The organism is Promicromonospora sp. AC04 (assembly GCF_003058225.1).
Taxonomy (GTDB): Bacteria; Actinomycetota; Actinomycetes; order Actinomycetales; family Cellulomonadaceae; genus Promicromonospora.
In genome coordinates, this window is sequence record NZ_QBUG01000019.1 from 1 (window position 1) to 52,429 (window position 52,429).

42 protein-coding genes and 1 pseudogene are annotated in these 52,429 nt (G+C 68.6%); 19 read left to right on the plus strand and 24 right to left on the minus strand.

The features are described 5' to 3' along the window. Positions 1 to 195 precede the first annotated feature (195 nt). A complete protein-coding gene (locus tag C8K30_RS29775) occupies positions 196 to 579 on the plus strand; it encodes a helix-turn-helix transcriptional regulator (RefSeq protein ID WP_108496529.1) in 384 nt (127 codons plus the stop codon). A 1-nt stretch (position 580) separates the two neighbouring features. Then, positions 581 to 1,081: an SRPBCC family protein gene (locus C8K30_RS29780; RefSeq protein WP_108496530.1), complete on the plus strand. Its 501-nt coding sequence runs from the start codon at positions 581 to 583 to the stop codon at positions 1,079 to 1,081. Positions 1,082 to 1,215: 134 nt separating this feature from the next. Here C8K30_RS29780 and C8K30_RS29785 read toward each other — a convergent pair whose 3' ends face one another. After that, positions 1,216 to 2,229 (minus strand): zinc-binding dehydrogenase, encoded by a 1,014-nt coding sequence (locus C8K30_RS29785; protein ID WP_108496531.1) that lies wholly within the window; start codon positions 2,227 to 2,229, stop codon positions 1,216 to 1,218. A 107-nt stretch (positions 2,230 to 2,336) separates the two neighbouring features. Between C8K30_RS29785 and C8K30_RS31755 the strand changes: the two genes are divergently transcribed. Continuing rightward, complete coding sequence (locus C8K30_RS31755; RefSeq protein ID WP_199230768.1) at positions 2,337 to 3,380, plus strand: LacI family DNA-binding transcriptional regulator; 1,044 nt, start codon at positions 2,337 to 2,339, stop codon at positions 3,378 to 3,380. Between the two features lie 171 nt (positions 3,381 to 3,551). On the opposite strand, the gene C8K30_RS29795 is transcribed toward C8K30_RS31755, so the two are convergent. Then, positions 3,552 to 4,085: a VOC family protein gene (locus tag C8K30_RS29795; RefSeq protein WP_108496532.1), complete on the minus strand. Its 534-nt coding sequence runs from the start codon at positions 4,083 to 4,085 to the stop codon at positions 3,552 to 3,554. A 310-nt stretch (positions 4,086 to 4,395) separates the two neighbouring features. On the opposite strand from C8K30_RS29795, the gene C8K30_RS29800 reads away from it, so the two are divergent. Then, entirely contained in the window at positions 4,396 to 5,667 is a 1,272-nt protein-coding gene (locus C8K30_RS29800; RefSeq protein ID WP_108496533.1) for an ATP-grasp domain-containing protein, read from the plus strand. A gap of 133 nt (positions 5,668 to 5,800) precedes the next feature. On the opposite strand, the gene rpmF is transcribed toward C8K30_RS29800, so the two are convergent. The 6 genes from rpmF to rpmB form a co-directional block, all read right to left on the minus strand. Then, positions 5,801 to 5,968, minus strand: coding sequence for a 50S ribosomal protein L32 (rpmF, locus tag C8K30_RS29805; protein ID WP_108496534.1), 168 nt, complete (start codon positions 5,966 to 5,968; stop codon positions 5,801 to 5,803). A gap of 41 nt (positions 5,969 to 6,009) precedes the next feature. Continuing rightward, positions 6,010 to 6,177 carry a 50S ribosomal protein L33 gene (gene rpmG / locus C8K30_RS29810; RefSeq protein ID WP_108496535.1) on the minus strand — a complete coding sequence of 56 codons (168 nt, stop codon included), beginning with the start codon at positions 6,175 to 6,177 and terminating at the stop codon, positions 6,010 to 6,012. Then, positions 6,177 to 6,482, minus strand: a complete 306-nt coding sequence (locus C8K30_RS29815) for a type B 50S ribosomal protein L31 (protein WP_108496536.1) — start codon at positions 6,480 to 6,482, stop codon at positions 6,177 to 6,179. Before C8K30_RS29815 ends, rpmG begins: the two co-directional genes overlap by 1 nt. Positions 6,483 to 6,498: 16 nt before the next feature. Beyond that, the gene (gene ykgO, locus C8K30_RS29820; protein ID WP_020013141.1) at positions 6,499 to 6,621 is read right to left on the minus strand and encodes a type B 50S ribosomal protein L36; all 123 of its coding nucleotides are present in this window, start codon (positions 6,619 to 6,621) and stop codon (positions 6,499 to 6,501) included. Positions 6,622 to 6,682: 61 nt separating this feature from the next. Further along, positions 6,683 to 6,988, minus strand: a complete 306-nt coding sequence (gene rpsN, locus C8K30_RS29825; RefSeq protein WP_108496537.1) for a 30S ribosomal protein S14 — start codon at positions 6,986 to 6,988, stop codon at positions 6,683 to 6,685. Then, positions 6,988 to 7,224, minus strand: a complete 237-nt coding sequence (gene rpmB / locus C8K30_RS29830) for a 50S ribosomal protein L28 (RefSeq protein ID WP_108496538.1) — start codon at positions 7,222 to 7,224, stop codon at positions 6,988 to 6,990. The genes rpsN and rpmB overlap by 1 nt, the downstream gene beginning before the upstream one ends. Positions 7,225 to 7,369: 145 nt before the next feature. Between rpmB and C8K30_RS29835 the strand changes: the two genes are divergently transcribed. Beyond that, positions 7,370 to 8,572, plus strand: coding sequence for a GTP-binding protein (locus tag C8K30_RS29835; protein WP_108496539.1), 1,203 nt, complete (start codon positions 7,370 to 7,372; stop codon positions 8,570 to 8,572). A 71-nt stretch (positions 8,573 to 8,643) separates the two neighbouring features. On the opposite strand, the gene C8K30_RS29840 is transcribed toward C8K30_RS29835, so the two are convergent. Beyond that, a complete protein-coding gene (locus C8K30_RS29840; protein WP_158281172.1) occupies positions 8,644 to 9,162 on the minus strand; it encodes a GNAT family N-acetyltransferase in 519 nt (172 codons plus the stop codon). A 189-nt stretch (positions 9,163 to 9,351) separates the two neighbouring features. After that, positions 9,352 to 9,846 (minus strand): NUDIX hydrolase, encoded by a 495-nt coding sequence (locus C8K30_RS29845; protein WP_108496567.1) that lies wholly within the window; start codon positions 9,844 to 9,846, stop codon positions 9,352 to 9,354. 89 nt (positions 9,847 to 9,935) lie between these two features. Here C8K30_RS29845 and C8K30_RS29850 point away from each other — a divergent pair, with 89 nt between their 5' ends. The 3 genes from C8K30_RS29850 to C8K30_RS29860 all read left to right on the plus strand — a co-directional run bounded on the left by C8K30_RS29850 (position 9,936) and on the right by C8K30_RS29860 (position 11,770). Then, positions 9,936 to 10,535: a DUF4291 domain-containing protein gene (locus C8K30_RS29850; protein WP_108496541.1), complete on the plus strand. Its 600-nt coding sequence runs from the start codon at positions 9,936 to 9,938 to the stop codon at positions 10,533 to 10,535. Positions 10,536 to 10,692: 157 nt separating this feature from the next. Beyond that, complete coding sequence (locus C8K30_RS29855) at positions 10,693 to 11,100, plus strand: hypothetical protein (protein WP_146197655.1); 408 nt, start codon at positions 10,693 to 10,695, stop codon at positions 11,098 to 11,100. 124 nt (positions 11,101 to 11,224) lie between these two features. Next, the gene (locus C8K30_RS29860) at positions 11,225 to 11,770 is read left to right on the plus strand and encodes a hypothetical protein (RefSeq protein ID WP_108496543.1); all 546 of its coding nucleotides are present in this window, start codon (positions 11,225 to 11,227) and stop codon (positions 11,768 to 11,770) included. Between the two features lie 62 nt (positions 11,771 to 11,832). Here C8K30_RS29860 and C8K30_RS29865 read toward each other — a convergent pair whose 3' ends face one another. Beyond that, the gene (locus tag C8K30_RS29865) at positions 11,833 to 12,669 is read right to left on the minus strand and encodes a hypothetical protein (protein ID WP_108496544.1); all 837 of its coding nucleotides are present in this window, start codon (positions 12,667 to 12,669) and stop codon (positions 11,833 to 11,835) included. 619 nt (positions 12,670 to 13,288) lie between these two features. On the opposite strand from C8K30_RS29865, the gene C8K30_RS29870 reads away from it, so the two are divergent. After that, positions 13,289 to 13,855, plus strand: coding sequence for an NUDIX domain-containing protein (locus C8K30_RS29870; protein WP_158281174.1), 567 nt, complete (start codon positions 13,289 to 13,291; stop codon positions 13,853 to 13,855). Positions 13,856 to 14,221: 366 nt separating this feature from the next. Here the strand turns inward: C8K30_RS29870 and C8K30_RS29875 are convergent, their stop codons facing one another. Beyond that, complete coding sequence (locus tag C8K30_RS29875; protein ID WP_108496546.1) at positions 14,222 to 17,110, minus strand: tetratricopeptide repeat protein; 2,889 nt, start codon at positions 17,108 to 17,110, stop codon at positions 14,222 to 14,224. Between the two features lie 132 nt (positions 17,111 to 17,242). Between C8K30_RS29875 and C8K30_RS29880 the strand changes: the two genes are divergently transcribed. Then, on the plus strand, positions 17,243 to 17,584 hold the full coding sequence (locus tag C8K30_RS29880) for a hypothetical protein (protein ID WP_108496547.1): 342 nt from the start codon (positions 17,243 to 17,245) through the stop codon (positions 17,582 to 17,584). A 19-nt stretch (positions 17,585 to 17,603) separates the two neighbouring features. Here C8K30_RS29880 and C8K30_RS29885 read toward each other — a convergent pair whose 3' ends face one another. The 4 genes from C8K30_RS29885 to C8K30_RS29900 are packed head-to-tail and all read right to left on the minus strand — an operon-like array spanning position 17,604 to position 24,442. Next, positions 17,604 to 18,845: a DUF3322 and DUF2220 domain-containing protein gene (locus tag C8K30_RS29885; protein WP_108496548.1), complete on the minus strand. Its 1,242-nt coding sequence runs from the start codon at positions 18,843 to 18,845 to the stop codon at positions 17,604 to 17,606. Beyond that, positions 18,842 to 22,192 (minus strand): ATP-binding protein, encoded by a 3,351-nt coding sequence (locus C8K30_RS29890; protein WP_369941767.1) that lies wholly within the window; start codon positions 22,190 to 22,192, stop codon positions 18,842 to 18,844. The genes C8K30_RS29885 and C8K30_RS29890 overlap by 4 nt, the downstream gene beginning before the upstream one ends. A 2-nt stretch (positions 22,193 to 22,194) precedes the next feature. Continuing rightward, positions 22,195 to 22,953: a DUF4194 domain-containing protein gene (locus tag C8K30_RS29895; RefSeq protein ID WP_108496550.1), complete on the minus strand. Its 759-nt coding sequence runs from the start codon at positions 22,951 to 22,953 to the stop codon at positions 22,195 to 22,197. Next, a complete protein-coding gene (locus tag C8K30_RS29900) occupies positions 22,946 to 24,442 on the minus strand; it encodes a DUF3375 domain-containing protein (protein WP_108496551.1) in 1,497 nt (498 codons plus the stop codon). Before C8K30_RS29900 ends, C8K30_RS29895 begins: the two co-directional genes overlap by 8 nt. Positions 24,443 to 24,523: 81 nt before the next feature. On the opposite strand from C8K30_RS29900, the gene C8K30_RS29905 reads away from it, so the two are divergent. After that, positions 24,524 to 25,348, plus strand: a complete 825-nt coding sequence (locus tag C8K30_RS29905) for an MBL fold metallo-hydrolase (protein ID WP_233257572.1) — start codon at positions 24,524 to 24,526, stop codon at positions 25,346 to 25,348. A gap of 139 nt (positions 25,349 to 25,487) precedes the next feature. Here the strand turns inward: C8K30_RS29905 and C8K30_RS29910 are convergent, their stop codons facing one another. From C8K30_RS29910 to C8K30_RS29920, 3 genes are all read right to left on the minus strand, one after another. Then, positions 25,488 to 26,012, minus strand: a complete 525-nt coding sequence (locus tag C8K30_RS29910; RefSeq protein WP_108496552.1) for an SMI1/KNR4 family protein — start codon at positions 26,010 to 26,012, stop codon at positions 25,488 to 25,490. Positions 26,013 to 26,279: 267 nt separating this feature from the next. Beyond that, positions 26,280 to 26,657, minus strand: a complete 378-nt coding sequence (locus tag C8K30_RS29915; protein WP_108496553.1) for a hypothetical protein — start codon at positions 26,655 to 26,657, stop codon at positions 26,280 to 26,282. A gap of 2 nt (positions 26,658 to 26,659) precedes the next feature. Further along, the gene (locus tag C8K30_RS29920) at positions 26,660 to 29,212 is read right to left on the minus strand and encodes a PrsW family glutamic-type intramembrane protease (protein ID WP_158281175.1); all 2,553 of its coding nucleotides are present in this window, start codon (positions 29,210 to 29,212) and stop codon (positions 26,660 to 26,662) included. Positions 29,213 to 29,539: 327 nt separating this feature from the next. Between C8K30_RS29920 and C8K30_RS29925 the strand changes: the two are divergent. After that, a pseudogene (locus tag C8K30_RS29925) lies at positions 29,540 to 30,037 on the plus strand (N-acetyltransferase family protein); the annotation flags it as partial. Positions 30,038 to 30,126: 89 nt separating this feature from the next. On the opposite strand, the gene C8K30_RS31575 reads toward C8K30_RS29925, so the two are convergent. From C8K30_RS31575 to C8K30_RS29940, 3 genes are all read right to left on the minus strand, one after another. Continuing rightward, a complete protein-coding gene (locus C8K30_RS31575) occupies positions 30,127 to 31,023 on the minus strand; it encodes a hypothetical protein (protein ID WP_233257573.1) in 897 nt (298 codons plus the stop codon). 159 nt (positions 31,024 to 31,182) lie between these two features. Further along, entirely contained in the window at positions 31,183 to 31,746 is a 564-nt protein-coding gene (locus tag C8K30_RS29935; protein WP_108496556.1) for a HEAT repeat domain-containing protein, read from the minus strand. Beyond that, a complete protein-coding gene (locus C8K30_RS29940) occupies positions 31,743 to 31,994 on the minus strand; it encodes a ketopantoate reductase family protein (RefSeq protein ID WP_108496557.1) in 252 nt (83 codons plus the stop codon). Before C8K30_RS29940 ends, C8K30_RS29935 begins: the two co-directional genes overlap by 4 nt. A gap of 233 nt (positions 31,995 to 32,227) precedes the next feature. Here C8K30_RS29940 and C8K30_RS29945 point away from each other — a divergent pair, with 233 nt between their 5' ends. The 3 genes from C8K30_RS29945 (at position 32,228) to C8K30_RS29955 (ending at position 35,088) form a co-directional block, all read left to right on the plus strand. Beyond that, positions 32,228 to 32,974 carry a hypothetical protein gene (locus C8K30_RS29945; RefSeq protein WP_108496558.1) on the plus strand — a complete coding sequence of 249 codons (747 nt, stop codon included), beginning with the start codon at positions 32,228 to 32,230 and terminating at the stop codon, positions 32,972 to 32,974. A gap of 27 nt (positions 32,975 to 33,001) precedes the next feature. Beyond that, positions 33,002 to 33,625 carry a hypothetical protein gene (locus C8K30_RS29950; RefSeq protein WP_108496559.1) on the plus strand — a complete coding sequence of 208 codons (624 nt, stop codon included), beginning with the start codon at positions 33,002 to 33,004 and terminating at the stop codon, positions 33,623 to 33,625. A gap of 332 nt (positions 33,626 to 33,957) precedes the next feature. Continuing rightward, the gene (locus C8K30_RS29955) at positions 33,958 to 35,088 is read left to right on the plus strand and encodes an HAD family hydrolase (RefSeq protein WP_233257574.1); all 1,131 of its coding nucleotides are present in this window, start codon (positions 33,958 to 33,960) and stop codon (positions 35,086 to 35,088) included. Here C8K30_RS29955 and C8K30_RS29960 read toward each other — a convergent pair. Then, entirely contained in the window at positions 35,085 to 35,729 is a 645-nt protein-coding gene (locus C8K30_RS29960) for a LysE family translocator (protein WP_108496560.1), read from the minus strand. The genes C8K30_RS29955 and C8K30_RS29960 overlap by 4 nt on opposite strands. A gap of 98 nt (positions 35,730 to 35,827) precedes the next feature. On the opposite strand from C8K30_RS29960, the gene C8K30_RS29965 reads away from it, so the two are divergent. After that, positions 35,828 to 36,478 (plus strand): YdcF family protein, encoded by a 651-nt coding sequence (locus C8K30_RS29965; RefSeq protein WP_233257575.1) that lies wholly within the window; start codon positions 35,828 to 35,830, stop codon positions 36,476 to 36,478. Positions 36,479 to 36,650: 172 nt separating this feature from the next. On the opposite strand, the gene C8K30_RS29970 is transcribed toward C8K30_RS29965, so the two are convergent. Beyond that, positions 36,651 to 43,130 (minus strand): DUF4011 domain-containing protein, encoded by a 6,480-nt coding sequence (locus tag C8K30_RS29970; protein WP_108496562.1) that lies wholly within the window; start codon positions 43,128 to 43,130, stop codon positions 36,651 to 36,653. A gap of 254 nt (positions 43,131 to 43,384) precedes the next feature. Here C8K30_RS29970 and C8K30_RS29975 point away from each other — a divergent pair, with 254 nt between their 5' ends. From C8K30_RS29975 to C8K30_RS29985, 3 genes are all read left to right on the plus strand, one after another. After that, the gene (locus C8K30_RS29975) at positions 43,385 to 46,117 is read left to right on the plus strand and encodes a DUF262 domain-containing protein (RefSeq protein ID WP_108496563.1); all 2,733 of its coding nucleotides are present in this window, start codon (positions 43,385 to 43,387) and stop codon (positions 46,115 to 46,117) included. A 219-nt stretch (positions 46,118 to 46,336) separates the two neighbouring features. Further along, the gene (gene drmD / locus C8K30_RS29980) at positions 46,337 to 49,489 is read left to right on the plus strand and encodes a DISARM system SNF2-like helicase DrmD (RefSeq protein ID WP_369941769.1); all 3,153 of its coding nucleotides are present in this window, start codon (positions 46,337 to 46,339) and stop codon (positions 49,487 to 49,489) included. Between the two features lie 365 nt (positions 49,490 to 49,854). Further along, positions 49,855 to 52,429: DNA methyltransferase (locus C8K30_RS29985; RefSeq protein ID WP_369941764.1), on the plus strand; the 2,575-nt coding region annotated here is incomplete at its 3' end.

Below are 52,429 nucleotides of genomic sequence, written 5' to 3' on the forward strand. Positions count from 1 at the left end.
CCGGTTCTGGTTGTCGCTCTTGTCAGGAACGACACCCTTTGTACCGGAGTCCCGCGCTCATTCCCGCAGGCCAGAGGCCTACCGGGAAAGGCTCATTGTCTACTGTCAGCAACACACTCCGGCCGCTACCTGTCTCCCCGAGGCGGGTGCGTCGCGCGGCCTTGACGCATGCCCATATGGGTATATGTTTGAAGCATGGCACGAGCAGCGACCACCACAGACGCGTTCAACGCGGTGGCCGAGCCGCGCCGCCGCGAGATCCTCGACGCCCTGGCCGGCGGCGAGCTCGCGGTGGGCGACCTGACCGAGCTGCTCGGGCTCGCCCAGCCGCAGGTGTCCAAGCACCTGCGGGTCCTGCGGGAGGTCGGGCTGGTGGACGTGCGCGACGACGGACGCCGTCGGCTGTACCGGGTGAACGGGGCGCCGCTGCGCGCCGTCCACGCCTGGGTCGCCCAGTACGAGCGCCTCTGGAACGAGCGGTTCGACCTGGTCGACGACGTGCTCGACGAGCTCACCCACGCGGCAGCCGAGTCGGCAGCAGAAGCAGAGACCGAAGCGGAAACCGGAAGAGGAGACTGACATGACCACCACGACCAAGGGCAGCGCCGTCCTGACGCTGCCGACCGACACCGAGTTCCTGGTCACCCGGGAGTTCAACGCACCGCGCCACCTCGTGTGGCAGGTGCTCACCGAGCCCGACCTGATCAGGCGCTGGTGGGCCGGGCAGCGTGGGACGGTGACGGACGTCGCCGTCGACCTGCGGGTCGGCGGGGCATGGCGCTACGTCATGACCGCGAACGAGGGCTTCGAGGTCGCGTTCCACGGCGAGTACCGCGAGATCGAGGCGCCCGGGCACCTGGTCCACACCGAGGTGTTCGAGGGCATGCCCGACGGCGACTCCGAGCCCAGCCTGAACCACTACACGCTCACCGAGCACGACGGCCGCACCACGCTCACCGTCCGCACTGTCGTCTCCAGCAAGGAGGTCCGCGACATGATCATCGCCACGGGTATGGAGGGCGGCATGCAGGAGGGCTACGACCTGGTGGAGGAGCTGGCCGTCGAGCTCGCAGGTCAGTAGCTCGCAGGTCAGTGGTGGGAGCTCGTCGGAGAGACCGTGCGCCCGGCGTGAGGTAACTGAGAGACGGCACTGGCTCCTTCTCCGTTACCTCACGCGTCGGCGATCCAGGGGGTCGTCAGCGGCACGGTCTCTCCTCAGAAGGTGACGACCACCTTGTCGGCGGCCCCGGGCGTCCGCGCGAGGTCGAGCGCCTCGAGGGCCTGGTCAAAGGGGAGGGTATCGCTGACGATGACCGCGTACTTCTCCCAGTTCTCGACGATGTCGTCGGTGACCTCGAAGATCTCGGTCGGGTAGCCCATCGCCCACACCAGGTTCAGCTCGGTGGTCAGGATGTTGCCGAAGTCGAGCTCGACGGGCTTCTTGTGCACCGCGACGACGCCGAAGGTCGCACCGTGCTTGGCGATGCTGGTCACGGTCTTGGGGACCGGCGGTGCGCCGGCCGCGTCGAGGTAGATGTCGGTGCCGGGGCGCACGCCGCGCACGTGCGTGCTCGCGCCGTCCCCGTGCAGCTCGACGAGGCGCGCGGCGACGTCCTCCTCGGCGGAGTTGATCACCGCGTCCGCGCCGATCTTCAGGGCCTTGTCGAGGCGGGACGGGATGATGTCCACGACGACGATGTGCTCGACGCCCTTGCGGCGGTAGCCGAGCACGGCCCCGAGCCCGATCGGGCCGGCGCCGAACACGACCACCTTGTCGCCGGGCTTCGGCTCGGTCCGGTTCACGGCGTGGTAGGCGACCGCCATGGGCTCGTTGAGCGCCGCGACCTGCCAGGGGATGTGCGGCGGGATGACCTTGAGCTGGCGTCCGGGCTCGAAGTCGCGCACCAGGACGTACTCCGTGAGCGCGCCCTGGGCGCCGCCGGAGCCGAGGAGGCCGTCGGTGAACGCCATGGTGTCGATGACCACGTGGTCGCCGACCTCGACGCCCGAAACGCCGGAGCCGACCTCGGCCACCTCCGCGGCCGGCTCGTGGCCGAGCGGGGTGGCGCCCTGGCGCGGCGGGATGCCGCCGACCTGCGAGTACAGCGCGTCCGAGCCGCAGATGCCGCATGCCTTGATCCGCAGCAGCACGTCCTGGGGTCCCACGGGCGGCTGCTCCACCTCGACCCAGCTGTTGGTACCCGGCGCGGTGACGTGGACGGACTTCATGGTGCTCTCCCTGGTTCTCGGACTCGTTGGGCAGCCGTTCCGAAGTGCTGGCCGCCACGTCGGACACTAATCGCTAAATCGAATTAGTTCAACTAGGCTACGGCGTTGTGAGCATCCCCTCCGGCAGTCGTGCGACGCTCAAGGACGTGGCCCGGGAGAGCGGCGTCTCGTCGGCGACGGTGAGCTTCGTGCTCAACCGGACCTCGGGGCAGACGATCTCCGCCGCCACCCGCGAGCGCGTGCTGGCCGCCGCCGCGCGCCTGGGCTACACGCCCCACCGGATCGCGCGGGCGCTGCGTGAGGGCACGTCCCGCACGGTGCTGCTCAGCACCGGGTCCGGGCCCGCCGGGCACAGCCTGGAGAGCTTCATCGACGGCCTGGAGACCGAGCTGGGGGAGCACGGCTACACGCTGCTGGTCGTCCGGGGCCACCGTGCCGGCGCGCTTCCTGCGGGGCTGCTCGAGACGATCGCTCCACGTGCCGTGCTCGACCCGGTCTCTGCCTACGCCCCCGCCGCGGCCGACGCCGGTGACGGGGCTGGCGCTGCCAGTGACGGGGCCGACGCCGGTGACGGGGCTGGCGGTGCCAGTGGCGGGGCGGGCGCTGCCGACAGGGCCGGGGTCGCCGACTGGGAGGGCGGCTGGGCGCACGGCCTCGCCGCGCACAGCCAGACGCAGCTCCGGTACCTCGTCGAGCAGGGCCACCGGGAGATCGCCGTCGCGCTCCCGGAGGGTGGGCCGTACGCCCGCCTAGCGGCGCTGCGGCTCGACTACGCGCGGACGGCGGCGGCCGAGCTCGGCCTGCCGGAGCCGCCGGTGATCCGGCTGGGGAGTGACCGGGCCGCGGCAGCCGCCGAGCTCCGGGGGATGCGCAAGAAGCACCCGGGAGTCTCGGCGATCGCCGCATTCAACGACGACGTTGCGTTCCTGGTGCTCGGCGCGATGGCGGACCTCGAGCTGGAGGCGCCGGCGGACCTCGCCGTGATCGGGTTCGACGAGAGCCGGTACGGCGCGCTCTGGCGTCCCGCGCTCACCACGGTCCGGATCGACGCCGCAGCGTACGGGCGCCGCGCCGCTCGCGGAGCGATCGGGCTGGAGCTGGGCGAGTGGCCGTCGAGCCCGTCGCGCGTCGTCCGGCGCGAGTCGGCCTGACGAACGTCGGACGCTTCACGGGGCGACCCTACGAATTCGGAGTGTGTTGCTGGGAGTAGACGTTGTCGACTCAGAGCAACACACTTCCAGGACCAGGGTTTCTACCCTGCGCAGCCGAAGCCCGGCCCGGCCCTCGTCAGAGGTCCGACGGCGCCACGTGTGTGCTGCGCGTCAGAGGTCCGGCGCCACGGGCGCGCTGCTGCGTCCCTCCTGCCGCCCGCTCAGCTCGGCATCGAGCGTCTCCTGTGCCACGCGCATCCCCTCGGCGTAGACCGGATCCTGCAGCCGCTCCCACATCACGTCCTCCGCGACGTCCTCGACGTGGCTGACGACCCACCAGATGTTGCCGAAGGGGTCCCTGATGCGTCCGCCGCGCTGACCGAAGGCGTTGTTGTCCAGCGCGGTGACGACAGTGGCGCCCGCCGTCACGGCCCGGGCGAACGCCGCGTCGGCGTCCGCCACGAAGACCCGCAGCAGGCTCGGCATGACCGGCCAGTCCGGACGGCGGTCGAACGCCAGCACCACCGTGTCGCCGACCCTGATCTCGCCGTGCCCGATCAGGCCGTCCTCGGTCGCGACCCGCGCCAGCTCCTCACCCTCGAACGCGTACGTGACGAAGTCGAGGAACGCTCCGGTGTCGTCGGTGACCACCCACGGGGCGACGGTCGTATAGCCAGCGGGGGTGGTGTCTGTCCGGTGGGTCATCGTGAGGTCCTCTCGAAGCGTTTCCATCGGTGCAACCGACCGTAGGGCGAGAAGAGGTCTGTTCCTGTCCTGCTCACGACGAGCGGGGGAGACACCACGGGTTCGGAGTGTGTTGCGCAGAGTCGACAATGTCTACGCACCGCAACACAGTCCCAATTCGTAGTGTCTCCCCGGGCGGACGTCCCGGCCTGAGATATCCACAACCCCGGTCAGCCCGACCCGGCGATCCGTGGCAGGCTGTGCGCCATGTTGAGAACGACTCTCGTTAGCCCTTTCGTCGGCTGCCTTGTTGTGGGCGGGGCGTGCTGACGTGGCCGACCTGCTGATGATCGAGAGCTGGCTGCAGTCCACCGGCCTGATGCTCCCGCCCCTCCTGCGCGACGCCGGCCACCGGTACGTCCTGGTCACCCGCGACCCCAACCTGTATCGCCAACCCGACGGCGAACTCCACCCCGTCCTGGCGCTCGCCTCCGATGTGATCATCGCGGAGACGAACGACGACGCCGCGCTCGTCGCCGTCGCGCACGAGGTGGCGGCCCGACGGCGGATCGACGGCGTGCTGACGACCTGCGACTACTACCTCCCGGCCGTCGCGCTCGTCGCCGAGGAGCTCGGCCTGCCCGGGGCGCCGGCCGACGTGCTGCACACCGCGACGCGCAAGCACCTGGTGCGCCGGGCGCTCGCGGCCGGGGGAGTGCCGGACGTGCCGTTCGCGGTGGCGTCCACCTGGGACGACGCTCGCAAGGCTGCCGCGAGCCTGGGCTACCCGCTCGTGGTCAAGCCGGTCGACATGAACTCCGGTACCGGGGTGTGCAAGGTCGTGGACGAGGCGGGTCTTGCCGTGGCCTTCGCCGAGGCGACCGGGCCCGAGCGCAACACCCGGGACCAGCCGCTGGAGCGGCTCGCGCTGCTCGAGCGGGTGGTGGAGGGTCCGGAGTACAGCGTGGAGTCGGTGACCCGGGACGGCGTCACGCGGGTGCTCGGCATCACCGCGAAGTCCGTCGCCGAACCCGGCGTCGAGGCGGGGTCCGGGTTCGTCGAGTCGGGGCACCTGTTCCCGGCCCCGCTCGCGCCCGACGAGCGCGACGCGATCGAGCGGCACGTCGTCGCGGTGCTCGACGCTGTCGGCCTCACGCACGGGATCAGCCACACCGAGGTGCGGCTCACCGCCGTCGGGCCGCGGCTGATCGAGCTGAACCCCCGCCAGGGCGGGGGCTACATCTTCGAGCTGGTGCGCCTCGTGACGGGCTTCAACCCGCTGCAGGTGCTGGTGGACCTGGCGCTCGGCCGCGAGCCGGTACCGGGTCTGCCGGTGGCGGCCAGCGCGGCGGTCACGTTCCTGCTGGCCGACGCCGACGGTGTCGTGCGCGAGGTGCGCGGCGCGGAGCGCCTGGGCGACGACGACCGTGTGCTCAGCCACGAGACGCCGTCGCCCGACCGCGAGGTGCGGCCGGGCGACAACAACGAGCGGATCGGGCACGTCCTGGTGGCGGACCCGTCGGGCAACCAGGCGAAGGCCTGGGCCGACGAGCTCGCGACGGGGCTGAAAATCGTGGTCGGCGCGGCACTGCCCGCCCACTGACCGAGCGATTCATGGTTGTGGGCGTGACCGTTGCGCCTAAATCGGACGCATATTCGCAACGATCACGCCCACAACGAACGCCCCGGCGCTTTCCGCGCCGGGGCGTCGATCGCTCCGCGTGATGCGCGCGGAGTCAGTCCGGGACGACCAGGCCGCGCCGGACCGCGGGTACCAGCCGGGCCGGGATCCTGACCTGGCGCCCGTCCACGGTCACGGCGACGAGGTCGGGCACCAGGGCCTTCCACTGCGAGCGTCGGGACCGCGTGCGCGACCGGGACATCTTCCTCTTGGGGACCGCCATGGCGGCCTCCTCTCTGTCGGCGTTCCGTCAGGAGCGCGGGGTCAGCGCTCCTCGCGGAACTCGACGTGCTGGCGGGCGACGGGGTCGAACTTGCGCAGGACGAGCCGGTCGGGATCGTTGCGCCGGTTCTTGCGGGTCACGTAGGTGAAGCCGGTGCCCGCCGTCGAGCGCAGCTTGATGACGGGTCGAAGGTCTACGCGCGAGGCCATCAGTTACCACCCTTGCTGTTCTTGTTGCTGGTGTTGCCACGGTTGGCGTAGCGCTGCCGGAACTTCTCGATGCGTCCGGCGGTGTCGACCACGCGGGCCGATCCGGTCCAGAACGGGTGGCTGGCGCTGCTGACCTCGACGTCGACCACGGGGTAGGTGTTGCCGTCGGACCACTCGATGGTGGCCGTCGGGCGGCCGGGGCCGGAGTCCGTGTCGCCCGCGAGCGTCGAGCGGGTGAGGAACGTGAAGCCTGCGCTCGCGTCCCGGAAGACGACGGGGCCGTAGGTGGGGTGGATGTTCTTCATGAGTTGCTCCCTCCGCTCAGCCCTGGCGCGCCTTCCAGCGCGGGTTGAGCTTGTTGATCACGAATGTCTTGCCGTGCCGGCGCACGACCTTGGCGCCGGGCTTGTCCTTCAGGGAACGCAGCGATGCGCGAACCTTCATGTGTCACTCCTTCGTCGCTGGGGGCTGGTTGCTGGGCCGCCGTGGCCGGGCGGCCCGGGCCTCACCAGCTGGACTTGGTCACCCCGGGCAGCTCGCCCCGGTGGGCCATCTGGCGCAGCCTGATACGGGACAGCCCGAACTTCCGCGAGTAGGCGCGGGGCCGCCCGTCGACGACGTCGCGGTTGCGCAGCCGCGTCGGGCTGGCGTCGCGCGGCTGCTTGGCCAGCTCGCGGGCGGCGGCGAGTCGGTCGACGTCGGGCAGGTCCAGCCTCCGCAGGGTGCGCCGCAGCTCAGCGCGCCGTTCGGCGTACCGGGCGACAACCTCGCGGCGTCGGGCGTCGGCGGCGATTTTCGACTTCTTGGCCATCAGACCTTCTCCCCTCGGGCCAGGATCTGGGCGACAACCACATCGATCCCCCTGCGATCGATGGTCTTGATGCCCTTGGCGCTCACTCGCAGCGTGACGTTGCGGCCGAGCGACGGGACCCAGTAGCGCTTCTTCTGGATGTTGGGGTTGAACCGCCGCTTGGTGCGCACGTGGGAGTGCGAGACCGAGTGGCCGAACCCCGGCACGGTGCCCAGCACCTGGCATCTGGCTGACACATGACCTCCTGTTGCGACGGACTTGCCGCCGCTGGTGAGAACCGTTCTCATATCGCGCTACAGTGAACCAGAACTGAGAACGGTTATCAATTATTCCGGGCTGGACCCGGCGAGACTCCGGGCCGAGCCCGGGCGAGGAGGCAGCATGTACCGAACCAGAGAAAGCCGCGGAATCATCCCGGTGAGCGTCCTGACCAGCACCGATCCCGTGCTGCGCGACTCCGCGCTGTTCGGCCTGCTCATGGACGGCCCGGGCGGCGTCGCGGTGCGGCACGACATCCACACGGACTACCTGCGGCGCGTCGTGCTCGACGCCACCGGCGTCGTCGAGGACGTCCTGGTGCCGCTGGAGCACGCCTGCCTGTCCTGCGCAGTCCGCGAGGACGCCGTGCCAACCATCGCGCGCCTCGCCCGCGACAGCCGCTGGTCCCACGTGCTGCTCGCGCTCCCCGTCAGCGCCGAACCCCTGCCCGCCGCCCGCGCCCTCGCGGTCGAGACCGCGCCCGGCGGCAGGCTCGCGCACACCCGCATCGCCACCTCGCTTGTGATGGTCGACGCCGACACCCTCCAGCACGACCTGTTCGGCGACGACACCCTCGTCGAACGAGGCCTGGAGCTCACCGCCGACGACGACCGCTCAGTGGGGGAGGCGCTCGCGGCCCAGATCGAGCAGGCGGACCTGGTGGTGACGAGCTCTTCGCCGGTCGGGACTGCGCGGGTTGAGTCCTCGCTGGTCGAGTCGTTCGAGGCCGCGCGGTGGGCGACGGCGTCGGGCCTGCTGGACCGGCTGCGTGGCGCCGGGACGCGGCGCGTGGACGGGCTGCACGCGCTGTCGGCCGCGGACCTTGCAGCTGGGACCCACTCTTCCGTCCGTGCCGAGCGCCGGGCTCACCCGCTCGGGGCGCTGGTCTTCACCGGCTCCGGCGGCGTGCCCGAGGACCGGAGCTGGACGCTCGAGCTGCGCTCGGCGCTGCCGTTCCACCCCGAGCGCCTGCTGGACCGCATCGAGACGCTCGGTGCGGGCGACGTGCGCGCCCGCGGCGTGTTCCACGTCGCTGACCGGCCCGGTCTCGCGTGCCTGTGGGACGGTGCGGGCGGGCAGCTCGCCGTCGCGGACCTGGGGCCGTGGTCGGAGGTATGCGCCGGGACCGCGCCGCATACGCGGATCGTGGTCGTGGGGGTGGCCGATGCCGGCGGGACCGGCGGCGCCGGGGATCGCGACGTCCGGCAACTCCTGCGTGAGGCCTTCCACGAGGCGCTGTGCACGCCCGACGAGCTGGCCGACGGCGTCGAGTGGCTCTGGCGCAAGGACCACCTGGCGCCCTGGCTGGGCGCCCGGTCCGTCTGAGCCTCTGTTGAGTGCGGGATTCTCGCCCGGTCGGGTCGTCCTGACCGGGCGAGAATCCCGCCCTCAACGGGTCAGCGGGGGCAGAGGTAGGCGGCCGACTGGGGGCGGACGCCGTCGGGGCCGGTCCAGCTCGCCGGGCCCGTGGTCACGCGGACCCAGCCGAGCCGCTCGTACAGGCGGATCGCCTGGCCGCCGTCGTCCACGACGTCGAGCGCGAGCCGGCGTCCGCGCCGGGAGGGGGTGTCCTCGACCCGCTCCAGGAGGGCGGCGGCCACCCCGGTGCCGCGCGCCTTGGGCGTGACGAACAGGCGGCCCACGCCCGCGAGCCCGGTCATCGAGACCCCGGCGGCCGCGGCGAGCTGGTCGGCGTGCTCGACGTTGTCCCCGGCGACGAGCATCACGTGGCCGACCACGGTGCCGTCGTCGGCCAGGGCGATCCACGCGTCGAGCATGCCCGCGGGCGTGAGCCAGGCGATCGGGTCGTCCGGCCAGACCATGGGGTAGTGGTCGGTCTCGTGGACGAGTCGGAGTGCCTCCACGACCCGGTCGAGGTGGGCCGGGTGGCGTTGGGCGATCAGGAGGTCGGGCACGGGCTCAAGGTATAGGACGTTCGAGGCCGTCGACGCCGACCGCGGCTGCTCGGCTGGGGCTGGTCCGGATTGGTCCGGTGCCCGTTCGCCTCTCGGGGAGACAGTTACTCGGCGGAGTGTGTTGCTGCCAGTAGACATCGTCTACTCAGCGCAACACACCCCGCCCACGAGCGTTCTGGCCGGCGCGCTTCATGCCTGGGTCGGGACTCCGTCGTCGCACAGGACGGGTCCGGTGCCGTCCTGCGCGGCGGCGAGGGCGACGGCCAGACGGCGGGCGAGCCGGTCGCTGGTTCCGCCCCTGACCTGGTCCAGCCGGTACAGGCCGACCGAGACGACCTCGGGATCGTCGAGACGGAGCGTCGCCAGGTCGTGGTCGCGGATCTGGCCGCCGTCGAAGACCCAGGCGACGTCTTCCGGCGCGCCGTCATCCGTGGTTGAGACGTGGTCGATGACCAGGGGGCGCATTCGCTCGCGTACGAGACCGAGCTCCTCGGCCAGCTCACGGGAGGCGGCGTGCCAGGGCGACTCACCGTCGTCGACCACTCCGCCGGGGATGTCCCATGTCGCCTTGTACGACGGCTCGACCAGTACGACCCGGCCCTCGTCGTCGTACAGCAGGACGCCTGCGGACATGCGCTTGCGGGGGAGCGATGCGACATATTCGTCGAAGGGGAGCAGATTCACCCGCTCGACGATAGTGGCGTTCGGGCCGCGTCCTGAGCGCACCAATTTCCTTGGGCCGACGCCGGGCCGGGCGCGTACCGTCACGCTCCATGAACGTTCCGAAGCGGCAGGTGCGCGCCGCCTACGACGCCGACACGATCACCGTCTACCAGGCCTACCCGCCCGCGATCGCCGACGCCGCCCTGCGAGCCGGCCGGTTCGTCCCACCGTTCAAGCGCGAGCGCATGACGTGGGTCAAGCCGTCGTTCTGCTGGATGATGTACCGCAGTGGCTGGGCGACCAAGCCCGGCCAGGAGCGCGTACTGGCGGTGCGCATGTCGCGCGCGGGCTTCGAGCGGGCGCTCGGTATGGCCGCGCTGAGCCACTTCGACCCCACGCTGCACGCCGACGCCGCGGCGTGGGCCGCGCAGAAGTCGGACAGTCCCGTGCGGGTCCAGTGGGATCCGGAGCGCACACCGTCCGGGAGCGCGCTGCAGTACCGGTCGCTGCAGGTCGGGATCGGCGGAGCGGCGGTGGACGCGTACGTGGACGAGTGGGTGGTCAGGCTGGAGGACATCACCGACCGGGTCGTTGCTTGGCGGGGCGAGCTGGCTGGTGGCGGGGCGCCTGAGCTGCCCGAGGAGGTGCCGTACGCCCTTCCGGTAGGGGTGGCGGCGCGGATCAGGGCGGACGAGGTCATGCATGAATGACGATCGTCGTCCGTTGGGTCGAGCGGTGCGCAGTCGCAAGGTCAAGCTGGACGGTTCCCGGAAGACTCACGCTTCACGGGTCGTCCATCGCGGGCCTGAAGGTGTGTGGCTGTTCAGCCCTGCGGGCACCGAGGTTGTCGGGTCTGACGGCTTTCCGTTGACGCAGCCGGCCGACGGCGTGCAGTTCTTTCCCGCGCAGCCGCTCCCAGAGTCGGGTGGGTGGTTCGTCGCATGGTGCTGGGCGCCGGCCCCCGAGCCGCCGGCCGACCACTGGACCTCCCCGTGGATATCGGTCGACGTCGCCGCGGCGTGCGACGAGCAGTTCTCGTTCCTCGATCTGGAGCTGGACCTTTGGTGCTCGGCAGAGGGCGCGGGAATCGTCGACGTCGAGGAACTGGACGCCGCCGAGGCGGACGGACTGGTCGACGCCGTCACGGCCGACGTCGCGCGCGATGCGGCCGAGGAGCTCTACGGCGCGCTGCACTCGGGACATCAGGGGGCGTTCGACGGTCTCGGGTGGCGGCTGCTCGCCGAGATCCGCGGGCGGCCTGCCGCCGAGCCCTGAACTGTGGGTCCTGAGGTCACTTCCATGCTGAACGCTTCTGAGCAGGAGTGAAGACCGAACCTGCTCCGGCGTTGCCGCAGATCAGCCGCTATGCCCGACTCGGGCGTTATGTGATCCTGTCGCTGTGGATGCCCTCCTTACGCAGTTGCCTGCCCTCATCGGCGTGACACTTGGAGTGGTCGGGACGTTGGCCACGACCATGGTCACGGACGCCGCGCGGTGGCGCCGTGAACGGTTCTACGACGCCTGCCTCCGATACAGCAGGGCGCTCCGCAGGTACTCGCAACTGATCGCCGGGATCACGGCCGGTCGGCGGCCCGGTGCCACTACGCCCAAGGTTGATCCCGTAGATGGCCTTGCCCGGCTCTCCAGCGAAGAGCTCGACCGGGCAGTGACTGACGCGTGGGAGGAGCTCTGCCTCCTCGCAGACGCCGATACGGTCGATGCAGCCCGCCGGATGCGCGCCGCGGCCAAGCGAATGGAAGAGTTTGCTCGCGGTAGCGCTGACTCGGAGTTTGACCTCGATGGCTGGGGCGTTCAGGCACTCAAACTTCGCCGTGCCCGCGACGCCTTCTATGCGGCGGCGAGAGCCCGCATGGGCGTCAAGGCGCTGGCAACCAGCTCAAGCCTCATTCATGAGGACGGCGCACCGGACTCCTATCGACGGTGACCGCGGCCGACGTCGGTGTGATCGCGAACTGGCTGCGGGACGTGGAGCGCTGACCCAGGACACTAGACGTCGCCGTAGAAGCAGTCCTGGTCGGCGATGCGGAGTGGGCGGCCCGGTGGCAGCGGCGGCTCGAGGGGTGTGTCCATCGGGATGTCCGACCAGTCGACGCTCAGTTCTTCGTCGTCGCTGATCCGGGCGTTCAGGTCGTACTCGGTGACAGGGTGGCCCGGACGGTTGATCGACAGAGTCAGCTCCCCGCCCGCCTCCTTAAGGAGGTCCAGTGTCACGTACAGGTCGAGGTTCTTGTCGACATAGGCCCGTGCGTCGGCGACCGATCGGAACAGGCGGGCGTCGCTTGCCCAGTCGTTGTTGGAGATCCGGGCAACGCCGCTGACCAGTGCGAACCCGTGCGATCGGGCGCTCGTCCCGACTTCCAGATCCCGGCGGTCCGCTTCCTGGTACGCGGCGGCCGCGCCTTCCTCGTCACCGGACCAGGTGAGTGCGTGTCCCAGGGACAGCGGCACGAGCGGGTCTTCCGGGTCCGCATCCAGTGCCGCTCGGGTCGCCTCGATGGCCTCCTCGGTGAGCACGCGGGTTTCCCCCTCCTCGTCATGCTCCTCGAGTCCATTGAGAAATACGCCGTCGTTGTCATCGAAGTCCGAATCCACGGTGAACAGCACGACTCGGCGCAAGGCGTACGTCGCGGCCACGGCACGCAGGACGGCGATCGTGGCCGCGGACTCCGCGTCGCCAGGAGCCGCCTCGGCCTCGTCGCAGTGTCGGCGCACGTCGGCGAGCAGCTCGGAGGTCTCCTCTTCACCGTCGAAGGTCCGGAGCAGGAACTCGCACTCGGCGAGCAGCTGACACGCGTGAACTAATGACAGGTCTCGTTCAAGCATGCGCGGGAGTCTACGATCCGGCACTGACACGCGGTTCCGCCGCGTCATGGGTCTTGGCTAGGCCCGAGGCAGGAGCGTCACGAATCTCCGTTCGAGCAGGTCGCCGGCGGTCGTGTCGTCGTCGGTGTTCGCGCAGGCGGCGATCTCCCCAGCATCGCCGAGATCGCGCCCGACGACGGTATTGGCAGCGGGGGCATCTGAGTTCCGGGCTCGCGGGAGGAACCGGGCCCGGCTCCGCCCGGCTGGCGGGGTAGGGCTCAGCCGCGGGGGTCACCGCCGAGATCGGGCCCTTGTACTCGAAGTAGCCGGGGTTGCGCTCGATCAGGTAGGGCTTTCGGAGGAGTGGGTGTGGAGCAGGTTCACCGTTCGGCGACTTCGAGACGACGGTGCTGACCAGTAGTGATAGGCGATCTGGCGTCGCAAGATGTGGAGTACCTTCAAAAGGGTGGTTGAACTCTCACGGGTGATCCCCTTCGCCATGTTGGTGCGCGTCACGAGCTGGCTGGGGACCTTGTCCGAGCCACTGAGGCTTACTTGGCTGCTTCTGCTGGATAGGTTGGCAGTAGGAAGATTGCAGTTCCAGTTGCCATGGCGCGAATCGAACGCAGCATTAACGTCCGTGAAGGAGCTCGCCCGCGATGAGTACATCCAGAAATTGCCACGCAAGAGGGTGGCGGCAGGTGTCCTCCTTCGCGATGCGGACGACAGGATCGTTCTTATAGAGCCGACCTACAAGGAAACATGGGAGATCCCGGGCGGTGTCGTGGAGGCCGACGAATCGCCGTGGTTGGCTGTCGAGCGCGAGCTGGAGGAGGAGCTCGGTTTGGTCCGGCGAAATATGCCGGTCCTCGTTGTTGACTACGTTCCCGACGCACCCGACGGAATGCCCGAGGGGCTCCTCTGGATCTTCGACGGAGGGCTGCTTAGTAACGCCGAATGCAAAGGCCTTAGGGGCACCGACACAGAAATCAAGTCGGTGGATCTTCTGTCGATCGACGAGGCGATGGCGCTGACGAAAAGTGTCGTTGGCGTTGAGATTGAGGGTCGCGCTCGAGGCAGCACTCGCGGAGCAGACCAACGTCTACTGCGACAGGGGACGCCGAGGATTGGTGATCGAGGACCGTCTACGCGATCCGGGGTGGTTAGCCGGGCGTCTCGGCGAGGTCATGGCCCGCATCCTTCCTGATGGTGAGTCGATCCCTGATCCTGTTGCGGCTGCCATCGAGGAGGTCCGCGACGCGGAGCATCTCGTCCCCGGAGACGAGTCCGACCTGCACTGTGGCCATCGCGCGCTGGTCTGCGGACATGGTTGAGACCTATGCGCTGTGCGACAGCGTCCCTGCCGCCTTGCACGGTGTCGACCCTGGCCGGCATCCCCGAGCCGGGACATGGTGGAACCTCCACACCGAGGCGATGGAGCTTGGTCCGAACCGGGTACTGCACGATCTTCATGCTGCCGAGACTGGCGACCGGACGGGCGTCGGTGGGCGCGTTCGAAGCGGCACGATGACAAGACCCTCGTCGTCGTACCGCCTGGGTGAGCGGCAAGACGTCAAAGGTCGGCGAGGGACTGATCGAGCGGTTCCGTCTCCTCCCGGAGCTCGCGTGCCATGTCGTACCGCCCGGCTCGCGCGAGCAGGGCCGCATAGCTGTCCAACGTGGACCGGTAGGCGGTGACGAACAGGGCTGATCGTGTGCCCGCCTCATACCTGCGCCGATGCAGTTCGAGTGCCTCGGCGAATCGCTCTCGCGCCAGGTCATCGAGTCCGCACCTGGCGAGCGAGGTTGCGGAACTCCCGAGGCTCCAGGCGAGGTTCTGCTCGCGCCGGTTCGGATACCTACGCGCGAGGCCCCGGTAGATGGCGATCGCGGCGCCGTGGGCCTGGGCCGACTTCTCCACATGGTCGAGGTCCGCGTGGGCGATTCCGAGGTTGGTCAAGGATCGGGCGAGTCCGGGCTCGAAGCGGACCGGGTTCCGGGCGGAGAGGCGAAGCCATATCCCGTGTGCTTCCTCATGCAAGGCCAGCCCTGTCTCAGCGAGTCCCAGCAGTCCGTACGAGGTCCCGAGGTCACCGAGGGCGAGCGCGAGATCCGGCTCATAGCGGGTCGGGGTCTGCGTGTCCAGATGCCGCCAGTGCTCCAGCGCCTCGAGGAAGTCTGAGTGTGCATGCTCGGTGTCCCCGAGGTCGGCGTGGCAGCGCCCAATGGAGCTGAGCGACCGGGCGAGCGAGGCCTGGTGGCGGTCGTGCTGCTCGGCAAGACTTCGACGGGCCGCGAGTGCCTCCCGGTGCGTCGCAATAGCTTCGCGTGGAAGGCCGAGGTCTCGGTAGGAGACTCCGAGGTTGTGCAGCGACTTTGCCAGGTCGGGGAGGAGGCGCACGGCGTCGACCTGCGCATGCTGACGCCATGTTCCCGCCGCTTCGCGACGAGCCTCAAGGGCCTTGTTGTTGCGTCCGAGTGCGGCGTACGAGTCACCGAGATTGTCGAGCGACCGAGCAAGGCTTGACCAATAGTGGCTGGGACGCCACCTGGCGAGCTTCCGGTACAGGCGTGTCGCTTGTTCCCGTGCTCTCAGCGAAGCGTCGTAGTGGCCAAGAATGAATGTCCAGTTTCCAAGGACATGCTGTGCGTGGGCGGTCCGGTCCGTATGGGTGAGAAGCCGATCGCTGTTCACCGCGCGAACGAGGAGCTCGGCGACCTCATGTCCGACGTCGTGGAGCGCGCTGGGTGGGTCCGGCCACGGAAGCTGCTCGTGGACTGCGCTGACTGTTTCCCACCGAACGTCGATGTTGCGGACAAGATCCAGTGCAAGCTGCGCGACGTCGTCGCCTCGGCGTGGATCGAGACGATCCGTATCGGGCTTGCTTCTGGACTGCTGGCCGTGCTTGCGCGAAGACTTGTCGTCCTGACTGCGCGAAGGATCGGAGGCTGCGCGTGTCAGGACGATCATTGCCCGTATTGCCTGGCGTTCGCTCAGGCCGCGCAGCAGGACCGCTCGCCGCTCAGCGCTCACCAAGGTACGTGTCGTGTCGCTGGCGTCGGTGGCTGTCAGCATGGACACGACGAGGTGTTCGGCGAGGCGATCCGGATGGAGGCTACCGATCCAGCCAGGGTCTCCGACGAGGACTAGGTCGTCGGAGGTGTCCGAGAAGCCGGCGCTCGGCGGGTACTGCTCGCGTAACCAGCGTGCAGCCGACCTAGGGTCGAGTCGGGTGCCGGGTGGGCACAGCCGAGAGATACGGCGGACCAGCGATTCGGCCTCGGTCTGACTTTCCGCGCCGAGGAGGCACGCGGCCGCCACGAGGATCCGGAGTGTCTGGCCGTCGGTTGGGATACCAGCCTCGTGAGCTGACCTCGTCCAGCTTCGTGCCTCGTGCCGGAGCAGCTCATCGAACACGACGTGCATCGATACACCCGCGTGGGGGCGCCGCGGGCCGCTTGCGGTGTCGGGCGCATGCCCTTCGACTAGAAGCACTTGGATGAGCGCGATGGACAGCAGGTCGAGCATCCGCGCGCCGGGTACGACCTCGGGCAACGTCAAGGGTGCTGGACTCTTGCCGAGGAACGTGGCGAAGTCCTGGACTGCGACGTCGACGATTCTCTGTTGCTCGGCAAGGTGTCCGTCGTCCGCGTCGTGCGGGACGACCCGAGCAGAGAGCTCGATGGGGTCATATCTGCCGACGACAGCTCCGACGTCGGGCTGCTGACACAGGTCTGACCACCACAGACCGCCCCGCCGTGCGAGGAGAAGAACCCGTACCGCTCCGGGATCGCTGTTGGCCTGGCGCAGAAGCTCGGAAACGGCGTCGCTCCTGTTCTCCGCGTAGTCGACGATGAACAGGACAGGCGCCCCAGGGTGGCCACGGCGGAGCACCTGCATGGCCTCCGCCTCGACGCCGGTGCGCAGGTTGCGGCACTCCCAGCCATGGCTCGTTCGCATCGCAGTCTGGAGCTCATGTGCCAGGCGCGTCTTGCCGACGCCGCCGGATCCGGTTACCAGCTGCACCCGCAGAGATCGCTTGGCGGGGTCGTAGCCGTCGATGCACCAGTCGATGAGTTGCTGGAGCACGTCCTCGCGGCCGACGAACCGGACTATCTGTTCGTCACCATCTCGTACGGGCGAGAGCAGCCGGCCTAGTGCGTCATCGTCTCCTGGCGGGCGCACTCCGAGTTGCTGCGAGGCGAGTCGGTCGTGTGCCTCGCGGTCCGCCGCCTCCTGGTGCCGGTCGTGCAGAGTGAACCAACGTTCGAGGAGCGTGGCGCCGATGACACCGCCGACGACGGCGCCCGCGACCATGATCTGCCGCACCCAGGTTGGTACGGACTCCGGGAGGATCGCTGCCGCGATCCCCACGATGACGGCGAGTGTGGAGGCGATGCCGTATACCCACAGCCGCCGCCCGCTCCTACCTTTCAAACCCCCGGACCCCGCCTCCGTCACATTCACGAGAGTACGAGGAAGCGGACAATTCGGGAAGGTAAGTGTTTTCGCTGCATGTGGAGCCGGATGTCATGGTGGAGTCGTGAACAATGCTCTCGATGTGGGCGGTGCGGCCGTGTCAGGATCCGGCCTATGGAGACGGTGACGTTGTGGCGGCCGACCGGGCCGCAGGAGCTGGCCTTGGTCGAGGAGTCGGACTGGCGCGCGTGGCCGCCGCGCCTGCCGGACCAGCCGATCTTCTACCCGGTGCTGAACGAGGACTACGCGACGCGGATCGCCCGCGACTGGAACGTCAAGGCCAGCGGCGTCGGGTACGTGACTCGGTTCGACGTCGCCAAGGAGTTCCTTGACCGGTACGAGGTCCAGCAGGCCGGCGGGCAGACGATCCTGGAGTACTGGATCCCCGCGGAGGACCTGGACGAGCTCAACGCGAGCATCGTGGGCCGGATCGAGGTCGTGACGGAGTTTCGGTGACCGTGCTGCACTCGGGATATCAGGGGGCGTTCGACGGTCTCGGGTGGTGGCTGCTCGCCGAGATGACCGCGTGCAGCCGTTCCGCGGCGTCCGTCAACGGGATGAGCTCCTGCTCGATGCGTCGGAACGGCGCCTCGCCACCCGTCGCGACGGCGTCATAGGCGGCTGACTCGCCCGAGGTGAGGTGATCGAGCCGGACGGACGACGGCCGGAGCGCGACGCCGTTCTTGTCCGTGCTGATGCCGAAGGCGGCGTACCGGTTCAGGTCGGTGCCGTCCATCAGGATGGAGTGCACCGGGCGGGCCGGCAACCCGGCGGACGGAGCCGCCATCGTGTCGCGGAAACGGTCGAGGATCGAGTAACCGTCGGTGTCCATGTCTCCCCAGTAGACGACATGCTCAGCCGTGCGGATCCACGGGATGTCCGACAGCAGGGACGCGGCGGCCTTCCCGCCGCCCTCGACCACAATCGTGTCCGGGGCGTCGGGGAACCAGAGCCGGGAGTCGCGGTTCTCCACGACGAGCACGGTTCGAGGCCGGTAGGCGAGGTCATGGACGTCGCCGGTCGTCCAGGCGTCGTGCCGCCGTCGTCCGCCGGCCAGGTATCCGGGGTCGACGTACGTGAGGTGGACGACGGCGGGGCGGGTCCGCACCTCCGAGAGGACGTCCCGACCCGTGGCTTGCCGCAGGAGCGGACCGTTCCGCTCGAGCCACTTGGTGTGCAGGCCGGGAACCCGCAGCTGCCGGGCGGTCAGCCCGCCGGCATCCGGGTTGGCGGACAGCCAAGTGACGGCCGCGACAAGCATGGTTGCGTCCGCGGGAACGAGGCCATAGGTCTTGCGCAGGAGGGCCGGGCTCAGGTCCGCCCCTGCCGCGACGAGCGACCGGGCGAGGTCGCGTGCTCGGCCGACGTCGACCACCTCGTCGCCGACGATCTGGAGGGCCGCGTCGAGGTCGTCAGCCACGAGCGCCGCAGGGAACTGGCTCCTGACGCGCTGGACCGACAGCTGCCGGTCCGCGACGCCGACGCCGTCCGGCAGGCGTGTCGCGAAGGTTCGCCAGGCCGCCGTCCACGCCGTCCAGACGTCGTAGCCGAGGCGTTCCACGGCGGCGGTGGTGGTCACGCCGGGGCGCAGCGGGACCGAGAAGGTCACGGCGTCCGTGACGCCGTGCTCGGCACAGATCGCCTCGGCCCACTTCTTGCCGGCCCGCTCCCGCAGGGCAGCAACGGCGTCCGTGGGAGGCACGAGGTGGCCGGTCATGCGCCGTCCTCGTCGGGCAGCCCGACCGTGAGGATCGCTGCCGAACGCCCGGACGTGTCCTTGAGGACGACGTAGCCGGCGTCGACGTGCGGCTCGATGCCGCTGTGCTTGTCGTTCGGCGCACCGATGATGAGCTGGAAACCGAGGCCACGCCAAGCCTTGATGGCCCGGCCGGTGAAGTGCGCGTCGGCCTTGATCAGGGCCTCGTCGAGGAAGACCGGGGCATACCGGGGACGTTCGGCGCCTGCGTCGCCGAGCTGGTAGCGCAGGGCCGCACCGACGATGAACGCGACGAGCTCCTGGGACTCGCCGCCGGACTTCTCACCGATGTGGTCGTAGACCGCCACGTGCTCGCCGGACCTGGTGAGCTTCTCCGCGCTGATCCGGACGTGGTTGCGCACGTCGACCAGATCGTGGAACTCCGGTGCGGTGCGGCGGATGCGGTCGATGACCTTGGCCATCCGGCCGTAGGCGCGTTCCCGGTCGGACTCGGTGCGGGCCTCGGCGATCGCGGAGCGCACGGCTCGCAGATCGCTGCGGAACCGTGAGCGAACGGGCGAGTTCGTGTCCCGTGGCTGGATGTGCAGCCGGTGGTGCTCGTCGGAGAAGTCCAGGCCGTCGAGGATCTCGTTCACGGGTTCGATGCGGTCGTGGATGTCGCGCACGGCCGCGGAGATGTCCGCGTCGAGCTTGGTCAGGTCCGCGCCGGAGAGCCGGAGCAGGCTGTCGCGCCAGTCGGCCTCGAGCTCGTGCAGGCCGTTGGCCTGCAGGTCCGTCAGGATCCGGTCGTAGTCGTCGTACGAGGTGATGGGGTCCGTACCGAGGTTCGGGTTGGGCCACCGCTCCTTGAAGGTCTCGAAGATCCCGCTCAGGGCCGTCCGTCCCTGACTGATCGCGTCCTGGGCCGCGCTCTGGTGCTCGCGGACCCGTTCCGTGGCGTGTTCGAGCGCCGCCTCGAAGCGGTCGACTGCCTGCTCGGGGGTGTCGTCAGGCTTCCGGTCGGCGGAGAAGAGGCCGGCGAGATAGTCGCGGTGCTCCGCGGCGACCTGGGTGTCGGTCTTCTCCGCCTCGTCGAGCGCGGCCTGGGCGGCATCGACTGCTGCGGCCGTCTTCTCCCACGCCTCGCCGAGCTCCTCGGCCCGGCGCTCGGCGACGCCTGCGTCCTTGGTCAGCCGTTCGACCTTCTTCTCCAGGTCATCGAGCTGTTCCTGCAGCTTCCCGATCTCGGGGTTGTCGCCCGTGACCTCTTCGACGATCCCGGTCCAGTGGTGCAGCTGCTCCTGGACCGCATCGACGTCGTGGTCGGCCCAGCGCAGCTCCACAAGCTTCTCGTACGCGCCCCGCTGCTTCTCGAAGGCGTCGAGACCCGAGGTGGCCGCCTCGAGCTCCCCATCGGCGGTGGCGCACCGCGTGCGGGCAGCGGCGACGTCGTTCTCGAGCTCCCTGATCCGCCGGGCGCCCGTGAACCCGAGGACGTTGTTGACGCCCTGCCCGCCGTGGGCGCCGCGTCCGCGGTCCGACGTCTGTCCCTGGATCGTGACGGCCTTGTCGTGCAGGCCGAACTGGGTCGGCGTGTCGATGCAGACGTAGCCGAAGCGCTTGGCGAGCTCCTTCTTGAGCCATCCGGTGAACGGCGTCCGCTTGTAGTCGAGGCGGGCGGGCAGCGTCCGGTCGGTGAGTACGACGTCGTCGCGCAGCCCCGTCGGGACGCCGTCGAACTGGATGCGCCGGGCCGTCGGGACGGCGTTGATCGCGGTGCGGAACTGCTTGAGGTGCGCGGTGTCGATCAGCATCCGGGTGGCGAAGCCGCCGAGTGCCAGGTTGAAGGCGTCGCGCCATGGCTCGAACTCGGTCCGTACCTCGATCAGCTCGCCGACGAACGGCAGGTCACCCGGCGCGAGGCCGGCCGCCTCGGCGAGCGCCGCGCGGGCGCGGTGCAGTGCCTCAGGGATGCAGTCCTTGCGGGTCCTGGCGGCCGTGAGCTCGTCCCCGGCCGCTTCGAGCGCGGCCGAGGCGGCCTTCTGCTCTGCCATGGCTTCGCTGAACCGGGCCCGTGCGGCGGCCCGGGCGTCGGTGTCGTTCAGCGCACGCTGAGCCTGTTCGACGACGGCGTCGAAAGCCGGCGCGTCCACCGCGGTGGCACCGACCACCTCGAGCAGCGCGTCGAGCCGACGGCGGGCGGCCTTGACCGGCTCGACCTCGGCGGTGAGCCTGCTGACCTCCGCCATCGCGCGCTTGAGCCGGTCACCGCCGGCGGCGCTCAACAGGTCGCGGGTGACCTCACGTTCCAGCTTGGCGGACGTCACCGTGGTGCCGAGCTCGGCGGCCTCCTTCTGCGCCCTGGTGTGCCGTCGTTGCAGGTCGGACTCCGACGCCCGCAACAGCTGGAGGCGCTGCTCGGCCAGCCAGAGCGCCGCGGGCGAGCTCGGGTCGGTGAACCGTCCGACGGCGTCGACGAGCGCGAGACGGTCGATGCCGGCGTCGATGGCAGCGCGGCGCTCGCGGATCGGCTGCAGCGCCTTGACCTGCTGCCGGGCGGTGACCATGCGGTCGCGGATGGCGGACAGCTCGTCGAACTGCTGGACCGCGCCGTCGGCGGTGGCGAAGGTGGTGGGTTCCTCCAGGACCATCGTCTTGTAGAGGGCGTCCACCGTGGTGATCTGCTGGCCCGCCTGGATGCGGCCGAGCAGGCCAACCGCCTTGTGCCCGTCGCCGCCGGCGCCGATCCCCAGCGCGGTGTGCAGCCGGGCGGTGTAGTCACGGTCCGTGTCGAAGCACTTCAGCCCCGTCTTCTCCACGGCTCGTTTGTCGAACCGGTGCGGGGCAGCCGCTTCGAGGGCGGTCAGGTCGTAGGCACCCTCCCGGGTGGCCCGCACCGCCACCACGTTCTCCAACGACCGGGCCGACGACGGGACGTACCAGGCGCGGACCGCGGTGAACGTCGCGCCTGCCTGGTCGACCCACGTCATCGCGATCGCCGACCAGGTGTCCGACTTCTCTCCGCGGAGGACGCGGACCTTGGTCTCGCCGTCGACGCGCTTCTCGTCGAGCTTGCCCCGGGCGTAGGAGAGGATGTTGCGCTGCTCCTTGCCCCGCGGCTTGCCGGTGACGCCGCCGTTCGACGCCCCGTTGAACGGGGTGGTGTGCGGCATGATCAGCGCGATGTACGAGTCCATCAGCGTGGACTTGCCCGACCCGGAACCACCGCTGAACAGCGTCGCCCCGGGGGAGAGGCGCACATGGTGACGGCCGTGGTACCCGCCCCAGTTGACGAGCTGCAGATCGCGGGCGACCCACTGCTGACCGCTCGATCTTTCCGGGACGAGCCCCCAGAGCGTCTCGATCATGCTCACGACCGGTCGTCCTCCTCGTCCATGTCCGTCTCTATGTTCTCGGCGGCCGTGGTCGCCAGGCCCTGGGCCACGGCTTCGCCTGCCCTCGATCGCCCCTCGGCGAGCCAGCGAGTCAGCTCGGTCAGTCGGGAGTTGTCGAGCACGACCTCCACCAGCGGCGTGATCCGATAACGGCCCGTCGACTCCTCGTCGATCAGCCCCTCGGACGCCAGCCGGCCGACGGCGTCCCGGACCTCCTTCTGCGGGCGCGAGAGGTTGTTGTCGGAGAGGTCGAAGTACGTCAGGACACCCTCCTCGATCTCCTCCAGGTCCACCCGCGCCGTCGTCTCGCCCGAGATCGCCTCGTGCTGGTAGACCGACCGCAGGTGCACCAGCACCAGTGTCTCGACCCTGTTGTACGGCTCGTCGCGCAGCAGGATCGGCACGTCGATCTCACCGGACCTGACCTGCTGCTTGTACGCGATGCCCCGGTCGTGATCCACGACGAGACGCACGAACAGGTCGTGCAGCCGCGACTCGATCATCGACTGGTTCTCCAGCAGCACACGCCAGTGGGCGCGGTTCTTCTCCGCGGTCAGGAACCTCCGCTGCAGCAGCCGCACCAGCACCCGGCGCACCTCCGGGTCCAGCGTGCCGCGGTCGCCGGCGAAGAGCTCGGCCTCGTCGTCCTCCATCGCGACGGGATCGATGAACCCGGTCTCGTCGTCGACCCCCGCTTCCTCGTCGATCGTGATGTCGATCCCAGCCTCACTCATCCGGTGTCTCGTCCCTGACCTCGTCGTTGCCGTTCAGTACCACGCCCTCGAAGGCGAACCGCCGTCGCGTGCCGTCCGGTCGCACGGCCTCGACGGCCACCACGTCGCCGGTCTCGACCATGCCGTGCCGGTGCGCGATCTCCAGCAGCCCGAGCAGGTCCACCGGCCGCCGGAGCTCCTCCGGCGCGGCACGGAACACCTCGGCGACGTCGGCGCTCCCGTCGTCATCCACGAGACCCGCCAGGTGCGCCTCGAGCTCGGCATAGTGCGGACCGCCCCAGGCCCGCGAGTCGTCATCGGGCACCTCGCCCATCTCCCACTCCTCCAGGGCCTCCGGGGGAGCGGGCGGGCGCAGATCGTCCGTCTTCTGCCGCAGATGCGCGACGTCGGCCACGGGCAGCCGGCGCATCGGCTCGACCGCCTGCTTGTGCCGCGACGTCGGCATCCACCGCTGGAACCCGGACATGACGTCGCGCAGCAGAGCGTCGACCTCCTGATCGCGCAGCGGGTCGTGGTTGCGGACCTGCGTGGCGATCACGTGCGACGCCCGCTGCTGTGCCTCCAGCACGTCACGGACACCCTGCTCGATCCGCCGCGAGATGTCCTGCAGCTCACGCCGCTGGACGGCCGGCAGCGTGCGGGCGAACGGATGCCGCTGGATCGTGCGCAGGTTCCCAGCCAGCTGATCGATGTGCTCGGCGCGGCCGATCAGTGCCAGCGCTCCCGAGAAAGCACGGCCCTCGCGGGTGGACTCCATGAGGTCCCGGCCCCGGTCCATGTACTCACGCAAGACCTCACCCGTGGGCCGCACATCCTGCCGCAGATCCGTGATCACATCACGCTGCACCTGCCGGATCGACTCGACCACCCGCGCGAAGTCCGCCGGCAGCTCCCGCGCCAGGTGCAGGACGTTCTCCGCCTCCTCCAGCAGCTGATCCTCCCCGACCGGCTCGACCACCTTCGTGCTCTCCAGCCGCTTCAACGCCGCCTGGCGCTCGCGGATCTCGGCGTCCAGCCGCGCGATGTGGGTCATCAGGTCGGGGTCGGCATCCTGGGCGAGCTGCTCGACGGCGTCCAGCAGCGTCCGCACCCGCGACTCCGAGACCCGGGTGCGGGTTCCTCCGACGCGCCCTGCGACCTCCAGCGCGCCGACGCCGTGCGCGGAGAGCTGGTAGGCCTCGGCGCCGTCGTGCACGTGGCGCTTGAGCCAGCCTGATTGCACCCACCCCCGACACAGGTCGCGTGCGATCCCCACCGGCAGCGGTGCTGCGCCCTCGTCGCCGTACCCGGCCGATCGCAGCCGGGCGAGGGCCGCATCGATCTCCGCGTGGGCCTCGGACACCGGGACCTGCGGACGCTGTGCGGTGAACACCATCGCGAGCATCGTCACGACGAACGGCGCGTACCTCCCGTGGAGCAGGTCGAGCATCGGGTTCTTGAAGGCGTTGAGCGCACCCTGGTACGCCCCCTCCACAGTGGATGTGGTCATCGCCGACCAGAGTACGTGCGGAGTCCGACAGGCTCGCTGACTTGGGTGCCAGTCCGGCGGTCGTGATGCTCCGTTCCGGTTGTGAACATCCTCGTCGGTCTGCTTGGGTCGGAGGTCATGGGCAGGTGGATCGAGGTCGCGGACGGCGCGCTGGTGCGGCGGTACCAGGAGCTGGACCTGTCGGTCGGGCTCGTGGTGGGCGGCGAGTCGTGTCTGGTCGTGGACACGGGCGGAGACGCCGGGCAGGGCGCGGAGCTCGCCGCCGCCGTGCGCGACGTGACGCCGCTGCCGTGGCAGGTGGTGCTGACCCACTCCCACTTCGACCACAGCTTCGGCACCAAGGCCTTCGGCCCCTGCGCGGTGTGGGCGCACCGGCGCTGCCACGCCGACCTGCTGGCCACCGGCGAGCAGCAACGCGAGAACTGGGCGCGGCACTACCGCGAACGCGGTGAGGTGGAGGTCGGCGACCGCATCGCTGCCGTGCGCCTGGTCCTGCCCGACCACCTGGTCGACGGCCGCGCGGAGCTGGATCTCGGTGGCCGCCGCGTGGAGCTGCGGCACTTCGGGCCCGCGCACTCCGACCACGACCTGGTCGTGCATGTCCCGGACGCGGGCGCGGTGTTCGCTGGCGACCTCGTGGAGCAGGGCGCGCCGCCGCAGTTCGGCGACGCCTTCCCACAGGGCTGGCCGGCCGCGCTGGACGGCGTCCTCGCGCTGGACGCGCCGATCGTGCTGCCCGGCCACGGCGACCCGGTGGACCGCGACTTCGTCCGAGGCCAGCGGGCGGAGCTGGCGTTGGTCGCCGAGCTGTGCCGGGAGGTCGCCGCCGGGACGCTCGACGCGGAGCAGGCCGTGGCGCGTTCGCCGTACCCGGAGGAGTTCACGTTGGCCGCGCTCTCGCGCTGACCTCCGCCCTGCGTCGGACGTGGAGCGATCCGAGGCTGAAGTCGGGGTATCGGCTCGCGCCGACCATGGTGCGCTGACAGCGCCTACGGCTCGGCCGGCGAAGCGCGGATGTGTTGCCTGGACCGGGTGATCGCTTCCGTTACTGGGCGTAGGGCCGGAAGACCTGATCAGTGTGCATGAAGATGTCCGAGAAGAATCGGCTGGTGACGTCGCCGCGGAGGACGCCCAGGAGGAAGTCGGTGGTGGACATGTCGAACCGTTCCCACTCTGTTCCGTCACCGTTCTCGATGTAGATCGGATAAGCCGCCGAAGGGCTGTCGGCGTCGACACGCCAGAACAGCCTCTCTCCGTGACCGGTGCTTGCCCAGGCGATCAGCCGCGCATCGTCGGGCAGGTCGGCCGGGCGGAACTCGGGGTCCTCCTCCCAGAAGAACAAGAGATCCTCGAAGACGCCGTTCGACTCCATGAGGTCACGAAACTTGACTGAGTCACCCGGTGAATAGAGCCGCAGGTCGTTGAACCAGAGTCCTGCTCCTCCTGCGTTGACGAGCTCGCGGTAATCCGTGGGCAGCCTCATCCCGAGGTGCTCTTCAGCCTGCTCCCAGTCGAACGGCTGCGGTGCGGCTGTCAGGTGTGCGGCCTCGATCAGGCTTTGTACGCTCATTCTCAGTCCCTCGTCCCGAAACGGAACCCATGCTCGTGCTTGAGTAGGACGTCAGCCTGGTGATGCCGGTCCGCCTGCGCCACCGATCCCCGGACAGAACTCACTCGCGCAGCGCGTGGACCTCGTCAGGAGTCATGTTCGGCCGAGGCTGACGATGTCGCTTGCCCAGTTCAGGACGACGATGGTGGTGGGCGACCGCTCGAGCGATGCTCGAACGAGATGGTCGTGGTTGAGCCTTGTCCCTCCTTCGGTACTGCTACCAGGAGATCAGGCCTGCGCGTCATGCTCGCGCAGGCGAAGCACGTCGGAAACCGACATCTGCTGTCGCAGCGAGACGACCTCATTTGCCCAGTCGGTGATGACAAGCTGGCCGTCTGTGATCGGGACCTGGGTCGTGATCCAGGCGACGAACTCCGCCGTGAGCTCGTCATCGCCCTCGACGCCAAGCCCGCCGCCAGGGGGTAACACATCGACAAAGACGATCTTCCCCTGGGCTTCGATCTTCAGGCGGGCCAGCTCGCCCGTCGCTCGGTCGGGCGAGCTCGGCCATGTGGCCTGCGGCCAGGCCTGACGGGCGACCTCGGCCAGGCGCTCTGCATCGAAGGGGGTACTGCCGTCAATCGTTGCGATCATGACGTCGGCCATTGTCACTCCACCTCGCTCGTGATTCGAACATAACCGCGCAGTCCCAGGTCCCTCATCCGTCCTTCGATGAACTCGCCGGCCGATCGACTGTTCGTGGTGATCTCGACGACGCCCCCGCCATTCATGACCTGGTCCGCGGCGTGCTGCAAGCGTTGAAGCGTCCGGTCAATCTTGGTCACGGCCATATCGTAAAGACGCGGGTCCAATGTTCGGGGGTCATGCCACGTCGACGCGGAAGCGACGTGTTTGTAGTCGCCGACGGCCCCGTACTGGGAGGTGAAGCCATCGGGATGCACCTCGATGTCTTTGTCAGGGACGGAGATAACACGTTCGTTGTCCCCGTAGACGGCGATCTGACCATCACGTGCTGGGCCGTCTGCCCCCTTGACGGCCGTCGACGGATACGACTCGTAAAGAGCTGCCGCGGCAGCATCATCCGCGGCCGACAGCGCCGGCTGCGTCGTACCGTCCGCCAGCGGGACGGGCTTGCGGGCGAGGAGATGCTCGAGGTTGATCGCGCCGGCCTCGTCCGCCAGGCCTGCTCTTGTGAAGGCATGCCTTCGCGTCGCCAGCCACGCCGCGGGATCGGCGACCAGGTCGTCCGCGGTAGTGCGCAGGATCCGTCCGGTGGCGGCGCCGGCGAAGTTGCCGGGCGCGAACGTCAGGGCGACGCCGAGGGTGTCAGCGGCGAGCTGGGCGGGTGTCGCCGTGGCGAAGTAGTCGCGGGTGGCCTGGCGGGGGTTGCGGGTGAAGGTGGCGATGCCCGCTGAGTGGTCCAGTCCCCAGGTCAGGACGCCGGAGATACCGATCCCGAGCATGAGGGAACCACCGGACAGGACGACCAGGGCGGCGATCCCGGCGCCGATCGCGAGCTGGACCAGGAGCGGCTGGTCGTGCCACCAGTCGGCCAGGGCGTCCAAGACTCCGGCCAGCCACTCGCTGGCACTGGGGCTGGCGCTGGGGAACTCGAAGTCCGGGCTCAGGGACGGGAAATCGTCCGGGTCGAACGTCGGGAAGCCGCTCGGGAGGTCGTCCGGGCTGATCGACGGGAAGTCGCTGGGCAGGCTCGTGGGTAGGTCCGTCGGCATCTGCGTGGGCAGGTCCAGCGGCGGGACCGTCGGGAAGTCCGACGGCAGTTCGGTCGGCACGTCCGTCGGGAGATCGGACGGCGCCTCCGTGGGCCCGGTCCCGGGCAGCTGGTACATGTCGTTGGTGGAGGTGCCGATCTCGCGGGCTGTTGCGGGAGCGACGGCGAGTGCGAGCCAGCCCAGCGCGCCCAGGACGGCGACGGCGGCCAGGCGTCGCGCCCAGGGGTGGATTCGTGCGGAGGCGTGGTCGTAGGCCAGCTCGCGCAGGGCCCGCTGCCCCGAGACCAGGGCGGCGCCGCGGGCAGCGGCGGCCCGTCGCGGTTCGGGCTGGGCCTCGGGTATGTCGGGTCGGCGTCGTGCGTGCCCCGCGATGGCTTGTGCGAGGTCGCGTGCTACCACCCAGACCAGGCCGGTGACGGCGCCGAGCACAGCGCGGACGACGGTGGGCGCCCCGGCCACCGGTCGGGTGACCCAGCCGGGTGCGGGCTGTCCGGTGAGGTTGGCGGCGGGTCGGGGGGCCAGTCGTGCGGCGTCGACCAGCAGGCACACGACCACGAGCGCAAGGAAGACGCCGATGCGTCCGTGTCCGTGGCCCAGGAGTGACCAGGGCACGCGGAGCCACCATGGGATGGTCGTGGAGTCGGGGTCGAGCCACGCGGGGGTGTCGCCGTCGCCGGGCAGGGCGCTGAACAGGTCCAGGCCGGCGTTGTACATCGCGTGGTCGGCGATCGCGGACCACAGCATTGCTGCCGGCAGCAGGCCGAGGGCGAGTCCGGTCAGGCGGCGTCGGGCCTGCCAGGCCGCGAGTGCGAGGCCGAACAGGCCGGTGACCAGCGCGGTCATGATGGCGTGCCCGCCGAACTCCGCGACCGTCGTCGGCGCCAGGGACCAGGTGTCGTCGGCGCCCATCGGTGTGGGGATCGGGATCAGGCCGAAGGAGACGTATCCGGGCGGTAGGACGCCGTCGGGTGTGAGGCCGAGCATGGACGCGATGCCGGCGTTGCCCGTGGCTATGGCGGTGCGGCGCGCGGCTTCTTCGACGGCGAGGAACGCGGTGCCAGAGGCGAGGCCGAGTAGGAGCCAGTCCGCCGTGGCGAACCGGGCGGCGCGGCGCGGGGCGAGCAAGGCCAGCAGCACGACTGGGACGAGCTTGCCCGTCTCCTCGACGATTCCCGCGATCGCGACCTGCGCGCCGGTCTCCGAGACGGCGATGAGGTCGATCTGCGCTACTTGGCCCGCCATGACGGTGGTCAGGATGCCGATCGTGACCGACCACGGCACGCAGAGCGTGAAGAAGCGCAGGAACCCGGACCAGGTCAGGGTCTTGGTGCGGGCCAGGGCGAACCACGCCACCACTACCCACAGGCAGCCGAGGTAGGCGCGCATGCCCAGACGCAGTTCGGGCAGGAACAGCCACAGACCGGCCAGCCACACCAGCGACCCGGCCAGGAGCACGGTGCGAGCCACGGCCCACGCGCGGGCGAGGCGAGGATGCGCCGTCAGCCAGCGTGACCGCCGCTCGGCGAGGTGCTGCCACCACTCCCGAGGCGCCTGCGAGGGCGCTGCACCTGTGGCAGGGGGTGAAGTCCGCTCAACCGGTGCCGTTGTCATCCCCGCGCCCCCCGCACCCGCCCCGACGATTCGGGCAAACGGTACGGGCGGTACATGGCGGCGAGCAAGGAATCAGCCGTCACCCGCTGGGCATGCCTCGGGGCGCGCGGTTGGACCGCGGGGGCCCCATGGCCAGACCGCTGAGGCGCGACAGGCAGTTACACGTTCGCGAAAGCGCGTCGTACGCTCGGCCGGGTGACCGTCATGATCCGCGAAGCCGTCCCGGCCGACCTGCCCGAGATCCTGCGCCTCGTCCAAGCGCTCGCCGACTACGAGAATGAGCCCGACGCCGTTGAGGCCACGGTCGACGACTTCGCCCGTGCCCTGTTCCCCGAGGGCGGCACGCCGACGACGCATGCGCTGATCGCCGAGCACGACGGCGCCGTCGTCGGCATGGCCGTGTGGTTCGTGACGTTCTCCACCTGGACGGGCCGCAACGGGATCTGGCTGGAGGACCTCTTCGTTGACCCGGCGCACCGGGGTGCCGGCGCGGGCAAGGCCCTGCTCACGCGCCTCGCCCAGATCTGTGTCGAGCGGGGCTGGACCCGCCTGGAGTGGGCGGTCCTGACCTGGAACGAGCCGGCCATCGCGTTCTACGACACCCTCGGCTCGACCCCGATGAACGAATGGCAGACCCGGCGCCTGCACGGCGAGACGCTGCGATCCCTCGGGACCGCCTGACCTGACTTCATGCACTTCCGGGCCGACATGGCTGTGGGCGCGGAAAGGCGGAGCGCGTTCGAGGGAGCGCGTCGTCCGCAGCCACGTTGTCAGCGCTCCACAGTGTGGGGCTCGGCGACGACCTGAACATCGTCGACGTAGAGAATGCGGCCGGGGTCGTACGTGCGGATCTCGCGCCAGCCGACGTCGTATCGGTCGAGCAGGTCGAGGTAGCCGCGGGTCACGTCGAGCAGGCGGTGAGCATCGATGCGGAAGAAGGCGCGGGCGCCGGGATGCCGGTCGCGGTCGTAGACGCTTGAGTCCACGGATGCTGGATCGGGGTAGGCGTCGTTCATGAGGTCGTTGTGGGTGCGCCACCATGCCCAGTCCTCTGGCGTTAGTCGCCGGGAGTGGGCGAGCCCGTTGGCCAGCGCGAACACGCCCGGAAAGGTCCCGCGTCGAGTCGGCTCGGTGGCCTCGTAGCGGACGTACTCCATGAGCGGATGCAGTTCGTCGAGCCGGTCCGTGACGTAGGCCCAGTCGTCGCCGGGGATCGCGCTGAGCTCGTGGTATCGCGAGCCGAGTACGAAGTCGTTCAGGAACGTGGCCAGGTCGTCGCTGAGGCGGCGATACGCGGTGCCGTCAGGCCAATGGCCACCGGGCTCGCCGTCGACGAGCCAGACGGATCCGTCGTCCTCGTTCAGGACAAGCAGGTCGACGTCGTGCACGTCGCCGACGACGTACCACGTTCCTGGCGGTGGGTGCTGTCCTGGGGAGAAGCCTGCGAAAGGGTCCCAGTCCGGCAGCCACGGTCCGTCGTTCAGCCGCACGACGCCGAGAACGAAGCCGCCGGCGACTCGGAGTACCTCGGCATGGTCCGGGTGAGTGGCAGGGGTTGGCTCCGCAGCCGGCGTTCCGACCTGGTGATTCATCGCCAGCTCCGCGTCGCGGTCCAGCAGGTGGCGGAGCTGGATGAGTCGGTGGGCGACGGTGACGGGTAGCGGCACGGTGTGAGCGTAGTCAGGCGCTGCCGTTCGCCGGCGAGTCATGAGGTCGGGGCCAACCGGCGCACTGACGATGACGAGGAGGATTCGCTCGGTCGTTGCCGACAAGGACTGCAGGTGGCCGCTGCCGGCCATCTTCACCGGCTCCGGTGCGCCACCAGCTCATTTCCCCTGGGACAAGCCATCCAGGAGGAGTTGTGCATTCTTTCTTACGTGGTCAACGGGGTCGCTATCGCGCAGATCGGTGACGAGTTCGATGAGACCTGCATATGGGAAGTAGCCCGTCGCGATGATCAAGGACTGGCGAACTCCTGTATCGGGATCACCCGCGACGTTTCGGAATTCCTGCGTGACCTGCTCACCATCTGCTTCGTCTGCGGCGAGTGCCGCTGCGTAGATGCAGATCAGCTTCTCGTTCCCGACACTCGTTCCGCGCAGCTCGGTCAAGGCTTCCGGTGTGGACCAGAGCTCGCAGTCCTCCCGGATGTGCTGTGCCACGTCGTTGCTGCCGGGCCCGTGCACCCGCAGGTAGCGAGTGCCGATCGGCCGGTCGTCGACCTGGTGAATCTCGGTCTTGCGATCGAGTGTGACCCACACGTCGATGTAGGCCCCAGCCTCGTGCTTCTGCACCTGCTTCAGAATCCAGCCACGTTGCATGGACACAAAATCGACGTCGTCCGACGTGAAGCCGGACTTGAGGACAAACCGCTTGACGAAATCCGTCATTCTATTGGGCCCTCGGCCTTGACCGTGACGATCACGCGGGCGCCGTGGGGGACCTCGATGGTCGCGGTCAGGGGTGCGTGCCAGGAGCCGAATGCGTCGGTCTCGACGTCGAGGCCGTGCTCCGTGATCTGCCAGGCGGTCTTGGCGCGGGCGACTACTACGACGTCGTGCCCTGCTTGCTGGAGCATCGCGGCGACGAGGCCGCCGATGGCTCCGGGACCGATGACGGCGATGGGGGTGTCGGTCATGGGGCTAATGGTAGGCAGGCGGGTTTGTTGACCAGACTGGTGAGGACAAGCTTCGGACGAGGTTCATCCAGGAAGCATGGGTCGGGGTGAATTGCCGTCATTGAGGGCACAATGTTGCGAGTTCACCGTTACGGTCGGCTTACGGCCTCGCTTGCGCAGCCAGGTCCCGAATGATGCCCAACCCGCTGTCGGCATTTCGATTGCGGCAGGGCTCGAACGGAAGAGCGGCTCCCATGGCGGACGAGCGTCGAGCGATCGAAGATCCGATGTGGATCGACTACTCCTCCATGCCGGTGCCACCGCTGAAGTTCCTCATGCAGCCGCAACACCGCCCTAGCGGAGTCGTCGAGAAGCTCGCGCCAAGCGTCACGGCCTGCCACACGCCATGGTTCACAGAGGTCGCCATCGAGGTGACGGGCGTGCCTGGAGTGGCCGCTGCGGTCGTCTACGTCATCCCGAAGGACGACGAGACAAGCCTGTTGGCTGCAAGCATCGACCAGACCTTCGACGTCCTGTTCAAGCTCATGTCCGGGGCCGACTACGGCGACAAGGTGACGAAGCTCGTGGCTCAGCACTGGCCCGAGACCTACGCCATGCTCGTGCACAGCCAGAAGGGGACGCCGGGTCACCGCGTCTTGGCCAACGTGCACGCGGTCGGAAAGGTGCAGTGGATCGTGGCCGACGAGCTGCGGGGTGCGCAGCGGGAGGGGATCGGCCCCCAACAAGCCGAGGCGCTCATCCTGGCGGCGCTGCAGACAGTCATTCGGGCGACGAACTTCTACCTCGACCTTCCGGGCGTCCTGGACGTCCTCGGCGGTCCCGACCGGACGTCGCGTCGCCTCAAGGCAATGTCGACCCTGTTCACATCGGGGGCGAGTCTCGGCTCGGGGGTGATGGACGGCGTCCGAGTGGACGAGCTGCTCGACCTCGCCAAGGGCGTCCGCGAGTTTGTCGGCGGACTGATCGCCCTCAAGGATTGACCACAGCAGTGAAAGCGGAGGCACACCATGTCGGCATTGACGTTCGACGCTGTTCCGCACGTCCTCGATGATGACGAGATTCCCTTCGTGCTGGGATTCGCCCCTGACCCGCGACCGTCTCTCGAGATCGACGGCGTCCAGTACCGCCGGGCCAGCGATCGATGCCTCATCGACTACGACTTGGCTCCACTGCGGCTCCGCGCCCTGCTGCTGCACCTGGACGACGGCAACGTGTACCTCATGGCCAATGCGGGCCCGCTGTTCAACGAATGGTGGCCCTTGTTGCAGGGCGATCTCGACAACCCGCTGCGACCGTACCTTTCCGCAGGCGCAGCTCGAAAACCGGTGACGATGAGCATCGCCGCCGGGTCCGTCAATGTGACCGTGACGCAGCCCAGCCCCGAGTTGAATATGACGGTGCTCGTCGTGGGCATTGGACCTGGAATGACCGATGCCCACCTGTTGCTGAGCGCTGGCCTCGCACTTCCGGTGATCAAGGCCGCTCTGTCGACCCTCGTGGAATACCGTTCCCTGGTTGGCGACATCCCCGACGTCGACATCCAGACCGGCGAGACCACCCTCGCGCTCGACGACATGTTGACGTATGCAGCTCACGCAGCCGATGCGATCGGCTGGGACCGCAAACATTGAGGCAACCGCCGATCTCGACGCTTCGCAACTGACCCGTTCGGACTGGCTACGACCGAGGAGAGCTTGCCAGCGGGAGTTGGCCACCGGGAGCTTTCCGCGCTGCTGAACTTCCTGGCTCCGGAAGTTCTCCGGCTTGTGGTGGTGTCTGCGCAGGTCGACGCGTGGTTTGCGGCGGCCGTCGAATGTTCCTGGCGCGGTGGGTGAACCGGTGATGCTGCGCGTCGAGACTGTGTCGTGCCCGCCAGGAGAGCCCTGGCTGGTACGGCGAACAGGGGGACGGCGGCTGTGGCCATGACACTGAACGCCGCCGAAGGGTGATAAGACAGGTGCCGATGGGCACACTGCCGGCCAAGGACACCATGACCCCGAGACCTCTTGCCGTCGGCTATGTCAGCGCCCAGGACGCCATCGTCAGCGCTCGTCAGCGCGCTGCCCTCCAGGCGCATGCCGTCCAGGAGGGCCTCGGGCTCGCGTCCATGGTCGAGGATCCGCACGACTTGATGACGTTGAGCGAGCTGCTCGCGCTGACCGAACAACACGGCGCGGTCCGGGTGCTCCTGGCCGCAGGGACGGCGATGGCGGCACGACGCCGGTCGGTCAACGATGTGCTGTCCCGGATCGGCGCCGCGTGCACCGTCGTCGCCGACCCTGGGCCGCGGCCGGGGCCCCAGATGGTCGCTCTCGACATCGACGGCACCCTGGTGCCCGAGGGTACGACCGACGTCGCCCAGGTGACGGCCGACGCTGTCCGGGACGTCCTGGCTGCCGGTCACCACGTGGTGCTGGCTTCAGGCCGGTCGCTGGTCGGCATCCTGCCCATCGCGGAACGGCTCGGCTTGTCCGGCGGTTGGCTGGTCGCGTCCAACGGCGCCGTCACCGCCCGCCTGGACCCTGAGGCCCGGGACGGGTTCACGGTGACGGATGCGCAGACGTTCGACGTCGAGCCGGTCGCCCGCCTGGCTCGCGACCTGATGCCCGATGTCGAGCTCGCGGTCGAGGAGACCGGGTGGGGCTACCGGGTCACGCGGAGGGCCCCGGACGGCGACGTCAACGGTCAGCAGCACCTGGTCGCGTTCGACGGCTTGTGGTCGGTGCCCGCGTCTCGGGTGATCCTGCGCGCGCCGGGTGTGGTCGCGACCCTGTTGGAGCCGGTGCGGGCGCTCGGAGTGACGGCGACCCCGGCCGGCCCGGACTGGATTGACGTGACGCCCTTGGGCCTGTCGAAGGCCAGTGCCCTGGAAGCCGTTCGTCAGCGGCTTGGGGTGGGCGAGGCTCGGACGGTCGCGGTCGGCGACGGCGTCAACGACCTGCAGATGCTGGCCTGGGCTGCACACTCGGTAGCCATGGGCCAGGCACCGACTTCGGTCCGCGAGGCTGCGGATGAGGTAACCGGGACGATCGCGCAGAACGGCGTCGTACCCGTCCTGCGTGCCTTGCTTCGCCGGGACCTATCCGGGGCTTAGGCCTTGGCGCTGCCCTCGAGCGCGAGGCCGGCGCCCAGGCCAACCATGGCGACTCCGCCGGTGACGCTCAGGTGGTCGAGCCGCTTCGGGTTGCGGGAGAACCACGTGCGGGCCTGGCTGGCGATCAACGTCACGATCGAGTCCTGGCCGAGGGCCAGCGCGCCGAACAGCAGTCCGAGGAACAGGAGCTGCGGCGTCGCGGGTGCGGCGTCGTTCATGAACTGCGGGAGGAAGGCCGCGAAGAACACGATGGTCTTCGGGTTGGTCACGCCGACGGTGAAACCGGCCGAGACCGCGCGCCATGGACCTGCCGGACGTGCCTTGTCGGGTGCGGCCATCGCGAGCCGGGCGTCGGCGCGGTGCCGGATCGCCTGGATCCCGAGGTAGATCACGTATCCCGCGCCGACGAGCTTGAGCACGGTGTAGGCGGTGGCGGATGCCTCGACCAGCGCACCCAGACCGATCGCTACGCAGGCCACCTGGACGAGCAGGCCCAGCGCGTTGCCGGTCACCGACAGGAGCGCGTCCCGGCGTCCGACCGTCAGCGCCCGGCCGATCGCGAAGAGGACGCTGGGTCCGGGCAGAGCGATGAAGATGACGGACGCCGCGAGGAAGGCGACGAGCTGGGTGGCGGTGGGCATGACGTCATCGTAGCGATCGGCTTATTGGCGGTCGTTGGTATTTGCTGGGGTCGGAGGGGGCGGCGGGCCAACGTGGCCTGCGTGCCAGAATGACGCGCATGCTTTCGCCTGCCGTGATGACGGACGCCCTGACTCTCTGGGACTTCCACCAGATCGATGACGAGCCCCGGGCGACGGACGTCGGCATCGGTCTCGGCAGTCACGACATCGGCGTGGCAGAGCACACCGCTGAGCTGTTCCACCAGGGCCGGTTCCCGTTGATCGTGTTTACCGGCGCGAACGCACCCACCACTATCGGCGTGTTCCCGCGTGGCGAGGCTGTTCACTTCACGGAGCGCGCAGAAGAGCTGGGCGTCCCGCGCGGTGCACTGCTGATCGAGCCTAAGGCCACGAACACGAGCGAGAACTTCACGTTCACCCGCGAGATGCTCGAGCGCGATGGCATCCCCGTCGCCTCGGCGACGATCGTCAGCCGGCCGTACCAGCAGCGCCGCGCGTACGCGACTGTGCGGAAGGTTTGGCCTGAACTGGATGTAGTGTGCTCCGCGCGCCGTCAGGAACTGGGCGACTACATCGCGAGCATCGGTGACGAGTCGCGAGTCCTGAACATGCTCGTTGGGGACACGCAACGTCTCTGGGTCTACGCCGACGCTGGCTTCGCCATCCCGGTCGATGTCCCCGAAGAAGTCCGGGCCGCGTACGACCGCCTCGTCGCCGAGGGCTACACGAGCCGCCTGGTGAGGCAGTAGAGGGCGGTCACGCCAGGACGCCGACCACGTGTGGGCGAGCCGGGTCAGCTCGACCCCGGGGCGTAGGGCAGCGGTCTCGACCAGAGGGTTCACGACGTACCTGGTGGTGTGGTGGTGACGAACCTGGGGCAGTCCCACACGAGAACCCACGGGCGTTGTCGCGACGAGCACCTCAGCGCGCGTCCAGGTACCTGCCGCTACGCGTTATCCGCCCCTCCTCGACGGCACTTGCGATGACACCAAGGAGTCGCTCTCGGACCTTGACGGCGACTCGGCTGACCCCGAACTCGCGCGCGGTCTCGCGCAGAGCGTCTTCCTCAGTGATGCCATGGGCGCTGCGGACGACATGCACGAGCGCGTTGCGCAGTTCCTGGTACGGGATTTCGGCGAGCTCGCGTTGACCTCCGGGTTCGGGCACGCGGTAGCCCGTGACCTCTTTGGGCCGAGTGTTCTCGGGCCAGGCGACGAGATCGCCGTTGGCTGCGACGACGACCATGCCGCGTGGGATCGCCTGACGGAGGTGTTCCTTGCGCGTGCTGTGCAGCTTGGCCAGGCCAAACCTACTCGCTACCGTCTTGAGCAGGCGGTCCACGACGACAGGACCCTCTGCCCCCACGACGTCTCGGATCTGTTGGCGGATCAGCTCTCGGGCTTGGGCACCGGTCGCGTCCAATATGTCCCGGGAGAGTCGGGGTGTGGCGTCGGCAGGCTGGAACCGTGTTACACCCTCGGGGAGCCGAGTCTCACCGCCTAGCGCAGGAGCGGTGGGGGATGCGGCCTGGTGCGCCTGGAGCAGCACCCGGCCTGCTGCGTTATCAATTGCCTGTGTGGCTGAGGACAGGACGTCGTCGATGGTCTGGACCACGGCGGTTGCCGCTGCGACGGCAGCTGCACCGAGAGCTCGACGGTCGGTTCGCGGCGGAGGGTCCTGGGCGGCCTTCGCAGCGTCGAGTACCTGGGCAACGACGGCGTCGGGTTCGCGGAGCCAGGTCGGCAACCAGACCCGCTCGACTCGTGACCAGCCCATCTGGTCGGTCAGCACGGACCGAGGTAGCCCGTCGCGGTCACCGACGCTGGTCCGCTGTGCCCAGACGGGGCCGTCGAGCAGGATCGCGACCCAGGGACGGTCCTCGACGCGGACGGCCAGGTCGACCGTGAAGTCCGACAGCCCAATACTTGTGCGGACCTCAAGCCCGGCTTCGCGCAGCGCCCGCTCGATCTCGGCGAGATGCCAGTCGCGTGCTGTCGGCCGCTGCAGCCCTGCCCGTTCCGCGCCGTGCTGAGCCAGGAGGAGGTAGTCCTTGAGGTCGGCGAGGCCCTGTGAGCCCGACGTCGACAGGTCCAGCTCGTGCGGGTCGAAAGACGCGAAGATCGTCACATGCTCTTTGGCGCGGGTCACGGCCACGTTCAGGCGCTTCTCGCCGCCGGTCCTGCTGAGCGGGCCCCAGTTGAGTGGAACCCGTCCGCGGCTGTCCTTGGCGAAGGCCAGCGTGAACAGGATGACGTCGCGTTCATCGCCTTGGACGTTCTCGAGGTTCTTGACGAACAAGGGTTCGTTGGCACGGGACAACGCCGCCTCGATTGCGGCTGAGGTCACACGCAGCGACTCCAGCAGGTCGAGGATCAGGTCACGTTGCTGGGTGTTGAAGGTCACCACACCGATCGTGCGGTCAGGATCCTCGGTCAGAAGCGCCGAGATCTCCTCAACGACGGCGGTCACCTCGGCGCGGTTCACACGAGCCGCGCCGCGTCCGCCGCCCTCCCACTGGCCCTCGACCCCGCGCAGATCGATCGCGGCACCGCCGGTGCGCCCGGGCGGCGTTGGGAAGCTGGAGAGCCTGCCCTCGTAGTAGGTCTTGTTCGAGAAGGCGATGAGCATCTCGTCGCGTGAACGGTAGTGCCAGGACAGCAGCAGCCGCGGCAGTCGCGATTCGACGCCCTCGGTGAGGATCGACTCCAGGTCGCGCGGCACCAGCCGTGCCTCGGCATCGTCGGCGTCTTCATCGTCACCGGCAGACGAGGCGAAGGTCGAGCTCGGCGGCATCTGCTGCGAGTCGCCGACGATGACCACCGACCGACCGCGTCCCATCGCGCCGACTGCTTCCGGGACACGAATCTGCGACGCCTCGTCGAATACGACTACGTCGAAATCCACGGCGGTCGGCGGCAGGAATCTGGCCACCGAGCTGGGGCTCATCAGGAAGCAGGGGGTGACCTGCGTGATGATCGGCCCGAACTGGTCCAGCAGCTGCCGGATCGAGAGGCCGCCCCGCCGGCGAGAGAGCTGGGCGCCGAGGTCGGCGACCTTGCCGCGGGGCTGGCTGACGTCGATCGTGCGGGCGGCCGCGATGCGTGCGGGCAGCTCGGTGAGCAGTCGTCCCCGCGCGTCCTCGCCGGTGGCGACGAAGCGTTCGATGAGCCGCGCTCGTTCGGCATCGTCGAATGCCTCGAGCCCGGTCGTCTCCAGGCGTTCGGTCAGGATCGCGCGTGCGACCCCGAGGCGAACGGCGTTTTCGGTGTCGGTGCTGCTGAGGCTGCCGTCGCGTACCCGCCCCGCTACGTCGGCGAGGCCGAGATCGGTGAGCCGCTCGACAGCGCCGCGTACAGCCAGCCACCGCTGCAGGCGCACTAACGAGTTCCCGCTCGCGTCAGACTGCCAGTCGCCCAGGCTCTCGGCCGTCGCGGTACCGCGCGGGCGGCCGTCGCACCAGTACGCCAGGTCGTCCGGCGTTGTGCCGAGTGCCGTCAGGTAGGAGCTCCACGCGGCGCCCAGCTCGTGCACGACGGAGCCCGGAGTGATCTGGTCAGCCGAGTGGGTGTCGCGGATCTTGTCGTAGGTGGCGTCGATGACCTCATGCGTGGCCTCGTGGTCCGGTCGGCCTCTGCCCAGGGTCGCCCACAGCGCATTGGCGTCTTCCAGAGCGGTGATCGCGCGCTCCACGACGTGCATGTGGGTCGGGTCGAGCGGGTTCCACTGGTACGGAAGATCGACGCCGGGCAGGCTCCGGACGAAGTCAGTGAGCCGGTTCAGCTCGCCGCGCACCAAGGCGAGCTGCTGCAGCGCGGCCGAGAGTTGCTTGAGCGGCAACGACGCCTCGCCGCCGGGCAGCACGGCGGCGAGGTCTGTGATGATCGCGCGGCGGCGCTTCTTCTTGCCGAACAGCTTGCTGTCGGCCTCGGTAGCGCGCTGCGTGAAGGTGTCCAGGCCGAGGGCTACAGCCTGCGGGGCGAACGGTGCAAGACGCGGTCCGCACGCCGTCCGGAATGCCTCGATCGCAGTGCGGACCTCCTGGGCCTTCGTGTGCCAGTGTGGGGTGACGATCTCACGGGCTTCCGAGGCGGACCGGCCAACGCCCGCACGCAGGGACTCCATCCAGCGAGCCACAGCATGGAACTCCTCGGGCGTCTGCGCCCGGTCAGTCAGGTTGCGAACGGGGCCCACCGTGGCGTGGTCGGCCGAAACGAGCCGCTCCAGGGCTGCTGCGACGCCCGGCCGGTCAAGGTGCGCGGGGTCGATGGGACCGGCTAGACGCCACGGCGACCGCGCGGGCGCGGCGCCTAGCCGGCCCAGCGCTCCGCCCAAGTCCTGCGCGGCGTCGTACACGTCCGCAACAGGCGTCACACCCTGTGCGACGGCGCGCGGGACAAGGGATGGCTCAACGCCGCCGGCCGTGGCGCTCAGCTCTAGGATGACCTGCCGGGCCTCCCAGGCGGAGACGTCCACCGGACCGGGCTCGTGCAGCAGCCGCGGGTAATTGGACAGCGAGTCGACCAGGTTGCGGTACTGCGCCCTGGCGGTCTCCCAGCTCGACGACGACTCGGTGCGTGCCTCCATCGCGGTGCGGATCTGCTGGCGGACGGCCTGGACCGTCTGGGTCTTGCCGTGCACGTCCAGGCTGAACGTACCGAGTCCGACCTGGTCCAGGCGTCGCTTCACGACATCGAGCGCAGCCTGCTTCTCGGCAACGAACAGCACCTTCTTGCCTTCGGCGAGCAGGTGCGCGATGAGGTTGGTGATCGTCTGTGACTTGCCGGTGCCCGGTGGGCCTTCAAGGATGAACGACTTGCCGGCCGCTGCCCAGCGGATCGCCTCGATTTGCGAACCGTCGGCGGGAATCGGCAGGTACGCCTTAGCTTCGGCCGCCGGGTCGGGCAGGGGTGGTGCGACGTCGTCGAGGAACGGTTGCCCCGGGGTCTCCACCATGTGCCGCACGGCTGGGCGCTCGAGGAATGACGGCCAACCGTCCACGAGGTCGCGCCACATGTCGAGGGTCGAGAACTGGACCAGCGTGAGGTGAGCAGTCTCCTCCACGTGGAAGTCGACCAGGCCCTTGCGCAGCAGCGCGGAACGCACGGCGGCGAGCGCGCCCTCGACGTCGATCCCCGACTCGTCCTGACCTGGGTCGGTGAGCTCGGGTACGGTCACGCCCCAGGAAACTCGCAACTTCTCGACGAGGCAGTAGTTCGGCTCGACCTGTCGCGTCTCGTCGAGAGCAAGCGTGAACGTTGTCAGCCCCCGCCCCCCGACGAGTTTCACCGGGACGAGGAAGAGCGGCGCAATGCCCTCCTTACCGCGCTCCGACCATTCGAGTGTGCCGATCGTGAGGTAGAGGCTGTCGGTGCCGGTCTCCTCCAGTGTGGTCTTCGCCTTGCGCGCCAGGGTGCGGAGCTTGCGGTGGTACTCCAGCCTGCTGGTCGCTGTGAAGAGCCGGTTCTCCTCGATCAGGATCCGCCGCAGGGCGTCGGCGTCGACGTCGGCAGCCGTGCGCGCGCCCTGGGCTCGGAGGAGGTCAGCCAGCTCGTCGTGCGGCACGAGGGCGAGCCGGTTCCCTTGTGCGACGACGTCCTCCAGTTGGGCCAGTGTGTCGGTCGGCACGTGCACCGGGATCGACGAGGACTTCTTCAGCTTGAGCAATGGGTTCCGGTAGGTCATGTCGAGCAGCGAGCGCTGCCACCGGTCCACCCTTGGCGGGACCGTGGTGGAGGTGCGTTGGTCGTCGGCCTCGCCGGACGGCGTGCGGCGCGCGTGAACGACCGGCGCCTCCTTGATGACCTCGATCACCCGTTGTCCACCCTCGAACCGGAGGTTGGGCAGTGGCTTGACGATGCGGTGAGCTGCGTGGACGTCCAGCAGATACTCGATCTCCTGGAGACCTGTGGTGCGCCACCGGCGGGCGTGGCCACGTGCCGCGTCGAAACTGACAGGCTCGTCGCCGGCGCACACCGCTGTCGTCTCGACCACCTCGAGGATGTCGGAATCCATGATAGTGGCGATCGCTCCGGGCTGTGTGACGCCGACGTCCGGGAGCTGAGCGTCCTCGGTGAGATACCCGGCGAAGGCATGGTTCTGCGTCACCACTATGACCGGGTGCAGGCCGGCGGCCTCTAGCACGGCCGCATAGAGGACGGACAGGTCCAGGCAGGTGCCGTACCGGTCGTCAAGCACCTGACCATGGCTACGAATGCGTTGGCCGGTCCCTTCGAAGCTGGGTGGCGCTTGGACGTACCGGATCTCGGCCGCGACCAGGGCGTCATAGAGCGCTTCGGCGATCTGGTGCACCCGCTCCGGACCGGTCTGGTAACCGTCCAGCGCGGGGGTGCCGACGCGTTCGGTGAGCAGCCCGCTGGCGGTGTCCAGGATCCTCTGGACCGTGGGGTCGTTCGGGCGCACGAATGCCGCCAGCGTCTCGTGCAGGCTCCGCGCCCACCACTCGTCGATGGTCAGGAGCCGGACCGTCGTGCTGTCGGAGAACGTCAGCGCCGCCGTCTCGGCGGTCAGATGTACATCGGTCGGGACCGACTCGTCGAATACGACGAACGGCGTGCTGGTCAGCCGCCAGGCGAGCCGGCTGGTGGGGACCTCGACCCGTGCGCCTGGCGCGACGTCACCGACCTCCACGACCAGTGGAGCCGCCAATGGGGAGTCCGGGAGCGGGCTCTCGATCGAGAACGTGAGCCGCAGGTCGCGCGCGGTTTCGGGGCCGCGATTGTGCAGCACGGCCTTGGCGACTGGGGAGATCCCGTTGTGGACCAGTGCATAGTTGATCGCTTCGCGGACGCCGACCACGACGTCGAGATCACCCAAACGCGCGGTGAGCAGCCGTAAGCCAGGGAGTTCGGTGTCGAGCATCAGTCGAGTGCCCTGCACCTTCCTAGTGACAGTCGTGCTGGGCTCGGCCGATCGAGGTTTCGTCGGAGCCGCGTAGGAAGAGACTGCTGCTGGTTCGGATCGGGCCGCTGACGCAGTTGCTCGCAACGATGTGATCGACTCCAGCGCGTCGTCGAGATCCAGCGACTCGGCCAGCAAGGCCATCGTGTCGAGGGCACGGTCGGCATCACGGTCGCTGATCGACTGCGTGTGCGCGGCACGGTTCGACGCCTGGATCAGCTCGTCGACCCACGCGCGCTGCGTGGTGTCCACCTCGGTGAACACTGCCCGCTCGTAACGGAGGATCCGCAGCAGCACTCGCGGGTCCTTCGGGTTCACTGTGTAGGTGTGCCCGCGCCGGGCCGTCTCCTTGGCCTCGTACAACGCGCCCCACGGCTTGCCGTGCGCGGCGGCGGTCATCCGCCGGTCCACCAGACCCGTGAGCGCGGTGCCGAGCTCGTCCATCCCGCGGATCTGGCGTTCCTTGGCCGTCAGGTCTGTCACGACGTTTCCTTCATTCGGCTCAGTAGTGAGTTCGGGCGTAGGGCACACTCGTCAATCTAGACAGGCCACGGCACGGCCGCAGGCGCGCCGGTGGGTGAGATCGAGGTTGAAGGGGTTAAACATCGCTCGTTGACGTGAGCGTGCGGATCACGTTCGATGGCGATGGCCGAAGGGGATGAACCGGACGACGGCGATTGCGGCAAGTCGTATCCGTGGGCACGATCGCTGTAGTCGATCCGAGGGGGCGTGTCCGCATGGACACCAACATCCGCACGCCGATGGAGATCTTCAACCTGCCACACCACCTGGTGGTGCCGCTGTTCCAGCGTCCGTATGTGTGGGACGAGACGGAGCAGTGGGCTCCGTTGTGGGCCGATGTGCGGCGGATGGCGGAGCTGCGGCTGAACGACCCTTTCCGCACGGCGGCGCACTTCCTGGGAGCTGTTGTGCTGCAGGTGCAGGAGACGTCGGTGGGTTCTGTGCCGGCCCGAAACGTGATCGATGGCCAGCAGCGCTTGACGACGCTCCAGCTGCTGATGGACGCGGCCGCGGCCGTGTTCGAAGAAGCCGGGCAGGATCACCTGGCATCGCAGATGGAGACGTTGACGCACAACTCGGCGAGCTTCGTCCAGGACGAGTCTGACCGCCTCAAGATCCGGCACACGAACCGGGACCGGGCCGCATTTGAAGAGGTGATGCGAGCCGACCCGCCAATCGACCATGAGCGACTGACGCACGCGACGTCGCGCTTGGCGAGTGCGCACCGGTACTTCATGAGCGAGGTGCAGATGTGGCTCGGCCCCGGTCCCGTCGACGCTCCGGAGTTCGCTCAGCGTGCGCAGGCCCTGGCGCACGTGCTGCAGCAGGGCCTGCAGATCGTGGTGATCGACCTGCAGGTGAACGAGAACTCTCAGGAGATCTTCGAGACCTTGAATGCGCGAGGCACGCCGCTGACGGCGGCTGACCTGATCAAGAACTTCGTGTTCCAGAAGCTGGAGTCAGACGGCGCGGATACCGCGAAGGTGTACGCCGAGGACTGGCCGTTCGAATCGAAATTCTGGGAGAAGGAGCTCGCCGTCGGGCGCGTGACCTACACCCGCGGAGCGCTCTTCCTGAACCAGTGGCTGGTCGCAAGGGTGGCCGAGGAGATCCCCACCAAGTCAACGTTCACGAGGTTCAAGCACTTCGTCGAGCACGAGTCGAAGCAGAAGATGATCGACCTGCTGCGAGCCATCAAGGCGCAGGCCGAGCAGTACGAGGCGTGGACGACGGCGGCCGCGGATCCCGACCGGAACCTCACGGTCACGGAGATGAACGTCTACCGAATGCAGGCGAACGGGATCGAGCTGCTCAAGCCTGTGCTGCTCTGGCTGTACGAGCCCGGCCGGTACCTGCCTCAGCCGGTGATCGATCGGGTGATCGGCGTGGTCGAGAGTTGGGTGGTGCGGCGCAGCCTGCTTCGCCTGACCACCAGCAACCTCGGGGCTGTCGTCGCGAATCTCATCCGAACCGCGCGCGCTGCTGGCCCCGAGGACCTGGGCGAGACCGTGGAGCATTTCCTGCGGGGGCAGAAGGTCGCGAGCTCCTACTGGCCGGGCGACGCCGAGATCCGGGCCTACCTGTCCACCGCGCCGGCCTACCGGCGGTATCCACGGGCGCGCCTACGGATGGTGCTGGAAGCGGTCGAGGATCATCTGCGTGCCGAATACCACGCTCACCAGGTGGATCGCAGGGGATACCCGATCGAGCACCTGCTGCCGCAGAAGTGGGAGTCCCACTGGTCTGTCGACGGCGAGGTGGCGCTCGCCGAGCGGGCTGCGCACGTACACCGACTCGGCAACCTGACGCTTCTGACGGCGACGCTCAACTCGGCAGTGTCCAACGGGCGCTGGCTCGGCCGGAACGGCAAGTATGCCAAACTTGCCCAGCATGACGTCCTCAAGCTGAACCAGCGGCTCCGCGAGGCCTCCGCGGACGGCTGGGACGAGGCCCGCATCGGCGAGCGTACGGCGGACATAACCGAGATCGTGTTGCGCACCTGGCCCGTGCCGGCCGGGCACACGGGCGAGATCACCGACTCCAGGACGAGTGTGCAGTCCTGGGTCGAGGTGAATGACCTTGTCACGGCCGGCCTGCTCGCGCCGGGTACGGTCCTCAAGGCTCGCACTGGAAGCTGGGCGGACGCTCTCGCCGCTGTCACGCCGAGCGGAGCGCTCGATGTCGGTGGGGCGGTCTTCAACAGCCCATCTGCAGCAGGTAAGCACGTCAAAGGCAGCGTCACGAACGGCTGGACGTTCTGGCGCCTTGAGGACGGGCGCACCTTGGCCGATGTGCGTGCTGTGTTCCGAGGAGAGAAGCCGGGCCCGGACGCCAAGGCAGGTGAGCTCGCCTGGTGGGACGTCGAGACCAACGTCGAAGAAGCCACCGAGTTCTGGGCTGCGCTCAGCACCCCTGCACGGAGGTTCTTCAGCGCGCTGATCGAAGCGTCACCGGACCCTGTGGGTATCCCGAAGTTGGCCGAACGTGCAGGAGTCGTCAGCGACGGCAAAGTCGTCGCGGGCGTCCTTGCCTGGCCGGGCAGGTTCGCCGCCCGCACGGGGCATTACCTGCCCTCGCGTTGGATCCAGGGGCCGCCGGTGCAGTACTGGATGGACGAGGCCACTGCGGAGACCTTCACGGAGGCGATCCGCCGGTTCGATGCGAGCCAGGTCTCGCAGACTGCTACGGACCTGCCCGACGACTGGAGGGACCTCCACGCTCTTGCGACGGACGAGGAACGGGCGGTGCTGGTTCGCATTGCTGCGATGGGACTGCCACGCCCTGAGATCGGTGGCGAAGGCGCGGACGGCATCCCCGTCCCGATTGGCTGGCCGGCCCGGAAGGTCGCGGCCGAGTTCGAGATCTCAGCGGAGACGTCCGCGGAGCTGGGCGCGGGCGGTTGGCGCGTGGTTCCTGTCGGTGAAGAGCTCCGCGCTGTCCTGGCGTGACTTCACGAAGACCAAGGTTCGGTCACCGAACTGGTCGGTGATCGAGGCAAAGACGTCGGATGTGGTTCGTAGCGGTGCCCTCGCCACGACGGCGAAGGTCACGCTGTGCTCTGCCATTTGCGGGTGATCCTGCCTCCCGCCAGGCGCTTTGCTCTCGCACGATCGCCATGGACAACTAGCATCGACGGCGTGACTGTTGCCACTGACCAGGGATCATCCGTGTCCACGGGCTTGCCGCCCGTTCCCGAGCCCGGCCAGATCGTTCAGGTCCGTGGCTCCACGTGGGCTGTGGCGGACGTTCGCGAGCAGGGTCTCCTGCGGAGCCCAGCGGACGAGGCACACCCGACACGCAATCACGTCGTGGCACTCCAGTCGCTCGACGAGGACCGTCTTGGCGAGGAACTCCGCGTCGTCTGGGAACTCGAGGTCGGGCACTCTGTGGCCCCCGATCAGGGTCTCCCCGAACGAATCGCTGCGGAGGAGTTCGACGATCCCAATCGTCTTGCGGCCTTCGTGGACGCAGTCCGCTGGGGGGCCATCACGTCCGCGAACCCGGACGAATTCCAGGCTCCGTTCCGCTCGGGTGCGAACGTCGAGGCCTACCAGCTCGAGCCGCTCCGCCGCGCGCTCCAGGCTCCGCGTACCAACCTTCTCCTGGCGGACGACGTGGGCCTCGGCAAGACGATCGAGGCCGGCCTCGTGATCCAGGAGCTACTACTCCGCCACCGTGCCCGCAGTGTTGTCATCGTCTGCCCGCCTTCCCTGGCTCTGAAATGGCAAGACGAGATGCGCGAGAAGTTCGGCCTGGAGTTCGTCATCGTCAACAGCGAGCTCATGTCGCAGGTCCGCCGTTCGCACGGGCTCAACGCGAATCCGTTCCGCCTGTTCCCGCGCGTGATCGTGAGCATGGCGTGGCTCCCGGGTGTCCGCGCCCAGCGTTTGCTCCGAGAGGCGACGGCAAGCGTCGGCAAGGTCAACAGCGCCCGCCGCTACGCCTTCGACATGCTGGTGGTGGACGAGGCGCACCACGTAGCACCGTCCAGCCCCACGAGCGTGGGCCAGGCCCGTGGCTATGCCATCGACTCCAAGCGCACGGTTGCGGTCCGCGAGCTCGCCAAGACGTGCGAGCACCGTCTGTTCCTCAGCGCCACCCCCCACAACGGGCACAGCGAGTCCTTCACGGCCTTGCTGGAGATGATCGACAACCGCCGCTTCAGCCGCGGCGCCTCCGTGGATCCGAAGGCGCTAAAGGAGGTTACGGTTCGGCGGCTCAAGGGCGACATCGAGGCCAAGAACTTCAAGACCCGTGAGCTCTCCAAGATCCCCTTTGAGCCTGCAGCCGACGAGCAGCAGCAGTTCGAGAGGCTCACCAAGATCCTTGAGGACAGCGCGCGCGCCAACGGCAAGAAGCGCTCAGGCGACATCGTCTCGATGCTCCTCAAGAAGCGCTTCCTCTCCAGCCCGTACGCCTTTGGCACCACCCTGGCCGGCTACCGTGACGCGCAGTTCAGCGGCACTTCCGAGTGGGAGGACGAGGAGGACGACTACTACTCCGAGGTGCTCGGCAGCAACCAGGATGACGAGGAAGAGGGCGCGTTCGAGCATCCGGAGTTCAACGCCCTGCGCCAGTCCAAGGCTGCCGACCCGCTGGTCACAGCATCTCAGGATGAGATCGAGAGCCTCGTCCAGTGGGGCCTCGGCTACGCCCAGAAGCCAGACTCCCGGCTCACTGCCCTCATCGGCTGGCTCAACGGCACCTGCCGTACGGACAAGGACTGGACCAACGAGCGCGTCGTCATCTTCACCGAATACGCGAACACGCTCGAGTGGATCGTCGAGAACCTCCGCCAGCGCGGCTACGACGCAGAGCGCCTCGCGACGATCCAGGGATCTACGGATACCGAGGAGCGCGAACTCACGCGGGCTCGCTTCAACGCCGACCCGAGCAGGGAGAAGATCCGCGTCCTGGTGGCCACGGACGCTGCAGGGGAGGGGATCGACCTCCAGCAGCACTGCCACCGACTGGTGAACTTCGACGTGCCGTTCAACCCGTCGCGCTTGGAGCAGCGGATCGGGCGCATCGACCGGTACGGCCAGACCCACAACCCGGAGATCGTGCAGTTCTTCCCCGAGCGTGGCACGGGCACATACCGCGAGGACATGGACTTCATGCGCCGGATCGCGGAGAAGGTCGCCACAGTCAAGGGCGACCTCGGCTCTGTGAATCCCGTGATCGACGCCGAGATCCAGAACCAGTTCGGCCGAATCGACGTGTCCCCGCGTCGGCCACTTACCCAGGACAAGGACGCCGTCAACCAGGTTATGGCCGGGTCTGTTGAGCTCAACAGCGCGCTGACCCGGCTGGCGACCCAGTACGACACGCTCAAGGAGCGCATGCATCTCACGTCGGACAACTCCCGGCGGGTGCTCGACACGGCTCTGACGCTGACAAACCAACCCACCCTCCGCGAGGTGCCGTCCCAGGACACCGACGAGCCGGTCTTCGAGGTCCCGAACCTCGGCCAGAGCTGGCAGACCGCCCTGCGTGGTCTCTCCACTCGCCTTGCCCCCGGAGTCAACCGTCCCATCACGTTCAGTTCAGAAGCGGCACTGGAGGCTATGAACGACGACGTGGTCCACGTCCACCTCGGCCACGCCCTCATGCAGAAGGCGAGCCGCATCCTGCGCTCGTCTCTGTTCAGCGTCGAGTCCTCCATGAACCGCGTGACGGCCGTGGTCGTCGACGACATCGAGCAGTCCTGCGTCGCCGCAGTGGCTCGCCTTGTCCTGGTGGGGCGGGGTGGCCTGCGCCTGCATGAGGAGGTATTTCTCGCGGGCATCCGCGTCAAGGGCCGCGTCCTCGCGGAGGCCAAGGCTGAGGCGCTGGTGGAGCAGACCCTCGACCTGTCCGATCTTGCCCTCGCAGCAGCACCCATTCGCGATCGTCTGGCCGCCGAGTGGAACGCGCCCGAGCGCGGCCTCCGCGATCGCCTCGACGACGCCATGCGCAAGGCCGCCGAACGGAAGCAGAGTTCGGTCACAGAGAGCCTCAGGCACCGCGAGGAGGCAGATGTGAACCGCGCGCGCGAGATCTTCGCGGCCTTCCGTCGCAACCTCACGGAGTCACTGGCGCGCCTGCGCGAGATGGAAAGGGAATCGGCGGCCGCGCTCTTCACGCTCGACGAGGAAAAGCGTCAGTTCCAACGGGATATCCGCGCCATGGAGGACCGCCTCGCCGAGCTCGCCGCCGAGGAGGCTCGCGAGGTTGCGGGCATCCGCGAGCGGTATACCGACGTGAAGCCATACGTCTCGGCCGCAGCCGTCGTGTTCGCTGTCACGCCCGCCGACGCCCAGCAGGGAGACCTCGCATGACCCGCGCCTACACGCGCCGCACCACCAACGTCACCGACCGCCACCGCGGCTGGCTGGAGCTGGTCGACCGCGAGGGACCGTTCGTGGCGGTCCCCGCCCTCAAGCGTGTCTGGCCGCAGGGCATCGGTCACCTCTCGGACGCGGCCAAGGCGGCACTCCGCGACGCCAAGCCCGACATGGACCGTGCCTGGGACGACTGGTTCACAAGGCCCGGCGACGAGGTCGCGCTCGCCGAGTACCGCGGCGCCCGCGACAAGTGGATCACCGCAGTTCTCCGGGATGTGGCCGGCTGGGGAACGTTCCTCACCTGGGACTTGGCTTCGCTGCCCGACGGCGCACCGCGCGCTGCCTCACCCGACCACGCCGTGACCGTCGAGGCGACGGGAGCTGTCGTGCGGGGCCAGGACGTCGGTGCACTCGTCCTCGTGGTGGACCCGGTGTCCTCGCTTCGTGATCCGTACGACGACGCTTGGTCGGCGAGCCCGATCGACCGCATGGACGCGATCCTGCGCACTTCCGGTCACCCGCTGGGCGTCGTGACCGATGGCCGCTGGTGGGCCATCGTCTCCGCGCAGACCGACGTGATGACCGCGTCAGGCATTGTCGACTCCCAGACCTGGATCGACGAGGGTGCGGTCCGCGACGCGTTCTTCGCGCTGATCGAGCCGAAGCGCGTGCTCGGTGGTGCGGAGTTCGACCGCCTCCCTGCTCTGTTCCGGGAGTCCGTTACTGCCGCCGAAGAGATCACCGTGGCACTGGGCACCCAGGTGCGCCGCGCGGTCGAACTTCTGGTCTCCGCATTCTCGGAGTCCGCGATGAGCGCCCGCGAGGCAGGCCGTGTCGATCCGCTCCCCGATGACCGGGATCAGGTCTACGAGGGTGCCGTGACCGCGATGATGCGGGTCGTGTTCCTCCTGTTCGCCGAGGAACGTTCGATGATGCCGCAGAGCGCCCTGTTCACCGAGGGCTATGGCATCAGCGACCAGCTCGATGTGCTGGAGGCCCGCTTCCAGGACGAGAACGCCGAGGCCTTGGACGGCACGCACCACACCTGGCACCGGTTGCTGGCGACCTCGCAGGCGCTGTACTCGGGCGTCAATACCGAAGACATGCGGCTGCCTGCCTATGGCGGCTCGCTCTTCGACACGGAGCGATTCGCCTTCCTGACCGCGGTATCCGATGACGGCGCGCTCGCCGTGACCGCCAGCGACCGCGTGATGCTCGAGGTCCTCAGATCCGTCCAGTACGCGACGGTCGGCAACGAGCGTCGGCGCATCTCGTTCCGCGACATCGACGTGGAGCAGATCGGCTACATCTACGAGGGCCTGCTGGGCTACACGGCCGAGGACGTCACTGAGATCACGGTCGGCCTGGTCGGGAAGGACGGCGAAGAGCCCGAGGTTCCCCTCGGCCTACTGGACGATCTGTACGAGGAGGCGGGCGACGACGTTCGTTTCGTCACGGTCCTGCTCGACTGGCTGAAGAAGAACCAGACCGGCGCAAAGACGAAGAGCGGTACCGCCCTCAAGAAGGCCCTTGTTGCTCTACCCGACGACGCCGAGCGTGCCCTCCTCGCGGTGACTCGCGACGAGGAACTGCTCGCACGCCTGCGTCCCTACGTCGGCATCATCCGGCGCGACCTGCGCGACCGGCCGGTCGTGATCCAGCCGGGTGGTCTCGCTGTGGTCGAGACGCCATCGCGCGCGAACTCGGGCGCCCACTACACGCCCAAGTCGCTGGCGCAGGAGGTCGTGCTGCACGCCCTGGAGCCGCTCGTCTACTCGCCAGGCCCGCACCAGACGGCTGATCGCGACCAGTGGAAGCTCATCCGCTGGAACAAGATCCTCGACCTCAAGGTCGCCGACATCGCCTGCGGTTCCGGGGCATTCCTCGTGGCCGCCGCCGAATACCTGTCTGCGAAGCTCGTGGAGGCCTGGCACGCCGAAGGGATCGCCACCGGTACTCCGCGTGAGCTAGAGATCCGCGCCCGACGCCAGGTCGTGGCCAGCTGCCTGTACGGGGCCGACATCAACGGCATGGCCGTCGAAATGTGCAAGCTGTCGCTCTGGCTCGTGTCACTCGACCCGGGCCAGCCGTTCTCCTTCGTGGACGACAAGGTGCTGCACGGCAACTCACTGCTGGGCGTCACCGACATCAAGCAGCTCGAAGCTATGCACATCGACCCCGCGCAAGCGAAGACCTTCACTGGCCACGGCGATTCCACGATGGGATTCTCCGCCGGCGCGCTGTTCGGCGAGGGCTCCGAAGCCACCGGAATCGAGATGCTCGATGTTCGCGGTGTGATCCGTGACGTCATCGAGGCCCGACGCGACCTCGCTAGCCCGATCGAGGAGAACGACCCCGCCCGCTCGGCCAAGGCCAAGCGCCGTCTGCTCGAGCGCATCCACGAACGCTCCGCAACCCTGAGCAAGGTGGCCGACGGAGTCGTCGCCGCCGGACTGCGTCACGGCGGCAAACCCGGCAAGAAGCTCAACGAGGCCTACGACACGCTGCGGATCGCAGCCGACAAGGCTTTCGTGCCCGACGCCGACTGCGCCGACCCGGCGATGCTCGACGGCATCATCAATACGGGACTCAAGCCCGCGGTCGTCACAGACTATGACCGGTGGAACCCGCTGCACTGGGCGCTTGCGGTGCCTGACGTGCTCGGGAACGAGTACGGCGGGAGGGGTGGGTTCGACGCGGTGATCGGGAACCCGCCGTTTCTCGGCGGGCAGAAGCTGACTGGGGCCATGGGAACCGATGTACGCGATTGGTTCGTCAACCTCATTGCCACGGGGCGACGTGGCAGTGCCGACCTCGTTGCCTACTTCTTCCTCCGTGCGACCTCACTCCTGCAGACGAAGGGCACCCTCGGCCTGATCGCCACGAACACGGTGGCCCAGGGCGACACACGCGAGGTTGGACTGGACGCGATGG

What these genes read in the sequence shown, in the direction of transcription:
- C8K30_RS29775 (WP_108496529.1), top strand. Translation starts at nt 196, where the DNA reads ATGGCACGAGCAGCGACCACCACAGACGCGTTCAACGCGGTGGCCGAG.
- C8K30_RS29780 (WP_108496530.1), top strand. Translation starts at nt 581, where the DNA reads ATGACCACCACGACCAAGGGCAGCGCCGTCCTGACGCTGCCGACCGAC.
- C8K30_RS29785 (WP_108496531.1), bottom strand. Translation starts at nt 2,229, where the DNA reads ATGAAGTCCGTCCACGTCACCGCGCCGGGTACCAACAGCTGGGTCGAG.
- C8K30_RS29795 (WP_108496532.1), bottom strand. Translation starts at nt 4,085, where the DNA reads ATGACCCACCGGACAGACACCACCCCCGCTGGCTATACGACCGTCGCC.
- rpmF (WP_108496534.1), bottom strand. Translation starts at nt 5,968, where the DNA reads ATGGCGGTCCCCAAGAGGAAGATGTCCCGGTCGCGCACGCGGTCCCGA.
- rpmG (WP_108496535.1), bottom strand. Translation starts at nt 6,177, where the DNA reads ATGGCCTCGCGCGTAGACCTTCGACCCGTCATCAAGCTGCGCTCGACG.
- C8K30_RS29815 (WP_108496536.1), bottom strand. Translation starts at nt 6,482, where the DNA reads ATGAAGAACATCCACCCCACCTACGGCCCCGTCGTCTTCCGGGACGCG.
- ykgO (WP_020013141.1), bottom strand. Translation starts at nt 6,621, where the DNA reads ATGAAGGTTCGCGCATCGCTGCGTTCCCTGAAGGACAAGCCCGGCGCC.
- rpsN (WP_108496537.1), bottom strand. Translation starts at nt 6,988, where the DNA reads ATGGCCAAGAAGTCGAAAATCGCCGCCGACGCCCGACGCCGCGAGGTT.
- C8K30_RS29835 (WP_108496539.1), top strand. Translation starts at nt 7,370, where the DNA reads ATGTACCGAACCAGAGAAAGCCGCGGAATCATCCCGGTGAGCGTCCTG.
- C8K30_RS29850 (WP_108496541.1), top strand. Translation starts at nt 9,936, where the DNA reads ATGAACGTTCCGAAGCGGCAGGTGCGCGCCGCCTACGACGCCGACACG.
- C8K30_RS29865 (WP_108496544.1), bottom strand. Translation starts at nt 12,669, where the DNA reads ATGCTTGAACGAGACCTGTCATTAGTTCACGCGTGTCAGCTGCTCGCC.
- C8K30_RS29880 (WP_108496547.1), top strand. Translation starts at nt 17,243, where the DNA reads ATGGAGACGGTGACGTTGTGGCGGCCGACCGGGCCGCAGGAGCTGGCC.
- C8K30_RS29885 (WP_108496548.1), bottom strand. Translation starts at nt 18,845, where the DNA reads ATGACCGGCCACCTCGTGCCTCCCACGGACGCCGTTGCTGCCCTGCGG.
- C8K30_RS29890 (WP_369941767.1), bottom strand. Translation starts at nt 22,192, where the DNA reads ATGATCGAGACGCTCTGGGGGCTCGTCCCGGAAAGATCGAGCGGTCAG.
- C8K30_RS29895 (WP_108496550.1), bottom strand. Translation starts at nt 22,953, where the DNA reads ATGAGTGAGGCTGGGATCGACATCACGATCGACGAGGAAGCGGGGGTC.
- C8K30_RS29900 (WP_108496551.1), bottom strand. Translation starts at nt 24,442, where the DNA reads ATGACCACATCCACTGTGGAGGGGGCGTACCAGGGTGCGCTCAACGCC.
- C8K30_RS29910 (WP_108496552.1), bottom strand. Translation starts at nt 26,012, where the DNA reads ATGAGCGTACAAAGCCTGATCGAGGCCGCACACCTGACAGCCGCACCG.
- C8K30_RS29915 (WP_108496553.1), bottom strand. Translation starts at nt 26,657, where the DNA reads ATGGCCGACGTCATGATCGCAACGATTGACGGCAGTACCCCCTTCGAT.
- C8K30_RS29935 (WP_108496556.1), bottom strand. Translation starts at nt 31,746, where the DNA reads ATGACGGATTTCGTCAAGCGGTTTGTCCTCAAGTCCGGCTTCACGTCG.
- C8K30_RS29940 (WP_108496557.1), bottom strand. Translation starts at nt 31,994, where the DNA reads ATGACCGACACCCCCATCGCCGTCATCGGTCCCGGAGCCATCGGCGGC.
- C8K30_RS29945 (WP_108496558.1), top strand. Translation starts at nt 32,228, where the DNA reads ATGGCGGACGAGCGTCGAGCGATCGAAGATCCGATGTGGATCGACTAC.
- C8K30_RS29950 (WP_108496559.1), top strand. Translation starts at nt 33,002, where the DNA reads ATGTCGGCATTGACGTTCGACGCTGTTCCGCACGTCCTCGATGATGAC.
- C8K30_RS29955 (WP_233257574.1), top strand. Translation starts at nt 33,958, where the DNA reads ATGGGCACACTGCCGGCCAAGGACACCATGACCCCGAGACCTCTTGCC.
- C8K30_RS29960 (WP_108496560.1), bottom strand. Translation starts at nt 35,729, where the DNA reads ATGCCCACCGCCACCCAGCTCGTCGCCTTCCTCGCGGCGTCCGTCATC.
- C8K30_RS29965 (WP_233257575.1), top strand. Translation starts at nt 35,828, where the DNA reads ATGCTTTCGCCTGCCGTGATGACGGACGCCCTGACTCTCTGGGACTTC.
- C8K30_RS29975 (WP_108496563.1), top strand. Translation starts at nt 43,385, where the DNA reads ATGGACACCAACATCCGCACGCCGATGGAGATCTTCAACCTGCCACAC.